We start from the raw sequence: 57,671 nt of genomic DNA, 5'->3' as shown, positions 1-57,671 counted from the left end.
TGCTACTTCTTACAAGGAGAGATTTCGAGAAGCTATTCACTATGTATCAAGCAGCATGATGATAAAAAATAGTCGGTTTTTACTTGAGTCACCCTGCAAATGGACCACTTTCATCGCCACGCCGTTTGGATTTATACTTTATCTCTACATTCAGAATACAAGTAGAGCTACTGTTTTGAAGTCAAATAATTAAATTAGAAGGGAACAGAAAAATGACGATATTGTGGTTTACACTAGCTCTCGTTTTCAGTGCCTCCTTAACAGCCAGATATTTTTCTGTTCCCGCTGTGAATGGTCCATTATATATTCATCCAAACAAGTTTATGGCAATGATCGCCGCCCTTTCGATCGCCTTAGTCTCCGGCCTAAGAAATAACATCGGGGATACCTATTTGTATATGCACAGTTACGTCATTAATGATTTCCGGTGGGAATCGGTCGTTCAAACGAATGATATTGCGTTTAATATCTTGCAAATGCTGCTGAAGCAGCTATCGGATGACCCGCAAATTCTAATTGTAACAACCGCATTAGTGACCAATCTAATCATCGCCATGGTGTTATTCAAGTATGCAAGGCTTTACGAAATAAGCTTGTATTTGTACATAACGACTGGAGCATTCACCATTTCGATGAACGGAATCAGACAATTTTTGGCGGCATCCATTGTGTTTGCAGCTACAAAATTTTTGCTGGAAGGCAGCTGGAAAAAGTACATGGCTGTTGTTTTATTGGCTTCCTTTTTTCATCAAAGCGCTCTAGTAATGATTCCGATTTATTTTATCGTTCGCAGGAAAGCGTGGACTCGAACGACGGGCGCGCTCCTATTTGTAGCCATTCTCATCGTGATGGGATTTAATCAATTTTCAGAATTGCTATTTTCTGCTATTAAAGATACGCAATACGGCCATTATGAAAGCTTTGCCGAGGGCGGCGCAAGTGTATTCAGGGCTCTCGTATGGGTCGCTCCACTGCTAATTGCTTATTTTGGGAGAGAAAAGCTTAGAGTCCTGTTTCCGAAAAGTGATATCTTCGTTAATTTATCTATTGTGGGTGCTGTTTTAATGGTCATTTCCACGCAAAATTGGATATTTGCAAGGATAGCCATTTATTTTAACTTGTATCAGCTCATTTTGATCGCATGGGTTATTAAAGTGTTTCGGGAGAAGGATCAAAAACTAGTGTATATGATCGTTCTTATTTTGTATTTCCTTTTTTACTTTTACGAAAGTGTCATCGCACTTGGACTTGAATATAAAAGTGATTACCTAATTTGGCCGATATAGGAGGCTTGAACGATGATTGCCGTAGAAAAAATCCCACGTATTGTACATTATTGCTGGTTTGGACGCGGGGAGAAGCCTAAGAAGATTGAGAAGTGCATGAGAAGCTGGCAAAAGCATTTAAGCGAATACCAGTTTATGGAGTGGAATGAGGATAATTTTGATATTTCCTCTAATCGTTATGTGAAAGAAGCGTATGAAGCCCGAAAGTATGCCTTTGTCAGCGATTATGTCCGGCTCCATGCGCTTTACTATTATGGGGGGATCTATTTGGATACGGATGTGGAGGTCGTCAAACCCCTTGATCCGTTTCTATATCATGAGGCATTTTCCGGCTTTGAAGATCAGAAATTTCTTCAGTCCGGCACAATGGGAGCAGCGACAGGACATCAATGGATTCAAGAGCTTTTGGAAAATTACAGCCAAAGAAGCTTTCTGCTTTCAGACGGTTCATATGATATGACGACAAATACCGCCGTGATTACAGATATTTGCGGAAAACACGGATTGATTTTGAATGGGGCATACCAGGTATTGAAGAACGGGGTTACTTTCTATCCAAGAACCTATTTCAGCCCATATGACTATATTAACGGGGGGAATTTCATTACAAACGACAGCCATACGATTCACCACTTCGCTCAATCGTGGCTCCCAGTTCATGTACGAATAAGAGGAGAAGTAAAGAGGGTGGTAGGACGGGTTGTAGGTCCTAAAATCATTTCAAAAATGAGAGAGATGCTTTCTTCTAATTAAGAGGATATCAAACAGATAGGCAGGAGACCATACTTATGATAAAACGTTTATTCGATCTGCTTGTTTCATGCACGCTATTGCTTGCATTGTCACCTATCATCGTAATAACAGCTATTTTGGTTCGGTTTAAATTAGGAATGCCGATTGTATTCAAGCAGAAACGTCCGGGTTTGCACGGAATGCCCTTTTATGTGTATAAATTTCGGACGATGACGGATGAGACAGACAGCCTCGGTAATTTGCTGCCGGATCACATTAGGCTTACGGCTTTCGGAAGCTTTTTGAGGAAGTATAGTTTGGATGAGCTCCTTCAGCTTATCAATGTCATTAAAGGCGAGCTAAGCCTGGTCGGCCCCCGACCGCTTCTTATGGAATACTTACCTCTCTATACAGAAGAACAGGCTAAGAGGCATCAAGTAAGGCCAGGGATTACCGGTTGGGCACAAATTAATGGCAGAAACGCGATTTCATGGGAAGATCGGTTTGAACGGGATATATGGTATGTGGAGAACCAAAGTTTACGGCTGGATTTGAAAATACTTCTTCTTACCGTGAAGAAGGTCGTTCGGTCCGATGGTATAAGCAGCGCCAATCATGTAACCATGCCGCTGTTTCGAGGTACGACAAGCAATCATGAAGGATGAAGCTATCTCTCAAGCAAGTAAGCTGCTTGAGAGATGGCTTATTATTTTGGAAAAAGGATGTGTGATGACGTGATAATGAATGAACAGAAAAGAATTTATTTGTCACCTCCGCATATGAGCGGAAATGAACGCAAATATATTGACGAAGCGTTCGAAACGAACTGGATTGCGCCCTTAGGTCCGCATATTGATGCATTTGAAAAAGAGATAGCAGAATATGCTGGCGTAAACGATGCGGCAGCGGTCAGTTCAGGAACGGCAGCTATTCATTTAGCGCTTCAGTTGTTAGGCGTGAGTGAGGGAGATATAGTGTTCTGCTCGAGCTTTACGTTTGTTGCCAGCGCCAATCCTATTCGTTATTTGGGGGCGGAACCGGTATTCATTGATTCGGAGCCTGAAACGTGGAACATATCGCCTCAAGCGTTACAGCTTGCAATTGAGGATGCAGCCCGGGAAGGAAGTTTGCCGAAGGCAGTCATTGTCGTTCATTTGTACGGTCAGAGCGCGAAGATGTCCGAAATTTTGGCGATCTGCAATCATTATGAGATTCCTGTTATTGAGGATGCAGCGGAATCTCTCGGTTCTACATATAAAGGGAAGCCGAGCGGCTCTTTCGGTAAATTCGGTATTTACTCGTTTAACGGCAACAAAATCATTACCACCTCCGGTGGAGGCATGCTCGTATCTAATGATGTTGAATTGTTAAGAAAAGGCCGTTTTCTTGCTACCCAGGCGAGGGACTTGGCATCCCACTATCAACACAGCAGTATGGGTTATAACTACCGAATGAGCAATGTGCTTGCCGGCATCGGTAGAGCGCAATTAGAGGTTTTGAATGATCGCGTTCAAGCGCGGAGAAATGTATTTGAGAAATATCAGGAGTCATTTTCGGGAATAAGAGGGTTTGACTTTATGCCCGAATTGGAGCACACCAGATCCAACCGGTGGTTAACCGCTTTAACCATCGATGAGCAGGAGACTGGGATAACGATACCATTTCTGCTGGAAGCGCTGGCTGCAGAAAATATTGAAGCCCGGCCTGTTTGGAAGCCGCTTCATATGCAGCCTTTGTTTGAAAACAGCAGGTTTTATGCTCATTCAGAAGGGGAGCCTGTATGCGAGCGGTTATTTAAAAGCGGTATTTGCCTGCCGTCCGGTTCGAGCATGACGGTAGTTGATCAGGTCAGAGTTGTCGATTGCATTCATGACGTTATTAAAAAATCAGCAGGCAAAAGCGCACAAACTGCATAGCAGCACTAAAAGGTTTAGAGATAACGTTCTCCAGGCTCTCGTTTTCTAACAAAGCGAGCGGGCGTTCCATATGCTATAGCATGTGAGCCGATATCGGATAAAACGGTAGAACCGGCTCCGATTACGGTATTTTCTCCGATAGTCCTTCCATGGATAATATTCGCGCCTAATGAGATGACGGAATAATTTCCGATATTAACATTGCCGCCAGTTGCAGCCTTCGGAGCAAAAGTGACAAAGCTGCCTACAGTACAATCATGATCGACCGAGGTATTTGGGTATAAGACGCAGTGATCTCCGATTCTCGTATCACTGTTAATGACTGCACCCGCCATAACAACGGTTCCTTCGCCAATAGAAGCCCCCTTTGCAATGGAGGAAGCAGGATGGACAGCGGTAATGAAAGTGAAGGCTGGGTTAATTGAAATTATAGCTGCTGCAATACGCGATCTGGACCAGTTGTCGCCGACTGCTACGATACCGCTGCTTATTGATTCGGCGTTCGATGCAAGCCAGGACTCATCGCCCAGTATTTCATAACCGTAAACAAACGTTCCTGCTGTTTTAAACCCGTCAAGCAAGCCTGCGATATGGTAAAGGCCAGCTTTCTCGATGGCATCAATTACAGCTTTTGCATGGCCGCCCGCGCCGTACACAACAATATTTTGCAATAGTTTAAGCCCCCTATTTATTTAGTAAGTATGTAAGAAACAATTTCATTCTATCAGATTTCTCTGATTGTTTCTAAAAGAATAATGAACATATGGAATGGTAATTGACAGAAATTATGTAAGGTGTTAATCTGTATCTGTGTTCGTTTTATAGAACAAAATAATAAATTTGTTCGTTATTGGCTAATTAGCATGAAGGAGAAATTCATGAATAACGATGTCACTCTTCATACGGGAGACTTATCCGATGAATTACGGCTGCTGCTTGCGCTCCTATCGATGGACCGCGGAGCGGATCTCGCCTTTAATGATTGGGAACTGCTCCGGGAGGCGGACTGGGACCAATTTATTAAGCTGGCAAGGCATCATCGGGTATTTCCATCTTTAAATCAAAAGCTGCAAGAAATGAAATCCGCTGACATCCCGACATTTGTCACTCAATTGTTTCGCCGCGATTACTACCGGAATACATTGCAAATGTTGGCATTAAGCGGAGAGATGGAGCAAATCTCCAAGGTATTCTCTGAAAAAGGCATTCGTTCTATTTTTTTGAAAGGACCGGTTATTGCAGCCGATCTGTATGGCGATGTGTCCCTTCGCACCTCCTGCGATCTAGATTTCCTTATCCCGCTCAAGGAGCTTGACCGGGTCGAAGAGCTTCTCGTTTCGCTAGGTTATGTGAAGGACGATTATATCGTTTCTGTTCTAAACGATTGGAAATGGAGACATCACCATACGACATTTATTCATCCGAGTAAGGGAATAAAGGTCGAAGTCCATTGGAGGTTGAATCCGGCGCCATCGAAGGAACCAAGCTTCAATGAATTATGGGAACGGAAAAGGAAGAGTTCACTAATCAGTCGACCGATCTATTATTTAGGAAGAGAAGATTTGTTTATGTTTCTTGTATCTCATGGAGCAAGACACGGCTGGTCAAGGCTTCGTTGGCTGCTTGACATCAAGCAGCTGGTTAATCAAAAGCTGAATTGGCCGAAGCTTATCCGATTGCTCAACAAGCATCACTATTCGCATGTCGGAGGGCAAGCCCTGCTCTTAGCGTCACGATTATTTTCACTTCCCCTTCGTGATGAGATGAAGCCTTTGTTGTCGGGAAGAAAAGCTCATTGGTTAGCGGAGGATGCTATGTTTTATGTCCATCGAATGGTCAATTTGCATACACCGCCGCTTCCTGAAGAGGTAAGCCGTTTTCACAAACGATATTTATTTTCCCTGTTGACCGTCCGGCAGAAAATACAATTCGTTGCGAGCTTTTTATTTCCATATCCAGAGGATTTAGATACGCTGCCGCTGCCGAAATCATTGCATGTATTGTATTTTCCATTGCGTCCGTTTTTATGGGCATGGAGAAAACTGAGTAAATCGCCAGAGAAGAAAGCAGTTAAAGAGCTTGAGAGATATTAGAGAACAACATGAAGGAGAATCGCGATGGCTGTTTTGAAGAAAATAGTGAGTACAGTATTTACGCAATTTCGGACTAGAGGCTTGTTAAGTACTGTAGCCATGAACAAGTCGCATTTTATGGGAGTTTTAAGAGGCTTGTTTTACAGACTGCTATATTTTAATAACATCCAGGCATCGCTATTCTCCATACAAGGAAACAGTACGATCGAGATTTTTAATAAGCGATCTAAAATTTCAATTGGAAAGTTTGTATTTATTCGAAAAAATGCAAGCATTCGGATTGATTTCGAAGGACAATTGCTGATTAGTGACAAGGTCTTCATAAATGATAATTGCAATATTAATTGCGTCAATAAAATAGCGATCGGTGCTTACACGAAGATCGCTCCGAATGTATGCATCAATGATCATGATCACAACTACAAAGACGGATCTGATGAGCATTTGCTTATAGGCGAGGTTACGATCGGGGAGCATGTATGGATCGGCTCGAACGTTGTTATTTTACGGGACACGGTAATCGGCGACCATGCTGTAATTGCGGCAGGCAGCGTCGTGAAGGGAACGGTTCCGCCTCATACATTATTTTTAAACAAACGCGAAAACAAGTTCATTAACTTTAAGGAACACAAGGGATTGAAAAATACGCTGCTACAAGTAAAGGAATCGATATGAAAAAGGATATCTTGATATCAGTCTATGATATGGAAATTGGCGGAATCGAGCGAAGCTTAATTAATATGCTGGAAGGTTTTGATTACGAGAAATATAATGTCGATTTGTTGATTTGCAGCCATCAAGGTGACTTCATGAAACTGATCCCGAGCCAAGTTAATGTGCTGCCGGAAATAAGCAAGTATACGGTATTTCGAAAGCCGTTAAAGCAATGTATTCAAGAGGGACATTACGCGGCTACGCTTATTCGGATCCTATCGCGAAACATCGCTCTCGTGAAGGCCAAAAGGAGAAAGCTTCAAGAAGGGCCTGGTTACATCCAAATGCAGCTCGCCTCGAAGTATACTTCCTATATTATACCCGCGCAAAAAAAGATGTATCATCTCACGATCAGCTATGCATGGCCGCATGATATTTTAGCGAACAAAGTGAAAGCCCATAAGAAGGTTGCATGGATCCACACCGATTACAGCAAGCTGGAAATTGACAATAAGCTTGATCTTGCGGTTTGGAATAAATTCGATTATATCGCATCCATATCTGAGGCCTGCACCGAGTCCTTTCTCAAGCAATATCCTTCATTGGAAAAGAAAATCACCCTAATCGAAAATATCACATCGCCGGCATTTATAAAAAATATGGCGGAGGAAACTTTACCGCCGGGCGAGTTTGATAACGATGCATTTAAAATCGTATCAGTCGGGAGATTGTCTTACGTGAAAGGGTTTGATATGGCGGTTCAAGCGTTAAAGACTTTGCATTATAAAGGTTTCAGCCAGATTAAATGGTACGTTGTCGGTTATGGAGGCTATGAGGCGGAGTTGAAAGAAATAATTGCTCAGCATGGTATGCAGGACAGCTTTATCCTGTTAGGAAAAAAAGCAAATCCTTACCCCTACATCAAGAAATGCGACCTGTACGTACAGCCTTCGCGATATGAAGGGAAAGCGGTAACCGTAACGGAAGCGCAAATACTTGGCAAACCGGTTCTCATTACTAATTATCCAACGGCACCCAGTCAAGTTGAGAATGGCGTCGATGGCATCATATGCGAGCTAAGCCCAGAAGGAATTGCTAAAGCTATAAAAATGCTCTACGAGAATTATGAGCTTAGAAATTCGTTAGTGAACCATATTAAAGATCAGGATTATAGCAATAGCAGTGAGCTAGATAAGCTTTATCAAATCATGGCATAAGTCTCATGGCCAGAAGAAGGGGAACATATCCGTGAGCAAGGTTAGTGTAATCATTCCTGTATACAATGCGGAGAAGTACATTGTCGAATGCATCCAATCTTTACTCAATCAGACGCTTCAAGCGTGTGAATTTATATTCGTCAATGACGGATCGGTCGATAAAAGCAAGTCGATAATTGAAGACTACCAGTTGCATGATGGCCGAATTAAACTCATTAATCAGGAAAACCAAGGCGTAAGTGCTGCAAGAAACGCAGGGCTGCAGGCCGCATTGGGAGAATACGTTGGATTTGTAGATGCGGATGATTACATTGAGAAGGATATGTATGAGACCCTGTATCATGCCGCGATTGAACGAAATTGCGACGTTGTCATATCCAACTTAGAAAGTGAATTGGAAGGCAGCAAGGTCATTACAACGTATCCGTTTCGTACTAATGAGACACTAGACAGAGCATATATTTTGCAGCACATTATGCCCTATTTACTTAAAGCGGATGATTTAAACACCGCTGTGAACAAAATTTACCGAGTAAATGTGCTAACTATGAACAAAATTGCATTTCCTGAGAAGGTAGCTTTAGGTGAGGACGGCATGTTTAACATGATATTTTTCGGCCATGCCGCTACTATGACTTACATAAATTACACTGGTTATCACTACAGGGAAGTAAGCGGTAGCGCTACCCGAAACATTAAGGATAAGGATTATTTTAGCAAAGCGATTGAAGTTTATATAACGGCTCCGCCCCAAATATATAACGAGATTATCCCCGCCAATAACGTTAACCGTCTCAAGTCGATTCGGTTAATCAAAAGTATGATTTCTTATATATACATATATTTTAAGCCAAGCAATGATATGAGTTTTAAGAAAAGATACCGCTATGTTAAGCAAATGATAACGAATAAGCATGTAAGAGAAGCTTTACCTATTTATTGGGCCGAAATGAACAATTCAATTGGACGTTATGAGAAGTTCATTCTTAGTATGGTAAAGGCGAGATCGGCGCTTGGATTAATGTTTGCAGTAGCCTACAGCAGGCTAAGAAATGCTTAATATAAAGAAATTGGAGGAGTACAGTATGAAAATAATGATGTTTGCTCATGGTGGTAGTCTAAATAGAGGCTGTGAGGCGATTGTTCGCTCATCAGCTAAAATAATTAAGGAGAAAATTAACGACGCAAAAGTATATCTGGCTTCTGATAAGCCGCAAACAGATAAAGTGATATCTGCGTTAGATGGGATCTATGATGGTTCAAAGTCAGATATTAAAAAATATTCCTTGAACTGGCTCGTAGCTTCCCTTCAGAATAAATTGCTTCAGGATGAAACGTACGCTTTGGGTTTAATTGAACATAACACGATTAGCCGTATTAAGGATGTCGATGTTTGCTTGTCAATCGGAGGCGACAACTATTGCTACGGAGAGCAGCCGAATTGGTATGAAATTGACCGCAGAATAAAGGCTCAGGGCAAAAAGCTGGTTTTATGGGGATGCTCAATCGGCGAAGAGGACATGTCCGAAAGAAAGCTGAAGGATTTGAAGCTTTTTGATTTAATTCTTGCACGTGAAACGTTGACCTACGCAATGCTCAAAGATAAGGGCTTGGGTAATGTCAAGCTTTGTGCGGATCCGGCATTCACGATGGAACAGGAAGAGCTGCCTCTGCCGGAAGGCTGGCAGGTCGGCAATACGATGGGGATTAATTTTAGTCCGCTTGTATGGGAGCGCAATAAGCGTTCTAGAGAAGCGGTCAGAGAACTGATTAATTATATATTGAAGACGACTGATATGACAATCGCACTTACACCGCATGTCATCTACCAAGGAAATAATGATTATGAAGTGCTGAAGAGCTTCTATGACGAGCAAAAGGATACAGGCCGCGTCATTTTATTGCCTGATAATTTAACAGCCATACAATATAAAGGATACATAGCACGAATGAGATTTTTTATAGGCGCAAGAACGCATGCAACAATTGCTGCTTACTCGAACTGCGTCCCAACAATGGTTCTAGGCTACAGCGTAAAATCGAAAGGAATAGCGAAAGACATTTTTAACGAAGAAAAGCTTGTTCTGGGGATTGAAGAGATTTCTGACAGCAGCAAATTAATTAACCGCTTCAATGAAATGATTAGAGAAGAGGATGAATTAAAGAAAATACTAAAGCAATCGATACCCAATATTAAACAAATGTCATACAAAGCAGTTGAATATTTAAAAGAGCTAGCATGAGGTGCAAAATGAAAAAGAACCTATTGTTTGTTATACCTAGTTTGTCAGCAGGCGGGGGAGAAAGGAGTCTCATAAACCTGCTCTCTCAAATTGACTATGAACGATATGAGGTTGACTTATTTTTACTCAGTCACGAAGGTATCTTTCTGAATTTGGTGCCGGAAAAAGTTCAAATACTGCCGTTGCCGGATACCTATAATCGATTCGCTTTGCCTATTTGGGATTCTGTACCGAAGTTTCTGCTTAAAGGTAATCCCTCCCTGGCCTATGACAGAATCATGTTCAGCGTAAAAAATAGGGCAGAAACAAGCGTTGGGACCAGGGAACAATTAGGCTGGAGACATGTTGCTAATTCCATGAGTAAAATTGATAAGCATTATGATGCAGCAATTGGATTTTTGGAAAAAACATCAATTTATTTTTGCGTGGAAAAGGTGAGTGCGTCGAAGAAAATAGGTTGGGTTCATAACGACTATGACAAATTAGAAATGGACCCTAATTTCGACTTAGACTATTTCGAAAAGCTGAATCATATCGTCACGGTTTCTGACGAATGTGCCAACATATTAAAAAGAAGATTCCCTAATCAAAACCATAAGGTGAACGTCATTCATAACATTATTTCACCAACGGTTATTAGGACATTGGCCGATAGGGAATCAACGGATGTTTACAATCGTAAAGAGGAAGAAATCGTCATTCTTTCTATTGGAAGACTGCATATTCAAAAGGGATTTGATCTAGCAATAAAAGCCTGTAAAAAATTGGTTGAAGAAGGTTATAACATTCAGTGGAACATCATTGGCGAAGGAGATGAGAGAGAGAGGCTAACTTCGCTCCTCAAAGAGGAAGGATTAGAAGAGCACTTTAAATTATTAGGATTAAAGACAAACCCTTATCCTTACATTAAGCAGGCAGATATCTATGCGCAAACCTCGAAGTTTGAAGGCAAGGCGATAGCTATTGATGAAGCGAAAATTTTAAATAAACCGATTGTAGTAACCAATTTTAGCACGGCAAAGGATCAAATTGAAGATGGGGTTGAAGGATTTATCGTCGAGATGAATGCTGATTCTGTCGCTGCGGGAATTGGAAAGCTTATTCAAGACCGGACGATTCGAAGGCAGATGTCCGACCATTTGTCACGATTGAAGTTAGGAACAGAGGATGAGATCGAAAAGCTTTATAAACTTCTTGGATAGGTGGAAAACATGAAGAAAAAACTTTTATTCGTCATGAGTAACTTGAATTGCGGCGGAGCTGAAAAATCTCTCATTTCGTTATTGCATACGATTGATTACTCCAGGTTTGAGGTGGATTTATTTTTATTCAAACACGAAGGAATGTTTTTTAGTAAATTGCCTCGGGAAGTGACCGTGCTAGAAGCGCCGGTATCTTATCCTTATTTCGATATGCCTTTCAAATCGGCCGCAATCAACTGTATGAAAGAAAAGAGAGTAGACTTGGCATTATCAAGAATTGGCGCAGGCTATATATTCAAAACAGAAAAAAATGCGGCTAAGCGCGAGCAGAGAGCATGGAAATACATATCCAGATCATTCCCTGTGTTAAGTAAGCAGTATGATGCCGCTTTCGGTTATCTGGAGAAATCGCCTATCTATTATATTATTGAAAAGGTCGAGGCAAGTACAAAAATCGGGTTTATTCATAATGATTATGACAAGCTGGGTATGGATCCGCTTCTGGATTATGCTTACTTTAATAAACTGGACAAAATCGTTACGGTATCCGAAGAATGCGTCACTATATTAAAAGAGAGATTTCCGATGTTCGATCATAAAATTGAACTCATGCATAATATTGTGTCTCCGACTACTATCGTTCAAATGTCATTGGCAGAGGAAATTATACCAAAAAGCAAGATAACCATCGCTTCCGTTGGAAGGTTAAATTATCAAAAAGGTTTTGGAATGGCCGTAGAAGCTTGCGAGCTACTGGTTAATGATGGATACGCAATTAAGTGGTACATCGTTGGCGACGGTGAGGAGAGGCAGCGATTAACACAATTAATTGAGGAGAAGCAGCTGCAGGATTCACTTATTTTAACGGGCCTTAAAGAAAATCCATATCCTTATATCAAACAATGCGACCTTTATGTGCAAACATCCTTATTTGAGGGACGCTGTTTAACCATTACGGAAGCAAAAATTTTAAAAAAGCCGATTGTTTCGACTAATTTCAAAGTTATTTATGACCAACTGAGCGATGAAATAAATGGATTAATTGTGGAGCAGAATGCATTTTCAATTTATCAAGGGATTAAAAAGCTTATTGATAATGAACCTTTGAGAAGTCAATTAGTAAGCAACTTAATGAATGAATCATTAGGTACAGAGCATGAAATTAATAAACTGTACCAATGGATTAGCTAGGTAAAGGAAGTGTTATTATTTTGATGCAAATGTTTAGTCTCCTATTTTTGAGCATAGCGGTCATTATTGTGATGATTGACATATTGCCTATTTTTATGGATTGGACCGGAAGAATTCATATAGGCAGATATACGGATACGGGCAAATGGAACTTGTCTATAACTAAAGCAGGCTTGAAATGGCTGAATCATACTCCAAAAATTAAAGTAACCGACAATACACGATTAGTAGTCCTCGATATGTTAAGAGGAAATTATACCAAAAGTGCCATTCAGCATTGGCAGGAAGCAGCACTCCTTCTTGGATTAACAGAATATCTTGTGAATAATCATGATAAAAAGACGGAGGATGAAATTCGAACATTTTTAGATGCTAAATTTGATAGCAGCGGGCAATGGAAAAATAAACCTGAACATATAGATGCGGCGATACTTAGTTATGCCGTGATGAAATTGGAATTTCTAGACATCGACCAATATAAGAAAGCCTTTGACTACGTTTGGGATATGATACAAGCACATATCGGCGAAGACGGTACCGTTCAATATCGAAAATCGATGAAGAACTATCGTTACGTGGATACAATAGGCTTTATTTGTCCGTTTCTTATTGCTTATGGAATCAGATACAGCAACGAGGAGTGTGTAGAAATAGCTGTTAAGCAATTGAAGGAGTATGAGCAGCATGGCATGCTGGAGAAATATTATATCCCAAGTCATGCATACCATTTGAATAATTCGATGCCTCTCGGTTTATATGGCTGGGGAAGAGGTCTCGGTTGGTTTGCAATCGGATTAGCGGACGCCTGGCTTGAATTACCGACGGGACATGGCTCAAAAGAAATATTGGATGAAATGATCAAAAAGTTTGCAAGCAGTGTATTGAGCTTTCAAAGTTCAGATGGCAACTGGAACTGGTCGGTTGCACGCGGTGAATCGAGACCTGATTCTTCAACCACCGCAACACTAGGTTGGTTTCTGCTCCAAGCTTCACAAATTGAGGAGCTTACCGAGAAGTGCAAGGAAGGCGCCAATCGGGCTGTCGGATACTTAATGAAAGTGACAAGAAGAAACGGGGCAGTAGATTTCTCGCAAGGAGATACCAAGGATATAGGCGTATATTCGATGTTATTTAACATTCTGCCGTTTACTCAAGGCTTCTGCATTCGAATCATTAACGCTAATTCCGAGAAAAAAGTCTCATAAACAGGGTAGGAGATTCACATGAGGGTTAAGAGCTCTTTACTGAACATTTCGGCCGGATTAGGAAATCAAATCATTATAACGGCGTTAAGTTTCATTTCGAGGACTGTTTTTATTAACAGCTTAGGAATCGAATATCTCGGCATTAACGGACTATTTACCAGTATTTTGGCTATGCTCACATTAGCCGAAGCAGGCATTGGCTCAAGCATTGTGTACAATCTTTATAAGCCAGTAGCCGATAATAATCAACCTAAAATACTGGCCTTGATGCAGTTGTACAAAAGAGCCTACTTGATTATAGCAAGCATTGTAATGCTTCTCGGCTTAGGTCTCATGCCTTTTCTGGATCTGTTCATCAAGGAAACAAGCGTAGAAAACCTCAATTTTATATATTTGTTGTTCCTTATTAATACGGCTGCTCCGTATTTGTTTGTTTATAAGCATTCTTTTCTGAATGTAAATCAAAAAAATTACATTGTAACAGCGGTATTTTCAGTCTCAGCCATTGTCTCCACCTGTTTGAAAATTGCAATCTTGTACTTCACGGAAAACTACATTTTATATCTTGCTATAGAGAGCATACTCTCAATTATTACATCGGTTATATTGGCCTTCGTTGTTGATAAGTTATATCCTTTCTTGAAACAAAAGATAAAGAGCAAGCTTGATCCGGAAACGAAAGTCAACTTTATTAAGAATATGAAGGCGATCATACTCCAAAATGTCGGTAATTATTTTGTTTTTGGCGTGGAAAGCATCCTTATTTCATCATTTGTCAGCATAGCGGCAGTTGGCCTTTATTCCAATTACAAAATGCTGATTGATATATGCCGAACATTCCTCAATCAGGTGTTTTCTAATATGTATCACAGTCTGGGAAATTTAGTCGCAAAGGAAAGCCCGGAAGCTATCTATAGGATATATAAAGTAACGCTGCTTCTTAACTTTTGGTTATACTCCCTGCTTTCTATTGTCTTATATTTATTTGTTGAGCCTCTAATTAGGATCTGGATTGGACCTGATTTTATTATGAGTAACATCGTTTTGCTTGTATTGGTTATCGCTTTCTATGAAAGAGGGATGCGAAACTCGTTAAGCGCAGTTAAGACAACGGCGGGAATATTCCATGAGGATCGTTTTGCACCGCTGTTTCAGGCAGCAGCAAACCTAGGTGTTTCTATTGTACTTGTACATTATATGGGAATAGCGGGTATATTCATAGGTTCATTGGTCAGCGCATTGTTGGTTCCTTTTTGGTATACTCCTCAACTGGTCTATAAAAAGGTATTTAAACAACCGGTACACCGTTATTATTTACATTACTTCAAGTTTACCGCGGTTGGAGCAGCGGCTTGCTTGGTTGCTGGCAGCGTTAGTCGCTTAATACCATTAGACACGATATTATGGCTCGTGCTGCAAGGCATTACATGTTTTATTCTAGTAAATCTAATTTATACCGCAGTATTTCATAGATCGGATGAGTTCAAGTATTTGCTTGGAATTGCTCGAACACTATTAAACAAATCAGCGCGCGTAAACGCAATTTTCCAAAGGTTAAGTAAGTACGGACGTAATATGGAGGTCGGCGGAAACAAGTAATTTTCTCAAAAGACTAAATAAAAGGAATTTGTTTGCTACAATGTTCTTAATAAAGAAATTTAATGTTTCTTATAATGAATTCTGGAGAGGGGTAAATCGAATGGCTATTTTAATTACCGGCGGTGCAGGATATATCGGGAGTCATACATGCGTCGAGCTTCTTGAGGCGGGCTACGAGGTTATTATTGTCGACAACTTATCTAATAGCAGTCCTATTGCTTTGAAGCGTGTAGCTGAAATAACGAATAAAAAATTCACCTTTTATCAAATGGACTTATTGGATCGTAACGGACTTGACGATGTGTTCTCCAGACATTCCATCGAAGCCGTTATTCATTTTGCAGGACTCAAGGCGGTTGGAGAATCTGTTCGTCTACCTCTAAAGTACTATCATACGAATATAATGAGCACCTTAGTGCTATGCGAAGTTATGGAGAAGCATGGCGTACATAAGCTGGTATTTAGCTCATCTGCGACGGTCTACGGGCTGCCAAAGCAAGTTCCTATCGATGAAGACTTTCCGCTGGGAGCAACAAACCCATATGGACAGACAAAGCTAATGCTTGAGCAAATCTTGCAGGATGTAGCAGAGTCGAACGAGCAATGGGGAATATCGATTTTGCGTTATTTTAATCCGATCGGAGCGCATAAGAGTGGTTTAATCGGTGAGAATCCAAATGGCATTCCGAATAATTTGCTGCCATATATATCGCAAGTAGCCGTTCAGAAGCTGAATCAAGTACACGTTTTTGGCGACGATTATCCTACTGTAGATGGAACAGGCGTAAGAGACTATATTCACGTCGTTGATCTTGCAAAGGGACATTTGCGAGCGCTGGAGAGAATTCTAAGCAAGTCCGGCGTGGATGTTTATAACCTCGGTACAGGACGCGGTTATAGTGTACTTGAAATGATAGCCGCATTCGAGAGAGTATCGGGCAGGAGCATTCCGTATACCATCGTAGATCGGAGACCTGGTGATATCGCTGTGTGCTTTGCCAATACAACCAAGGCGAATGAAGAGCTGGGCTGGGCTGCGACGCGTGGAATCGAAGAAATGTGCGAGGATTCATGGCGCTGGCAATATGACAATCCGAATGGCTACGAGCAAGAGGAGCTAGTTGTTTCCGGTTCAGCGTTGGCGCCTCATAATTGAGCTACCCATTACCTAGTTCCTTTACTCTAATTGGTTTAGCAATCCTTTAAAACATTCGACAAAAAATGTAATAATTTCTCATTTCTGTGAGACATGAACCGACAACATGCGCAAACCAGGTGGGTTATAATACTCACATAAAGCAAATAAAGAGCATAGGGAGACGTTGAAATGCGTTTAGTATCTGGGCACCTTATACGCATGGAGTCAGTGGTGCAACCGTCCCAATTTGAATGGGGGACATGGGGAAATGGTACTTTTCGGATCAGAAAACAAGCAGGTCTTGGATGATGAATGGGTAGCATTAATCATGAACGCACGGACATTGGGGTTTAGCGTAGAGGATGTGAGAAAAGTACTCCTTTGCCTTAAGGAAAGCGGTAAGGATGAGATGCAAGATACTGCTGCTGTGTAACAATAAAAAAGCGCTAATCGCGCTTAATTTTCCACTTGTTGAATTCCAGAAATTCTTTAAACTGATCCTTGCTTACACCGGAGGCCATCGCTTCTCTTACCAAATCAGCCCATTCATGATCTAGATGTTCGGCCTTTTGCTCAGATTGGTCGCTATTCAAAAAGTCTTCTACCGATACTTTCAATACAGCGCCTACCTTTTCAAGAAACTGAATCGAAGGATTTTGTTGGAGCCCTCGTTCAATGGAGCTTAAATAAGATTTCGCAACACCAGCTCTTTGAGAGAGTTCGGTAAGTGATAGGCCATTTCTCTTGCGCAGCATCTTAATACGTTCTCCGATCATAACTAACTCCTCCGTCACCACATCGTTGTAGACTTCTCTACATTATAACGAATAATTATGGATTGCGAAAGCTTATAAGCTGACTCTTATGCATAATCTTGGATGATACATATTAAATTCGACTATAAACGACCTGGGTTTATGGCGTTGAAAGGGCTTGCCATAAAGTAAGCCCTATTTTCTTTGTTCTTCAATTATTTGCTGCAGCCGCTAACCTCAGGCGCTTGCCTCGGACTGATTGTTTAAAAGATTTCCGAATAAACTCGCTGAATCAGCTGCCAGCTGAACAAATTCTCCCCGTTCAACCAGCTTCCCTTGATCGATGACGATAACTTGATCGGCATGCCGGATGGTTGATAACCGGTGAGCAACAACGATAACGGTCATCGTGCCCTTTAAGCGATCAATGGCTTCTTGAATTTTCTTTTCATTTTCCGTATCCAAAGCGCTTGTCGCTTCATCTAGAACGAGGATGGCCGGTTTACGTATGACCGCTCGAGCTAGAACTAGCCGTTGACGTTCACCTCCAGAAAGCCGGATTCCCCGATCGCCTATGACCGTATCCAGTCCTTGAGGAAGCTTGCGGACAAAGTCGGATGAGGAGGCGAACTCTAAGGCTTCCCACATCTGCTCATCACTGGCATCTGGCTGGATCAATTGCAGGTTTTCTCTAATGCTGGCGTTGAATAAGAAAGGATCCTGCGCAACATAACTGATAGATTGCCGGTAAGATAACAAATTCTCATTCGTTATCGGCTTGCCGTCTATTAATATTTGCCCTGACTCAGGCTGCATCAATCCCATGATCAGATCGATAAGCGTACTTTTTCCCGCACCGGAAGGGCCTGCAATGGCAGTCATACGATTGGACGGTATATGAAAATTAATATTTTTGAGAGTGAATTCTGTTTCCTCACGGTTATAACGAAAACTAATATTGCGACACTCAATCCCGTGTTCTGCCCGTAATGGTGCGTTTACCTCATAGCCAAGTTCCAATCGCTCAGTCGCATTATTGCATTCATTTTGCAATTGAATCAAAGCTTTGCACGCAGGTATCATGGAGGCCAGCTGCTCCAACGTGGATTGAATACTGGTGAATCTCGGCCACAAACGGGCGAAAATAACAGTGATCGTCAACAGCTGTATGCCCTGCGTTTGAAATAGCTTAAATGATACGAGTATGAAGCATGCGATAAGCAGAGCTGAGGACATTTTATACACTAACTGCGAATTCATTCTCAATTTGACATAAGAAACCTGTTCACGAATCATTCCTTCGGTCAAATCGGAAAGCCATTTTATCCGAGAGCGTTCGAGCGTATTGCTCTTTATGTCTTTAATCCCGTTTAGTTGATCTGTTATTCCTGCGAGGTAGCTCTGGGACAATTGGGAGGTTTGGTTACCTAGTGCTTTGGCTCTCTTAATAAATCGGCTAGAGAATAGGCCCAGAATAATGCCGGATCCCAAAACGAACAACGTTAAATTCGGAGATAGCCAAAAAGCAATTCCGATTTGGATGAAGGTGAAGATGAGAGAGGTTACAAGCTGAAGGAAAAGATTAATGGCTCCAAGGACGCGGGCTAACTCAATCGTTAACAAGTTAATTAAATCCGATGATCTCTTATTTAGAAAGAAAGGCCAGTTTGATAAAAGAAGAGAGTTGTAGGTTTCAAGTCTTAAATGACGGCCATACAGATTTTGTATTTCCACGTTCCGGATCGTTACGCTTCGTTGTATGAGGTTTTGTCCTAACACAATGATAATATAGGAACCTAAAATCATTAATAAAGCTAACGTCGGCGGGACATCACTCAAATACTCGGAGAGCCATGAGAAGTAGCTTCCACCCATATCTAAGCTCACGATCCCGATTAAACCTAGCAAAGGAATGATCAATAAAATTCCAATACTTTCAAGGAAGCTGGAAATTACCATCCCAAACAGATTGATGTATAAAGCTGCTCCCGAAAAAGTATGCAGCCGTTTAATAAAGTGTAAAATGTACGCCATATATTTCTCCTCTCGGGCAGCCCAATAAGGCTGTAACATCCCCGAATCCATACTACTAGTGGTTTAAAAGCCGCTTGCCTTTTTCGCAAACTTCTCAACTACAATGAAACGGCTCATGACATCCGCGCCAGTGAGATACAGCGGGCCGCTGCGCAGCCATGCATGCGCGATTAATTCTCCGTTTTCATCCTTGGCAGTACCTAAATAAAGGGTACTGTCGATCCGCCGTCTCTCGAGCATTTTCATGCCTGCGATTGCTTTGACCAGACATTTGCTGTCCCATAACGTATGGCGGCTAACAACCTCTAAGGCACTGGAGATATGCTTTAGCTGGCTTACATCCGTTGTTAAATGATGAATGGGAGTTTCTTCGGTTTTTGCGCCAAGCTTTGGGGCTACTTTGGCAAAAGGCCGGTACATCAGAAGACGTGCCCAGCCCAAGAATATATATGCCTCACAAAATAGAAGAAAGGTATGTCTATTAAGCATGAATAGAAATCGAATTCTCTTGATTAACAAGAATCAGACCTTCTTTCCACAAATGTTCCAGAAAGGAAATAACATGCTGTTCACACACTGTCCGTTCAACGTCATACTCAGCCATTAATAGGTCTACAATTTGCCGGGCAGAGATTGTGCTTCCGAGTGAATCCCAAATTCGCCCTCCGACGGTGCCGAGATTATAATATTTTCCGTTTCGGATGCTCAGCATTACCTTCTCGCCATCCATATCGCTAACAATATTTTGTTCACATGGTGAAATGAAATCCGTTAAAGCAATCGTTTGGGACTCAATCATTTTATAGTTCCTCCTTGTGTATGGTGTTTAGTAAAAGCTGAGCCAGTTCATGGGCAGTAAAACCGGATGACGGCCGTTGCAGCTGATACATGTCCATCCGATTGGCGAATTGTGCAAGAGTGCTGAAGTGCCACTCCATTAAATTCAGTCGTTCGATCAGAAAGCTGCGGAATGTATGTTGAAGCAGCGTGTGAAACCTTACAAGTCCATTAATAGGTTCTAACGCTGCATTTGTTTCTGTTTTTACGAGTTCAAACACACCAGCCAGCGGCAGAGGGTGCTCACAAAATCGAGATGGGACAGGTACGGCGAATTTTGTTTCCCTATCAAATAAGGGTTGAAAATCCGTCGAGCTCATGCCGAGCTGGTCTATGGTTTCCTGCCACATTTTTTGCTGAGGGTATGCAGGCATAACCATCGGTATATGATCTTGCGTTAGCGTTACTGCAATTAAGTCATCACTCAATAATTTGTATCCTTTATTTAGCAAAATCGACGCGAGTGTTGATTTTCCAGCACCGGATACACCTATAATGGCATAGGCTTTCCCATTAATAGCGATTGCGCTGCCGTGAAGCGGAAGTATTCTTTTTTGCATCAGAATAACTCCCATACAAGTGCCCAGGATATACAGGCGGATCTTATCTTCTTCGGAACCTTCATAAGGAGAGACAATAATGGATTCGCCATTGCGAATGCAAAAGATGGCGGTGTCAGGCACTCGAATTAAAACTTGATTGTCTCTGACAGTAAAATATTCATCTGTTTGGGCAAATTCATTCCACAATGAGGTAAGATCTTTCATTGTAACGGTTACTTTTTCGTTTCCAAGGTGAGTGTGCTCTTCCGATAGAGGCAGCTCAGGCAGCGGAATATAGCTTTCGATCCGTAAGCCGAAGGAGTTATAAATGGTTTGGCTTTCAGTCTTCAACATGATTATCACTCCAGATCGTGATGCGGTATTTGGGGTAGGTGCCCTTATACTTTGACATATAAGGGCATCTGGATCTAAGTATGGAAGAAATTACTTAAAAGACTAGCTGAAGTGAATCACTTCTGTCGGGTCGGGCTGAACGGCATCAGGAAGATGAATGCCAGGACCCGCCATTGTCATATTAACGTCAAGAACTTCCAAAGCAGGTTGCTGCCACGCTTTTTTCTCTTGATTTTGCATAGTATCACCTCCTCTCATGCGAATTTTTTTATAAATCGGTGGAAGATCAGGCCGCGCATCAATATCCGAAAATGAGTGTCAAAGACAAGCTCCGGACGAGGCTCTTTTCGAACAATCGATAAGGCGTTTGTCAATTCCTTTATATTGAGATACCCGGAGATAATCGGGTCTTCAATAACCTGTTGAAGCTCGCTGATGAGGGTGTTCCAGGCAGGAATCATCCGATGGAGGCCATCGGCCCCTTGAACCCCGCGTACTTTTTGGTTTAGTCTGATCGTGTCCGGCAAATAATTTTTTGTTGATCTGCGTATGAGCGACCGGTCGAGACCGTTCTGGACGAACTGCTCCTCAGGTACCGATAAGCAAAAGCGGATGACGCGCAAATCGTTCGTTGCATCGCGTTCCCATAGCGAATAACGCAAGGACTGCTTGCATCCGACCGTTCCGGTTATATTCCAATAATAGAGCTGTTCGAACTGTTGTTTTCTGACTTCATAGACGTTTTGCAAAGAATTGCCCCAAAAATCATACCCGTGCTCTTGTAGTCTTTCATAGACATTTGTTCGTTGGGCAAATTCAGGGTTAATTAAATCCGGCTGGCTAGGCACGTTTGATGATGACTTTAGCTTAGTGATTTGAGGAAACGCCTTTTTGCCGACAACCGGAAATATTCGTGACTTTTTAATTCCAAGATCTTTGCTGTAAAGATGAAGCTCCTTATAAAACCGGAACCATTTAAAGCTTCTAAGCAAGCTAGCCTGGTAATCTAAGGCGGGACCCCACGAGATTGTCCAGTTTCCTCGACTTCCAGTAAGCAATACGCCGACGTCCTGCTCATGAGCTTGCTGATAGATGCCCTTCATCCAAAAGGAGTTTTCATAAAATTTATAGGGAGTCTCCATGATGTCGAGCCAATCATCCACCTCGGAAAGTGGGTTCATTTCAGGAAAGTTAAAATATTGATCGTTAATATTACCAACATGTCTTACCGTCGTTTGAATATTTTGCCGTTCGTTTGCGACTCTGCTCTTGGGCGTCCAATCTTTGAAATCATCGAGCGGCACGTAACTGAACGTATGTAATTTTTTATTTTCCTCGCGAAGCGCTTTCGCGGCAAAGCTTACGACCGATCCGGAATCGAGACCTCCGCTTAAGTTTGCTCCAACCTCACGATGTGTGCGAAGTCGTGAAGATACTGCTGTTTGGAAAACATCCCGGAATGCTTCTTCGTATTCCTCATTGGATCTGAGCTTCAGTTTGTCTTCAGCGACTATCGTGCAATATCTTGAAAATTTTATTTCACCGTTTTCGACCGAAATGCTGTGGGCCGGCGGGATTTGACCGACATGCTTGTATACGGTCGTAAATAAATCAACGGCTTCGGTTGTTATCGGAATGGCTAGAAACTCGGATATCCATTGTTCATTTAATTGTTTATTTAGTCCCGGTATAGAAAAGAGCGGTTGGATGGTCGTAGAGAATGCAAACAGCTCTTTTGTTCGAGCATAATAAAGCGTCCGGCTGCCGGAAAAATCTCTTGCTCCAAACAATGATCGATTTTGTTGATCCCAAATGACGAAAGCGAAATCTCCGATTAAATGCTTGGGTGCATCCTTCCCCCATTTCTGATAGGCAAGCAGGATTAATGTGCTATCAGCCATTTCCTTTCGATCTGTCAAACGTACATGTAATTTATCGAACAATTCAGACCGATTATCGATGATGGCATCCGCGGTTATTGCAAGTCCGCGTTCATAATCATAATGCGGCAAGCGCTCAGTGATTGACTCCGGAGTAACCCATTGGGCATGACATCCCAGGAAAACATCCTCGTTAAGCCATGTGTGCACATAATCGGCGGGATAGCGCTGTAGAGCCTTCATGACCTGCATGCCAAGCTCAGGCTGTACAGGTGCGTGATTAAAATGATAGATACCAGTTATTGCGCTCATTGTATCCTCCTGTCAATTACCAAAAGCACAACTAGTTGCTTACAAAGCTTTGTGTTGTTCTTGTTAAAGAACGAAAATATATGGTTAAGAAAAGTCCAATACAGGCAATATAGTACAGCAATTTTAATCTAATCAATTCGCTTAGGAATAATTAGTTGCTGTTAATTTTGTTCTTAATAAAGAACTTGGTTTTAGGTTACATCTTCTTTGAATCGTTGTCAACAGATTCTTGATTAATATGTTTCTTGAAGCCAAATTAGTCGAAATCAATGAGGAGGTTCCAACTGTTGTGAATGAGGATTCTATTGATTATACTGGGACATACCACATATACCAGACGTGAATGAGGGGGAGTATGCTTGTTTTTCATTGCACTAGCCGGATTTTTGGTTTTTATTTACATACTCTTTATTTTCCCGACGCAATGGCTAAAGATTGAACAAGTTCAACATCCGATAGGGATCAATAAGCGAATCTTGCAAATTAGCGATCTTCACGTTGATATGCTGCGTGTTAGCACGCTTCGGATCCGGCAAGCTATTGAAGCTCATAAGCCGGACTATATTTTCTTGACTGGAGACTATACATACAGGGAACGGTATCTCCTGCGCGCATCTTACTATTTTAAAGTCATTGCTGATTGCGGCGTTCCCGTCTATGCTGTCCTGGGTAATCACGACTATGACCTGCCCCGCTTAAAGAGGCTCCTTGACTTATTTCAAGCTTACGGTATTCAGGTTCTGCGCAACGAGTCGGTTTCACTTTCGGATTTTCATCTAGTCGGAATTGACAACGATAGTACCGGGCACAGCAGAATCGAACAGTCTTTCAAAGGTGTTGGCAATGAAAGGCCGATTGTCGTTATCACGCATGATCCAAATGTGCTCCTGCGTATTAAGCGTCCATATGATTATTTGATGGCCGGCCATTTGCATGGTAAACAGCTGAACGTGCCATTCTTTTTTGCTTTCAAATCGAAAGGTCCGCTTTCAAAAAAAGGCATATACAAAGGCTTGCATTCGAATGAGCAAGGCGTTTTTTATATCTCCAAAGGAATCGGTCAGGCCGGTGTCAATGCCCGTTTTATGGTGCGGAGTGAAATAACGGTACATGATCTTTAACTCAGAAGCTATTATTGATCTGTACCGCTGCGCAGGCGGCTTGCTTCACGAAAAGCAGCCGGTGGTATTCCTTTTTCTCCGGCAAAAATCCGGGTGAAATAATGAACGGATGAGAAGCCGCTTCGCTCAGCGATATCTTTGATAGGATCAAGGGTCTGTGTAAGCATTTGCTCCGCTGCGCGGATTCTTTCGTTCCGGACTAACGATGAAAAGGACTCGTGGATATTTTGAGCAAACAATCGGGATAGATGACGCTCCGATATGTTAATGTAACGTGCTACTTCAGATAAAGTCAGATTGCTTCGAAGATTGTCACGAATATATAGCTTCGCACGCTTAATTAGGAGAGCGGCATTCGATGTAAGGGGAACAGCTTCCGGCCTTTTGCCGGTTCTTCCAAGAAGTGTGGCAAAAGATACAATTAATGCATGAGCAAGCTGCGGCAGCAGTGAAATTGGCACGGCGCTGCTGCTTTCACTTGGGATCAACAATGATTTCCAAATTTGTACAGTGGGTGAATGAGTTGTCATCTCTACCCAAATTTCGCTTGTATTCAGGGAAGAGCAATAGAGTTGGAAATCATCGGTGTTCGAATGAATTTCGTCCGGTTCGAAGGCTACAAACAGGATATCAAGATCATTCACATCTTTGATTTGATGAGATTGGTTTGGCCTTGAACAGAACATGACGCCTTCATACAGCGGATATTCTGCATCCCCTTCAACATAAATCCCCAATCCGCCATTCACATAGCATATTTCAAAAAAGGAATGCTTATGAACGAAGTTAGAGGCCAGATTCTGAACAACTCCCCAATAGTAGACGTAGAGTGTTAAACGATCTCCTTGCAGAAACCGGGCATACCGGTTTAAACGCTCTTCGCTTTTGGGCCAATGATACATAACGATCACAAACTCCTTTGGCGTAATATTGCAAAAAGATGTCATCAGCATGCAAATACGTTTTTTCTTTATCCCATCTATAATTAAACTATATTCACATTAATTTTGCGATAAGGAGAATGAACGTGATCGACCATGCAGATGTACAATTTTACAAACAAAATGGTTATTTACTCGTAAGGGGAGTGTTTAATCAAGTAGAAGTTCTGGAGATGCGGGAAGCGGTTGAGAAGATTGTACAAAGAGCGGCGGATGCTCAAATGGATCAGAATCATGCATGGCAGGGGGATTTTCTGCCATCGGAACAGCTTAAGAAGCTTGTGCTTAAGGGCTTTCACGATGTGCATTACCATGACGCGGCATTTACGCGAGCTGTCGTTCATCCGAACATGACAGCTGTTTTAAATGGAATTATCGGACCTAATGTACAGCTGCATCATTCGAAAATGCTGGTAAAACCGCCTGCGAACGGAGCTGCATTTCCGATGCATCAGGATTATCCCTATTTTCCGCACCGCGATCATTCCATGTTAGCCGCCAGCGTGCATTTGGACGATGCGGATTTGGAGAACGGATGCCTATGCGTAATTCCAGGCTCTCATCTTCAGGGACCGCTGCCGCATGTCGGGAAGCATTATCTCAATCATAAAGAACACCCGATTTCCTCAGGGACGCCTTGTCCTGCAAAGGCGGGCGACGTGTTGTTTTTCAACTATTTAACGATTCACGGCTCAGATGTCAACCGCAGTGAGAGAACACGCAGAAACGTCCTTTTGCAGTATAGGGATGCTGCTGACGTTCCAACGGAAAATGTTCATTTTGATTGGGGAATGGGCTTGATGGTGAGTGGAGAAAATCGAGACTTCAAAAATGTAAAGCCGAAATTTCAAATTGCAGAAACAAAATAGGTAATAGAAATCCGGTGAATAAAAAATGCCCTTGGCCCAACACGTTTGCGGTCAAGGGCATTGCTTCTTTATGGTTCGTCCTGTACCTCGGGAACCGCCACGTTGTAGTCGTCTTCGCCGGGATAGTCGCGTTTTATTACTTCATGGAGTGTTCGGTTTTCGTAGCCGAAAGAGTTGGCCGACCGCTGATCGATTCTCCACGGCTTGCTCTTGCCAAGAGATTCCACCTGCAGGTCAGAGCCGTAAGGGCCTTCCAGGAACTCCTCCGCAGTAAGATCGTTGCGTTGCGATTCCACTGTCGAAACATCTGTATACGGCCCGTGATTCTCATGAATAAACCGATCCATCAGCAACTCCTCCTGAAATGGTAATGTAATACCATTTCAGTGTACCCCGATTAATCGGTAAAATGCACGGTTCCAACTACAAAATACAAAAACTGGACTAGCTCGGCTGCTTCTTCCTCCGTCAGCCTATACGTATATTCGAGATATCCTTCTTCCTCAAGATCGTCGGGACCGATAATTGCCGTTTTTCCGGATTGCAGATCAGTGACCAGCTTTTTTCCATAAAAGCGGCTTGTTGAAGTAACAGCCAGATCAAAACGCTTCAAGCTAGGTCCGATAAAGGTAACGAATCGTGTAGAAGTTTGTTCAGTAGTATCAGACATAAAATCAAAATCAGGCAACAGCATGTGTATAGCCTCCACTTCATTGGTTATAAACATTATACAACAATAAAATGCTTGTAATAAAGAAATCATTATGATAGCATGAAAGCAATCGAATCATTGAACGTGAGGAAGCACCTCATCCGCCTAGGCGGATGAGGTGCTTTTTTTGTTGTTTGGCATCTTGGCCCCTATCGGACTGTTGCCTTGCCGTTCAATATATTCGCGACTATTACTTGAATTAGAGGAGTGAGGCAAACATGCAAATCGTTTTTTTGAACACGTTTGAGAAGCCGGGGGCGGGGCACCATGTCGCGAGTGCGCAGCTGTCCATTTGCGAGCGGCAAGGTGTATGGGCAGTACTATGGATGGAGGGGGAGGAGTCGGACGGTAATCCGCAAACCTGGTTTGAAGGTACATCGTGGGAAGAGATGATTATGGCTTTCCGGCACGGGATAGCCAGGATGATGGGCGAAGGGTATGCCCCGATTATTGATGGCATGCTGGACGATCGGCGCACAGCTGATGGAAGCTTCTTGTCTATGCTGCAATGCTACGGAGAACTTCATGCAAATCCGGAATTGTTCCAGTCACTGCGTGAGTGGCGCCGTGCAAAAGCGGTTGAAGAGAAGAAATCGGCCTATCTAATAGCAACAAATCGGATGCTGTGGATGATTAGCGCGTTCGTTCCGAAGAGTGCAGATGAGCTAACGCAAATACCAGGCTGGGGCAGCGGGAAGCATGCTTCCTACGGTCAAGAGGTTCTCGCAATTACAGGAGAAGCAGCTAGAGTAACTGAATTTCCGCTGCAATGGGTAACGGAACAGCTTGATACGGCTGCTTACACGCAATGGTTATTCAAGCAAAAGGAGAACAGATATAAAAACCAGATGAATCGCCAGCAGGCTAAGAAGAAAATATTAATGACCGTGCAGCAAGGCGGCACACTAGATCAGCTGGAGGCTGAACTGGAAATATCTCGGCGCGAGCTAATGGATCGTATTGAGCAGCTTGATCAGGAGGGTTACGATTTCGATTCGCTCATTACCCGGGAGCTGATCGAGGTGTCTGAAGACGAGCAGCAGCTTGTTTTGGATGCTCTTTCCTTGATCGGAGACAAATATTTGAAGCCGGTACTGCAGCAGGTGTACGGTTCGTCGGAGGCGTCTCAGCTTAACAAGCCGGTCGATGTTTTATATGAGCGCTTGCGCTTGATTCGGCTGCGCTTTCGCAGAAGCCATACGAATAAGGCGGTTTAGCTTATTATAAAAAAAGCACCCGAAAGGGTGCTTGATTATTATTGCGATATCTGGCCATAGGTTTTGAATACGGCCAGAATGCCGACTTCCTGCCATGTTACGGTGCCATCCGTTACTGTTGCTCCCGATGTTGCCGGCCAGGATGGGGCGGTTCCGCCTGTCGTACCCGCCACAATTACTTCGTATACGCGACCGGCCGAATTAATTTGGTCTCCCTTTACCTTTGCGGTGGCCGGTGCCCAACTGATTTTATTAGCTATTCCGGAGGTTATACAAATCCACCCTAAATATCCGCCAGCAGCAGGTAAAGCATTGCCATAAGTTTGGTTACGGAACCATCTTCCTGAAGAGGGTGATGTCAGGCCTTCTTCTTTAGGGTCATAGTCGATGAAAATGCCTGCTTCTTCAACTGGGGGATTGATGTTAGTGAACACGGTTCTAGCCGAGGATATTAATTTGACTGCATTCTTATTAGTTGTATTGTAATACGCCAATGATAATCGTCCGACTCCCGTATAAACAATCTCTGTATCTTTCAGGAATAAACTGTTCGTGCCAGCTATGCCGAATGCGTTTGTCAGAAGATAGAAGAAGCTGCTGTTTGAAATTTCAATGCGGCACCGGTCTGCTTCAATCCAGCCATACCCCGTATTAAACTCAGTCTGAAAGATATAGGTATTCGTCGTGACGAATAATTCGCAGTCTGAGAGCTTCGTTATTGGCGATTCTCCCGGCGTATTTATATTCCCAATCTTTACGACCGAATCTGATAATTTACATTGTTGGAAGATGGTGGTCCGCTGCTTGGTGGCGAAAATATGATTATTAAGCAGACATTTCCTGAAACGACAGTCGGTAAAGGTTACCTTTTCCGCAGCTGTTTTCTGATTTCTTGTTTCAATCCGCAAATTCATATTGGTCATGACGGTATTAATGATCTCATATACCCTAAAATAGATATCTCTTTGAACGGACTTTCCTTCAAACGTACAGCCTTCCACACGGTTAACCATGATAGTTGGAACCCCTGCGTACATATCCGTCCAGATGAAATGATTATCTCGGCAGAAGAATTTGTCATCGTTAGGCATGGAGAATATACCGGGATCGATAATTGTATTTCGGTGGAAGTAAACATCATAGCCTTCACCGGTTGAGCCTGTGTTGTTTGTAAAGGCGATGGTATTATTCTCAATGTTGACGTGAGCGTGTTGCAGATGTGCCGTCATTAAGCCGATTCCCGTCTGGCATCGGTACAAATAGTTTTCTTTGATGTTTGCTGCTTGCAGAGAGTATAAATTAATGCCAATCCCGCCTAAATTATAAAAATGGTTATTATGAATTTCGATGGTATAGCACCCAGCCAGAATTCCGTGATACAGATTATAAAAAAGGTTATTCCGAATGATGCAGTTATCTCCGTAGGAATCCTCTTGGTTAATCCCATAGCGGGTTGGGTCAGTAAAGAGCGGCTTCCTGTCCATCACGCCGGTACCGTCATGCAGGATACAGTTCTGGATAGTGTTGTAGTTTCCACCAAGTGTAATGCCGCCGCGGTGAATGTTATAAACCTCGCAATATTCCACAACATTGTGGTGCGGAGTCAGCCCGAATTTGAGTGTTATTTGCATGTTTTTAGTTGTGTTCGTTTCATTGTTGAACAAAAATCTGAACTTTTTGGCACCGGGAGGAATGGAAATCGGCGTATAAATTTTTTTGTACTCATAACGTCCAAGATAGGTGTTATCTGCCGTATAATAAAATACGTCAACTTCTTTTGTATTGATCGCGGTTTGACGGGTAAATCCAGCACCGCCAATCAAGAAACTGTCATACTCTGTCGTTGGTATATTAAGCATCTGCGTAACAAGCGTTTTGCTTGTAGCTGGTATAAGAGTGCCTGTCTTCCTGTCGATGTCGTTGACCGTTAGACCCAGTCCAAACTCAGCGTACTCATAAAAGGAAGTGCTGTCAAAGGAAATTGCGTCACCCATATAGCTGCTTACTTCACAATTCCGTACCGAACTAAAGGAGGTGCCTTTAATGACCTGAATGCCATAGGTCCATTCAATCGACGCTTCTCCAGCCGTTTTGAAGCTGCGATCTTCCTTACAACCTATTAGAACAAGATTTTTAATGTGTGAATTGGTTACGCCCTGGAGCTTAATGCTGACACCATCATTGGTGTTTGAAAATTTACCGGGAAAGTTGTAAAAATCCGATATCCCTGTTCTTGTATCAAAAGGAGACTGGCGATCCGAATCATAGATCACCTTGAGCGTCGAACCATTGAAGTCGACTGTGATGTTGCTGTGAGTAATCATAATCGTTCGCGGATAGCAGATAGGGTAAGTTCCTTTTGATAAAATAATATGGCTATACCCGTTCTCAGCCGCCCATTGGATGGCATTATTGAACCCTTGAATATTGGCATCCGCCCGAATGTAATCTTCTGTTTTATAAGGTTTCGCAGGTATGCCGGTGGTAATGCCCCATCTGGCATTTTCGATCATATAGGTTATTCCGGGCATTACGCTGCCGGTGCCGGATGGACCTGCAGGACCCGCTGGCCCTTGCGGTCCGGTTTCTCCTTGCGGACCTGCCGGACCCTGCGGACCTACAGGCCCTGTCAGACCTTGTGGGCCAACGGGACCTGGAGGACCTTCAAACCCTGGAGGCAACGCAGATGGTTTTAGTTTCTCTGTTGTAGAATCATAAATATTTCCGAGCAATGTTTGGATATAAGAATCGTCATACACTTGAATTTCGCTGCCATTTACAATGATGTTACCGTTTTTGACTTCTGTCATTTGTCACCCCTCATATCTTCAAATTGGACATGCAATAATCTATGAATAATTCTCCTGAAACGTCACTGCTATTGACCAATTAGATTACATAATTTGCTAAAAAAAAAGCACCCTTTTGGGTGCGGCCTGCAAGAAATACCAATTTTATATAAATTCTAGTAGTATTCACCTATTAACTTAGAGACGGAGCCTCTGTAAGACCAGGCTGATCCGGCCATATTGTATCTGCATAGCGGATTGCAGCACCGGAGTCGCAAGCGAGTCCGGTCTCATAGGAACGATTGCCGATTAATGCGATGGCCTCATCGCGAAACGCCCGAACTTGAGTACGATCCTCTTTGGTTGGTTGTGGTCCCTCGTGTGCCCGTAACCAAACGAGAACGGCTTGCATGACCTGGACCGCATCGTTCATGGCTTGCTCCCATAACGACCATGCGCTGTCTCGGTGAAGGACGTTGCGGTCTACAGGATCGATCCAGGGCTGTTCCGATAGATTCAAAATATCGTACTGAAACGGTTCCCGCTTATAAACGAATGGTTCAATTTGCCCTAAGGTCAGCCTCCGTCGAATGCCGGTCGGGTCGTGGAATAGTCGCTGCGCAGCTGTAAAATCACGGTTAGCCTGATTCCAATCCTCGCGGCGAATAAGAGGCGAAAGCTCCGGATAGTAGTTAGCCGTAATAGACACGAAAGCATCGACGATCGGTTCGGGAAAGGCCCCTTTCGTATCAATATATCTCCAAACGGCGGTTTTCCACGTTTCTACTCCCCATAGTTTACGGGCTATAAGCGTGTCCATCATAATTTCAAACCGCTGATGATCCCATTTACGGAAGCCGGATTTGCTAAATACGTACGGATGCATGTTCCGGTCAAGTACATGATGCAGGACAAAGCCTAGAGCATAAAGGATGGACAGATCGGGACGAGTTGGCAAGGATCGACCCCCAATGACGGAATCCAGCATTTCGATAATGACAGGACCGCAATGCCGGTTGTGCATCTCGGTCCCCATGCGATTCAATGCCAAGCTTTGCTGCCATGGGAAAAATCGATGATAAAATAAAAAATCCGGCCCTTGACACCCCATATTAAACATATTTTTTTGTTCATTAGTTCCGAGAAGTGCCGCTTCTCCAAGCTTTTCCAATACAAGCTGTCCGAAAATGAAATGAGCCCAAACGTTAGGCATTGAAGGGCCTCCTCTATTAATATACAAAATTCTACAGTTTTTATTACGCTAAAATAGTACTTTCGGTTCATATACTTCTTTTATAGTATACTTGGCCTAGTTAATTAAGTATAATAGTAACAAATATGACAAATCGCGAATTTTGTCGAAAAGGAGCGTAACCTTTTTATGAAGGCAGAATATATTAATCCGTTTCTTGAATCCGCAAAAATTGTGATTGAGCAAGTTGTTCAAATTCGTCCTGCGACTGGAGAACTTGGTCTCAAGGATATCAAGTTTGTCGAGAACTATATTTGGATTCAAATTGGTCTTAATGGACAAATGAACGGTGACATTGTATTCGGACTTAGTGAACAGGTTGCTATGAAAATGGTTTCTGCGATGATGGGCGGATACGTCATTTCTGAAATCGACGAAATCGTTCGGAGCGCAATTTCTGAGCTTGGCAACATGATAAGCGGAAATGCCAGCACAATGCTGTTTAACCAAGGCGTACGGGTGGATATTACGCCGCCGAAAGTTATTCAATCCGCGCAATCAGCTGGTTTTACTGCACAAAAGGCGCTGACGATACCGCTGATTATGGATGGAATTGGGGAACTGGATATCCAAGTTTTAATCGCATCTTAGCACAGAATCGGCTCCTTAGGGAGCTTTTTTTGCGTCTGCAGCACGAAATCAAGTAAACTTGTAGATGGGTGATGTTGGATGTTAAAAGGTAAAATTGTATTCATTTCCGGCGCTTCGAGCGGAATCGGTGCTTTGACGGCTGTCAGGCTGTCTGAGCTGGGTGCGATCCCCGTGCTGACCGGCCGCAATATCGCTAAGCTAAAGGAAATTGCAGCATCATTAAAGGGCAGCTGCATGTTCTATCAAATGGATGTTACGAATAATGAGCAGGTCATACAAACTGTGGATGCCGTCATTAAAAAATACGGAAAAATAGATATTTTGCTAAACAACGCGGGATTTGGCAAATTCGAGTATTTTATCGATGAAGCTGTGGAAAGCTTTGAGGAAATGATGGATACAAACTATATGGGCACCGTACGCTGTACGAAAGCCGTTCTGCCTCATATGTTGAAGCAGGGCAGCGGACATATTGTCAATATTGCTTCTATGGCAGGGAAAATCGGTTCTGCGAAATCAACCGGCTATACGGCTACCAAGCATGCCGTTCTTGGCTTTACCAATTCGCTTCGAATGGAGCTTCGCGGACAAGGGATTCAAGTATCTGCTGTTAATCCCGGACCCATCGATACGCCATTTTTCTCGCTTGCTGATCCTTCCGGCTCTTACGTGAAAAATGTCAGTTGGTTTATGATGAAGCCGGAATATGTCGTTAAATCGATTATTCGTTTATTGGAAAGCAGGAAGGCCGAGGTCGACCTTCCTAAGACAGCTTCTATAGGCATTAAGCTTTATCAGTTGTTTCCGCGGACAGCCGATCGGTTGTTTGGCGGTTTGTTTAATCGAAAATAATGGTTTTTACAAGAGAGGATTAAAGAATGAGTATATATACATGGAATGAGATTGGCGTAAATGAATTGCTTGCCGATAAGCTGGCAGCGAACGGAATAACTCAGCCGACGGATGTCCAGGCGGAGACGATTCCGATCCTCCTTGCAGGCAGCGATGTTTCGGCAAGATCGCAGACAGGCACGGGCAAGACACTTGCTTATTTATTGCCGCTCCTGCAAAAGCTGAATTCCTCCTCGAATGCTGTGCAGGCTGTTATTTTAGCACCGACCCAGGAGCTTGCCATGCAAATCGTTCGCGTCGCGGAAATATACGGAGAGCCTCTCAATATACGGGTGCAGCAGTTAATCGGGGGAGCGGCCTTAAAACGTCAGGTGGAGAAGCTAAAGCTGCATCCACAGCTTGTCATCGGTACCCCGGGACGAATTCATGAGCTGCTGAAGCTGCGTAAGTTGAAGCTGAAGGATGTTTCGAATGTCGTTATTGATGAGGCGGATCAAGTGTTTCAGCTGGGTTCGACGAAAGAAGTGGAAACCATTTTGTTTGGAATGGGGCATGATCGGCAAATTGCATTCTTCTCCGCTACCTATCCCGATCAAATGGCCCGCTTCGAAGGACGTTGGATGAAAAATCCGGTTCGCATCCAAATAACCCCGGAGCATCGGGTTTCTGAAACGGTTGACAATTATTTTATCGTGAGTGATAAGCGTGATAAGACAGATACGGCAAGACGCCTGGTTCGATTGCTGAATCCGACGTCGGCTCTGCTGTTCTTAAATGATACAGATAACATTTCGAACTGGGAATCCAAGCTTAGCTATGAAGGCTTTACCGTTGAAGCGTTGTATGGCGATGCCGATAAGCAGCGACGCGCAGCTACGCTGGCGCGGTTCCGTGAAGGACGCTGCCAGCTGCTGCTCGCAACGGATGTAGCAGCCCGCGGCTTAGACATTGAAGGATTGCCGCTTGTTATTCAGCTTGATCCTGCCGTGGACGCTGATCACTATGTGCATAGAGCGGGACGGACAGGGCGGATGGGGCGTCCAGGGACGGTCGTATCCATCGTGACGCCGCAAGAGCTTTTCATCATGGAGAAATTCCGTAAGCAGCTTGGCATTGAACTAACGGAACGGACGATGTTCAGAGGCAAGCTGCTGACGGAGGAGGAGCTGCGGGAAGCGACACGTTCGTTTGCGCGGCAAGAGACGAGGAGTGTAGAGCGGCGGTCCGAAGTACTCCGCGACCGCGGCGAAGCCGATGTACCCGAGAAGCGGCCCTTCAACGGGAATGATCGTCAATTTGTTAAAGCGACAAAGCCGCTCAAGGAGCTGACGGCTTCGCAGGCTGCAAAGCCGGTACAGCCTGGGGGAGCAGGACTTTCTTCACCGCAAGGAAATACAAAACAAAAGCCGGCGCCTTCGAAGGCAGCGGCAAAAGTCGAACGGAAGCGGGAAGGTAAAAACAAAGGCGCTCCGAAATGGTTGAAAGCGAAGCGCGAAGCGGAAAAAGAACAATAAAATAAAATTTTTGGAAGCCACCCTCTTAAATCGAACAACCTTTTCCGAAACCTATGGGCGAAGGAAAAACGCGGTAAATACCGCAATCGAAAACATAGGAGAGTGGCTTTCTTGACGAAACAAACGATGTGGAAAAAGACAGCAATGACCTCGCTAGCGCTGCTAATGCTTGCAGGCGGAGCAACGTCGGCATTTGCAGACGGCAAAGGCAGTGAGTATGACAACGATCGGGACGACAAGGGACGTCATGAGAACAATCGCAACGATGACAACGATGACGATGATGATGATAAATATACTATTACATGGCAATTCGAGGATGAGGAAGATTTAAAGTGGGCGACGGAATACATCATGCGTCTTGCTTCGAAAGGCGTATTCACCGGCTATAACGATGGGACGTTTAAACCAAATCAAAAAATTTCCCGCATTGAAACGCTTGTCGCGGCTGTCAGATTGATGGGTCTTCGCGCTCAGGCTGAATCGGCAGCGGAATTAAGTACAGACCTCCAATTCAAAGATGCAAACAAGATTGAGAAAAAATATCCTTGGGCTGTCGGTTACGTAGCCGTAGCATTGGAAAATGATCTGTTCTCTGAAACGGAAACAGAGGTGAAGCCGGAGGCGAACGCCACAAGACTTTGGTCGACGATCCTACTAATTAAAGCGCTTAAACTGGAAGATGAGGCGAAAGCACTTAATAATACGAAGCTTGACTTTAAGGATGCGAAAGAAATTCCGGCCGGCTCTGTCGGTTATGTAGCGCTTGCCCTTCAGAAAGGGATTATTACCGGATATGAAGACAAGAATGGCAAAACATTCCGTCCAAACCAACCTGTAAGCCGCGCTGAGCTTGCCGCACTTCTAGACCGTACCGATACAGAAATGCCGGATCAGGATGCTCAAGCGATCACAGGCAAGCTGAAGGCTGCAGCAGCAAACGGTAGCATTACAGTTGTGAAACCGGATAATACGGAATTGGCGTTGGCGCTTGATGCGAATGTATTTATCTTCCGCGACGATAAGAAAGCTGCGGTAAGCGAGCTTCGCTCTGGCGATGAAGTGCTTGTACGCACTTACCAAAATAAAGTTGTATTCATCGAAGTAACGAAATCAGCTCCTGTTGTCCAATCCTTCACAGAGCTTGGTGTGGTCAATACATTGACATACAATGCGGAAGGTAAGCTGTCGACGGTTTCAATCACACGGATTGAAAATTCGCAAACGGTCGTTCTTATTTATAACATTGACGCTAACGTTTCAATTACCGGCGACGTTTCACTTCTGAAGCCTGGTCAAGCTGTACAGGTGAAGGGCGAAAACGGAACGGTCAAATCAATCGAAATTAAATAAAGCATATAATGAAAGGCATTTCCTATAATGGGAGATGCCTTTTTTTTGATATTAGCCGTTTTATTCGGTATGCTGGTTAATAGTTCATTCTAAATCGTAATAATGAAGGTGATGTCATGGATGCCATTTTACAAGTAAGTCATTTAACAGGCGGCTACAGCCCGCGAAGGCCTGTGCTGCACGACATCTCATTTGAGGTGAAGGCGGGCGAAATGGTCGGGTTGATCGGTCTAAATGGCGCCGGCAAAAGCACGACGATTAAGCATATACTCGGATTAATGAAGCCGCAGACCGGAGAAGTAAAGGTCGATGGCGTTACGCTCGAGGAGCAGACGGAGAAGTACCGCGCAGCCTTTGCTTATGTCCCGGAGACGCCGGTGCTGTTTGACGAGTTGACAGTGGAGGAGCATTTACGCTTAACAGGAATGGCATACAGCGTCCAGAATAGTCAATATGAAGGAAGAGAGGACGAACTGCTGCAGCAGTTTCAAATGCTGCCGAAGCGCAAAGCTTTCGCTTCGCATCTGTCTAAAGGGATGCGCCAAAAGGTGATGATTATGAATGCGCTGCTAGCAGAACCGCCGCTGTACATTATTGATGAGCCGTTTCTCGGGCTTGACCCGCTTGGTATCCGTTCCTTGCTCGAGCGGCTTGTAGAGGTGAAGCGAAAGGGTGCAGCCATTCTAATGAGCTCGCACATACTCTCAACGGTTGAAGCGTATTGTGATCGGTTTATCGTGATGCATCACGGTCATATCATAGCGCAAGGCACGCTTGACGACGTCCGGCAAGCAGCAGGCCTTAGCATGCGAAGCGGATCATTGGAGGATGCCTTCTATAAGCTCGTAACCGGAGGCAATGACTAATGCGAGCAAACCAAACGCTTGATGCGATATGGAGCCGCCGCTCACGAGCCTTCCGTGAGGAAACGCTGCCATACTTTCGATATATGGGGCAAAGCGGCTTTCCTGCTTTTATGTCACTTATTTTGATTTCCTCTGCTATTGGATACTTATCATTGATTCGTCAATTGCCTGCGGATTTTCCTATTGCGGCTACAGGCGTATTTTCTCTCATGCTCGTACTGTGCTGGAGCCCTCTGCGAACTTGGCTGGGAGCGGGTGACACCGTATTTTTAATGCCGCGGGAAGCGGAAATGGACAGCTATTTGCGGCGTTCGTTGCGGTATACGTCAGTTGGATCCACACTTTTAGCTGCTATTGTACTACTTCTCTATATACCGATTTATAGTCAAGGCCCGGCAATAAACAGTGGCTGGATACTCGCGGCCGTTGCTGCAGCGCTGAAAGCCGGAAATGTATGGGGGGCATGGAGAGAACGGCAAATGACATGGTCCGGCATGAGACGCCTTATGCGGCTGCTGCGCTGGGTGACAACAGCGCTTGTGCTGGCCGTGTGGCTCACCTGCGCCGCCATGCAAGCGGCAGCTTTTACCATACTGGTAGGCTTATTATTTCTTTTAATTCACCGGTTTCCAAGCAGGCATCGTCTACCCTGGGAGCGGTTAATCGAGGAAGAAGCGAGGACGCGCAAACGCTATTACGTTTTTTTTGGATTGTTCATTGATGTACCAACTCTTCCGTCCCGAATTGCGAAGCGGCCGTATTTGACATGGCTGCTCCGTGCTGTGCCGTATTCCAATCGAAATACATTTGTATATCTTTATACGGCTTCACTGCTGAGAACGGAAATTGGCGGAATTCTCATCCGGTTGCTCCTGCTCGGCTGTCTCATTACCTATTGGTTGGCCGATGCGGTTTCCCTTTCCGGCTGGGGAAGCTTTCTCGTATTCGGCATTTTCATGGGGGTGCTTGCTGTGCAACTGGGCGGCCTGCGCCATGTTCACCGTTATTCGGTATGGAAGCATGTGTACCCGTTGCCGGATAAACAGCGCGTTGACCAATATTTGAAGGTTGATCGTGTCGCTATGCTAATATGCGCAGCGCTTCTGTGGCTGTTTATGGCGCTGCCGCTGGCATTGTCGGCGGTTTATACCCCAACAATCGCAGCTGCAGCCGGGGCAATCTTTTATGTCGCCGTTCGGCCTTCGCGTCTACGGAAAAAGATGCTTGCTGATGCCGATGAGGAATAAACAAGCTCGAAATAAAAGAAACCCCCTGAGTGATGTATTCTCTCGCGAGAGATATACATCACTCAGGGGGTTTTTTACTTGTTTACTGATTCAGTTCATTGACTGCTTTGAAGATCGTATCGAACAGCTCCTCGAGATTCTCTTCCTCGATGCAGGAGAACGCAACGCGCAGATCGGTTTTACCTAGTGCAATCGTTCCGATACCGTATTGGTTCAGCAAATGAACACGTACCGCCTCAGCGGAGACATCGCTCAGCTTAAGGCACATAAAGTAGCCAGAATTAAACGGATAGTAGCCCCAGACGTCGCCGTAGCGGCCGCTGTCGAGCAGCGCCTTCACGCGATTGGCGCGTCGCTTCATAATGTCGTACTTCTCTGCTTTCTGTGCTTCAAAATCAGGAGATGTCAAAGCCCGCAATACGAATGTTTGCGAAGGATGCGGACCGCTTGATATCGTAGCGCGAATAATACCGAGCGTTTTTTGTTCCAGAGCGGTTAACGCAGCTGCCGATGACGAAGCATACGTAATGAAGCCTACGCGGAAGCCCCATACATATTCTTCCTTCGTCGCGCCGTCTACCTTCACGGCAAGGACGCGCGGATGAAGGTCAGCAAGCTTGGCAAACAGCGATTCGTGCAGCGAGTCTTCGAAAAACAGTCCAAAGTATGCGTCGTCAGTTACCGCAACGACATTTATTCCTGCTTCGGCTGCATCGCGTATCGCTGCTATAATTTCTTCGCCTTCCTGCGGTCCAGGCGTATAGCCGGTAGGATTATTCGGGAAGTTGAGAACGACGATCGCTTTTCCCTTGTCCTTCTGAGCAAGCAATGCTTCGCGCAGGCCGGCGCTGTTGAAGCGCATTTGGTCATTATACAGCGGGTATTCCACGATTTCGGCACCGCGGCGGACGCCGAAGGTCAATTCGTAGTTTTCCCAGTTTTTATTAGGAATAACGACGGCATCACCGGCATCGGCGAAAAGATCGGCTACGATGCTGAGACCGTGCGTCAACGCATTCGTAACGACAGGATTGCCGAATGGTTTTGTTTCAAGCGAAGGGTTTTCCTTGATCATTTTGGAACGCCATGCCGCACGCAGCTCCGGCTTGCCGCCGGGCGGCGCATATTCATATATATCTTTCGGATTGTATGCAGAAAGCGTCTCTTGAATGACCTTGAGATGCATCGGCTGTCCGCCTTCTGTTGCAATTCCAATAGTAGCATTAAATTTAGTTGCTTTTGTTTTCGCTTCGGCGGACTGACTGAGTATGCCCTCCTTCGGGAAATAAATCGCTTTGCCTAAGGTTGACAACATGGCGTAGACGTTCGGGCTTTCCGTTTGTAACGTCTCGTTTAACTGCTGAGCAAGTGGGTTCATGGACTTCATTCCATCCTTCCGAAATCATTCATTTGAAATTAATATAGCCGTTTCAGCTTGTCGGGTGCTATTATAACATTTTTTTAAAGGTGCAAACCATTCTCAAATCAAATTTTTTCGTAATTTAAGGGCGGCTTGCGCAAAAGTTTGCCGCTGTTGTACGATGAGTCATATATTTCACCGCGAAACGTAAGCTGCGCCTCCAAAGGACGGCGAAGCCGTTTACGCTTGACACGGGAGGTTGCCATATGCTGCACATTGCGCCTGAGTCGCTCGTCCTGCTGCCGGCATTTGCCAAAATCGTTTGTGAGCCGGGTTGGAGATGGGCTCGACGTGAGAAGCCGATGGCTAATTATGATTTATTTTATGTATGGAGCGGCGAAGGGGAAGTTGAAGTTAACGGTACTCACTATGAGGTTGGCAAGGGCAGCTGCTTTCTGTTTCGTCCAGGAGATTACACGAGCGCAACCCATCATCCGCAGCGTCCGCTCGTATTGACCTACATACACTTTGCCGTTAATGAGTCCATCGATGCCGTGCCTAACCGCTATAGGATGCTTAATGATACAGTTGACTTCGAATATATGCTGTCGCGATATGTCCGTTTGTTTCTCGTTCAGACCTATGCCGCGCAAGAGGAAGCGCAGCTCATATTAAAGCAGCTAATGATTCATTTGCTGCGCGAGGACAATCAGCTGCCGGTCGAGAAGAAGGCGAGCAATCAGTTGACGGAAGCCATTCACGAGGTAGCTAACTTTATTCGGCAAAACCCGAGTATCGCGCATCGTGTGGAGGATTTGGCCGTGCGCGCGCAGCTGTCGCCACGTTATTTTTCAATGAAATTCAAAGAGCTGATCGGAATGTCCGTGCAAACCTATATGATTCGCACACGAATTGAACGGGCGCAGCATTTGCTCATGCATGCAGGCATGAACGTAACAGAGGTAGCGGATGCGCTTGGTTACCGCGACATCTTTTTCTTCAGCCGCCAATTTAAGCAATATACAGGACGAAGCCCTTCAGAAATAAGATAGCATACATAAATAACCCGATTCCCCAATAAATCGTAAGGGGATCGGGTTATTTCTTTAGCAAATGAAAGCTCGCGTCTTAATTGGTGCGAAGTAGGCCAAGCCGTTCTCCCACTCGTACCTTTAATCCCGGCAATACGTCTTCGCGGGGAGTAAACGTATCGTCTTCCATTAGAAGCACGACAGTAGAACCGAATTCGAAGTAGGCCAGTTCCTCACCCTTAGCCATCTCGCCCTTGAGCGGCTGCACGTATTGAATGCTGCTCACATTCAGCGCACCGACCTTAACGACTGCGGTTTCACCGCTCTCGTGCCGCATGTATGTAATAAGCCGCTCGTTGCGGCTCAGCACTCTGCGCATATGACGCAAGCCAAAGTCGTTGACCGGATAAACCTTGCCTGCAACGTGCTCCCGCTCGACAACGCGGCCGCTAACCGGCGAGTGTATACGGTGATAATCGGTTGGACTTAAATAGAGGACGATATAAAACCCGTTCATGTAGCTGGCTGTTCGCGGGGACCGGTTAAGCAGCTCATCAATGGTATAGTCTTGTCCCTTTACGTTTACAAGCGTACCGGCATGGATAGGTCCAGCTCCGGTGATGAGCGCATCGACCGGACTCACAAGCGAGTCGGCACCTTCATGCACCGTCCGTAGTCCTGGCTTTAGCTTCCGTGTAAAAAACTCATTTAACGTTTTATATTGAGAGAGGGGCTTCTCTGCTTCCTCTATCTTGATGCCGTATGTCGTTGCGAAACGGGAAATAAAAGGGCGGCTGGCGGCCGATTGCGCGAATTTTCCGGTTATCCTGGAGATCCATTTACGCGAACTTAATTCTGTCATGGAACGAAGCAGCCATCTCGTCATACGTATACCGTCACGTCCTTCCTAAAGGGGCAATTTGTGATTTCACCCACCACACAGTGTGACATATCCGGTTCTAATTATCAATATGGTGGAGCTTGCGGTCCTTTCAACTATTCCAGTATGATAAGGACATACTTGGAAGGGGGATTCAACCATGAGCGAGCTTAAGCTCCCTACGCCGGAAGCTATTATATTTGATATGGACGGAACATTGTTTGAAACCGATACGCTGCTTATCCCTGTACATCATCGCGTGTTCGAGACACTGCGTGAAGAGAAGCTATATGAACAGGAAACTCCTCCAGTGGAACGGCTGCTTAGCTGCCTTGGCATGCTGCTTGAGGATATTTGGCGGCAAGTAATGCCAGGCAGCACAGAAGCGGCTCGTAAGCGTGCAGATGAGCTGCTGCTTCAATACGAGCTGGAGGGACTGGCTGCGGGTGAAGGGGAGCTGTACCCTTATGTGGAGCAAACGCTGAGGCATCTGAAGGAAAGCGGTATTAAGCTGTTTGTCGCAAGCAACGGACTTGAGGAATATGTGAAGGGTGTTGCTCGTTATAAAGGGATTGCTGAACTGTTCGACGGGTTATACAGCGCCGGAGAATATGCTACCGCAAGCAAGGTTGATTTAGTCGCAAGATTGCTTCAGGATCACAACATACATACGGCTTGGATGGTAGGCGACCGTTCATCCGATGTGGAAGCGGGAAAAGCGAACGGACTACTAACAATCGGCTGCGCCTATGCGCGCTACGGAAGAGCGGCGGAGCTGGATGGTGCAGATGTGCTCTTATCCGATTTCCATGAGCTGATCATTCTGCTGGAGCAGTAAAAAAAGGGCTACCGAACAAGCAGCACATGGCTTGATCGGCAGCCCTTTGTGTTACGCCAAGCTGTTTTATCATCGCTTGTACGATAGGTGGCCTACGTTATGCACCACCAGCATTGCCAGCATCTCCAGCTTTAATCATTTTAGCTAAATAAGCACCATAATGAAAAATTTGCTCGAGTGATTTTTTGCGAATATGCGGCTCATCGAATTTCATGGGCTTAGAATTAGCTTCAAAAAACCACATGTTGCCGTCACTGTCTATCCCCAGGTCCATCGACATTTCGCCTAGAAGCTGTCCGGATGCCCGCTCGATCTGCTTCGCAATGAGCAGAGCCGTGTTTTTTGCTTTTATTAATAGCTTACGTGCTTGCTCCTCATTAAATGAATTGACAAGCAGCTTCTCGGGATCTTCGATCATACCGCCGCGCGGCACATGAGTCGTAATGCTGGCGGCGCCTGCTATCCGTGCGCCAATACCCGTTATATCCCATTTGCCGCGCTTGTTTTTTTGTACGAGCGCCCTTAAGTCGAATTGCCTGTCGTTGAAGGAGGCGAGATTGATGCCCTGCTGGGCAATGTAAGCTTCGCCTCCGCTTTGTTTTTGAATGTGGCTCCACAGCTTGTTAATCGAAGAGCAGTTATAAGTTGCACTCTTCTTATCCTCTTGTATTTTTAACCGGTACGGCAATTGCTTCTCGGTATGCACATTGATGGTCATAATGCCTTTGCCGGCCTTACCGCTTTCGGGCTTTAAATAGAGGTAGGAATGCTTGCGCATCATCCGTCCGAGACCGTTTACCGTCATCAGCTTTCGCGTTGAAGGTATATACGGTTTGGTCGTTTTGGATAGGCGCAGCCATTCGAATAAATCCCATTTGTTGAAGAAGGAAGGATTAAACAGCTTAACGCGTGAATGATTTTGGCAAGCGGCTATCTTTTGTTGGGCAATGGGCAAAATTTCATCTTCCCGCTGCGGAATCCGGTTGTAAATAATATCGGGAAAAGGAAGGAGACGCTGCTGCCAACTGTCGTCATCTTCATTGTATACGAAGCCTATCAGGCTGTTCCTCGTGAACAGCAAGTCTTTTACCGTTAGCACATAGACGATGAATCCCATCGATTGACCGGTTTTGATCAAATCTATAAAGTTGCTGCGATTACCCCGGAAGAGATTGATCTCATCGTCCATGGTCAAAATAGCGAGTACCGTTCGGTCAGCGCGCAGCTCCTTGAAGTTCAATTCTTCCGGAAGTAAACTGTTCATCAGCTATTACCTCCTTGGAAGTTGCTAAGGTACATGCAATGCTCAATAATGTAAGAAACTGAAGCACGACCCTCCGAGCGAAGCGCTGGATGCTTATAGATCGATCGGCCCGGTTTGGCGTTCGCTTCAAACATCCATACTTCACCGTCTTTATCAATTCCGATATCAAGGCCGAGCTCTCCAAGCCGGTGCGGATAGTTTCGCTCAATGGCTTCGGAAATCTTAACAGCGGCTTCCTTCGCTTTATCCAGAACAGCCTCTGCTTGATCGCCAAACGTCCTGCTCAGCGCCTGCTCCGGTGTCATCAGCTGACCGCCGTTTTTCACATGCGTCGTTACACTTCCCCGGCCTGCTTTCTTCGCGCCGATGCCGGCGGGCACCCATTCGTTTTTGCCGTTCTTATGCATATGGAACCGGAAATCAAGCGGACAGCTGTCGATCTCGACTAACCGGATACCCTGCTGGATAACATAGTGATTCAAGTTGCTTCCATGCTTAGCCTGCAGCATCCTCATTAAGCTCTGGAAGTTCGTGAACCGCAACAGCACGTTTTGACCGCCTTTGCGGTAGCGCGCGAAATAGCCGCGTTTCGGATGATAGGTAAGCCGGTAAATTCCGGCTCCCAGGCTGCCAGCTGTTGGTTTGAGATATAGAAACTGGTGCTTCTCCAGCAGTTCTTTTATGTTGTCTGCGTTAGGACCGGAAACGGACTCCGGCAAATGGCTTAAAGCTTCAGGATCGTTGTCGAGCAGCTTATACACATCGGCTTTGTTGAAGAAGCTCCAGTTGAAAAATGGGATTTTATGGCGTACGAAACGCTCCCGGAGCGCATTAATCGATCCGGAAGTTTCCGCCTGACGGTTCGGTAAACGGTTATAGACAACGTCAGGCAGCGGTATAATTTTGCGGTACCATCCGCCTTGCGGATTTAGGAAATAGCCGTTAATCGTTTCTTGGTGCCAGTTGATATCATGAGGAGTAAAGCCGAATAAGTAACCTTTATGCTCACCCGAACGGATAATTTGCTTAATAAATTCGGTTCGGCCGCCAAAAGGATTGCTTTCGGAGCGGATGCCGCTATCGCTTAATATACCGACGAGCGGTCCAAGCTTAACCTCGTTATTACCAGTATTAAGCACGTATACGCTCCCGGATTTCGGCACCTTGATTGACTGGCGCACGCCTGCTGACAAATACAAATGGTTGCCAGGTCGTTTCAACTGCTTGATCTCTGTTGTAATAACTTCATTGCCCAGTTTAAGTTGAACGGACTTTTTGCCGGATAGCTTCAGCTGCTTCAACAACGGGCTGGACAAATATACGATTTTATCGGGTTGCTGTGAGAAATGGACGTTACAAGTTGTCAAACTCATCGATGAACCTCCTGAACGTTGAAAGGCCGTTTTTGACTGTTCATACTCGAATTACTGAAACGGCCGTTTGCGGATACGTTAGCTACAAAGGACGGATGAAGGCGCCTTGACAGAAAGCGGGCGTACAAGAGAGGCCGTACAATCGATTGCCGCTCAGCCTCCTGGTCGCTTATTATTCGAAAGGAATTACGCCCGGGCTTTGAATTCGCTTCTATTAGCCAGAGTCTGCCGTCCGGCTCTATCCCGTAATCGAATCCAAGCTCGGCAAATCTGCCGAATCTGCTTTCAAGCCTTTCTGCTGTTTGCTTGCTTATTGTATGGATCTCTTCTAGTAAACGTTCGGCTTTGTGCGTCCCAAATTTATCAGAAAGCAGTCCGCTAGCCGGGCGAGCGTCGCCTCCGCCATGCAGATTGGACGTAACGGAGCCGATTTGCCCGCAGCGAACCGCGACTCCGGAGAGCGACCATCTACCCTTACCGTTTTTCTGCAGCAAAGCTCTTACGTCAAAGGGTTTGTCATCCTCGCCGCATAGCTCTAAATAAGGTTGTATCAAATAGGTCGTGCGGTTTATGAAGCGGATCAGCCATTGCTTCATCGCGTTGTTGTCGGTGAATGTTTTGGAGAAAGGCCGGTTTTGGAGGGTTCTACCGTTCACTTGGGTTGACTGATCGAGCGGGCTTCTCTTCACATGTACTATTCCTTTACCCTGCATTCCGGCCGCCGGCTTCAAAATGACACCAGCATTATATCGTTCTTCCAGCTGTTCCAGTTGCTCTGCTGAATAGTAACGTATCGTTTCCGGCAAATATTTTGCCAGCATACTGTTATCCTTGAGTGCTTCATACACGTCGAGCTTAGTCGGAAGAATGCCGTTCAGCATTACATACGGCTTACGCAGCGCTATTGCATTCAGCATGCTGCGACAGCTTATCCGCTGCTCCGGACGCGTGTAAAAACAGCGGTCGTAAATGATATCCGGCAATGGAACTATTTGACGCACCCAGCGATTTTGCTCCAGCCTATAGGCTTGCAGCAGCCCGGATTGCGATTGATAGCCTTCCGCTTCGAATACATATACATCGATGCCAAGCTGAACGGCGGTCAAGCTAAGCGCACGGTAAAAAGAGGGTTCCGGAATTACCGGTTCCGTCTCAGTACCTTCGGCGGAACGGCCAATCGAAGCGACGATGATACCGAGGATGATCGTTCCAATTTGCATAAGCGCCTCCGTTAAAATCCCGACAAAAATCGGGAGTATTGAATCATCATACGGACGGATGGACGTATTTTATTATCATTTAGAGGTGTGTTATCGTTTTTGGACGGCTTTGAATTCACTTCCAGAAGCCAAACGCGGCCGCTGGTGTCGAGCGCTAAGTCGATGCCCAGCTCTCCAAAATGTGCTGGAATTTGCGTGTCGAGGCTGCGGGCGATATTAAGCGCCGCTTGCTGCAATCGATGCGTTGCATCCTGCCTGCTAATTCCGGACAGATTTGATTTGGCAACGGCCTCTCCTACAGTGCTGAGAGTTCCCCCGCGTGCCAGGTTGGATACGAAAAGATCGTTGCCCGCCGTACGGGCGACAATCGAGGTGACCGTCCATTTGCCGCTTGCGTCTTTTTGAACGAGCGCGCGAAAGTCGACTGGCCGTTTCTGAATTTCAATAAGCTGCAGGCCTTGTTGTATTTGGTAACGACTGGTTTTCATTTTCTCAGATATGGTTGAATAGAACTTTACTAAGCTAGTGAACTGCTGCTTGCGTGTACCTGCTGCAGTCGTGTACATCGCTTGGTAGTTGTCCGTGCCCAGACGTGTGATACGAATGATGCCTTTACCCAAACTGCCGCGAACAGGCTTAAGAAATACGTTGCTGTAGCGCGAGCACATTGACTTCAGCATGATGTAGTTGCGGAGCAAATGCGACTCAGGCAAATAGCGGGCTATAGAATCGTCTTTTTTCAGCGCGTCAAAAACTTCGGCCTTATCCAGAAACTTTTCATTGAAAACGCTCGTCTGATGCTGCAGTTTTACTTCTTTCATAAAATGTTGTACGCTGGGTTTGCTCTCCAATTTTCGGGATGACAACCGGTTATTGACGACGTCAGGCACGGGCATTACGGCCTTTTGCCATCCATCTGAATATATCCAGCCTTCAATTGAATCAGGGCTGCTGCCGATTTGATTCGGCGTGAAAAAATAAACATAAACGCCTTGCGCCGTACAGGCCTCGACTAGCTCATTGCAAAACATAGTAATGGAGCCGAATGGTTTATCCGGAATATGCGGATAATCGCGGGTAACGAGTATGCCGATTAAAGGTCCGAGTACGAGTGTGGATGTCCCGGCTTTGTATTGCAGTCTGATCGACGCTCCGTTCACTATTCCCATCTGCCCTGCTAAGCCTTGGCTGATCCGCAGCCCGTCGTACTTTGCGACAGGAATGACTTTCACATTCTTACGAAAGGCACCGAATTTTAATTGGAGGTGTTGGCCTTGCGGGATTTTCCATTGCTTTACATATGTTTCGCCAAGAATGAGCGTATCATCCGGAAGCATGCCGGAGCTGATCACCTGTACGGCTACTTTCGATTTGAGCATCATAAATCTCCTTTCAAGCAGGAGGATGACGATATGGGGTAAGCGGCCTGAAGGTGTTTTACACGAATTACTTCATCATATGAGGACATCTATCTCTTTGTGCTTCAAAATCAGAAGCGATGCATGTGTTGTTTTCATTAGATTTTCCATTTATGACTTGGCTCCGGTTGTACTAAAGCGTTATGATTGAACTTATAAAACAAAAGATAAACAAAGAATGGGAGAGTGTTTAATGAATATATATGACAAAGCTTACGAATTAGCCAAAGCCTTGAAGGAAAGCGATGAGGCGATGCAGCTTAAGGCTGCGAAGCAGGCTGCGGAAGCTGACCCGGATGCGAAACGGATGCTGGATGATTTTCGTGAACGGCAAAACTTTCTGCAGCAAAAGATGATGGCAGGAGAAGAGCCGTCCGCTGAAGATATGGATAAAATGAACAAGCTGTATGAAGTCATTACGCTCAATCCGCTAATTGGACGACTGCTCGAAGCCGAGCGCCGCTTTGCGGTCGTATTCGAGGATATTAACCGTATTATGTCGGATGTGCTGAAGGCTATTGTTGACTAGAGTCATATACTAGGGACTTCTTTCATAGAATGGTCATGCGGACAAGAAGGCTGCCGCTTACGACCTTGTGGAGGAGTTGAAGGCAATGGTTTCAGGAAAAGGCCGTCATTTATTGTATTTGCTTATTGCGCTTGCGATGCTCATATATGCGTTGCCGCGTCTTGAGCTTAATGCGCCATGGGATTGGACGAGTGTGTTTGGGCTTGTCTGGGTAGGCTTTGCGCTGGTCGTCATCACGGCACATGTTAATGCGCTGCTGCTCATGGATGACGAGAAGCGCAAGGAGATGGAGCGTATAAAGAGGGCTAAGGCGCTGCTATGGGAGCGCAGGCTGCTTCAGAAAGCAGTCGTTTCTAAGAGAGTCCGGGGATAGATTGCGGGCAGTCTTAGATAGAAACTGGACCATGATGACAAAGAAGATCCGCTGGGATATACCAGCCGGATCTTCTTTTTTTAAAAATATAAAGCATTTATATATTTCACACTTATAAATAAGCTTATATTTCACCGCGAAACAAGCTTTTGCCGCCAAGGACGGCGACAGCCGTTTACACTTGATAGCATTAATTGATTTCCTTAAATTGAACAAGCTGCTTCACAAATTTGTATACGGCTTCCTGCTCCTTCAAGCTTAAGCCGTTTAATTGATGGGCAATTTTATTGGCATACCCATTTTCATCATTATCATCATTGTGGTCAGCTTCATGAGCAATAGAAATTACGTTTACGATTTGCTCAATCGGCGTTTGAAGCGCCAGCGCGATTTTGCTGAGCACGTCAATCGTCGGATTTTTTTCCCCGCGTTCAACTTGTCCCATATACGAGGCGTTTATATCGGCCCTAAATGCCAGCTGTTCTTGGCTTAGCCCTCTTTTTTTGCGAAGCAGACGAATGTTTTCTCCGATTAGTCCTGCAATCTCACTCATAATGTCACCTCAGCCTAACGATAGAGCTTTCCTTGTCTATCAACAACATTCTATAGAGCATATTGAAAATAGCGACTATAGTCATTGACTAATAGGTGGGTTCTTTACTATAATTGTGTAAAAAAGTATCATTCTAATCGTATCATTGCCTTTATAGGGTGAATTTACCAATTTTATAGAAAGTAATAGCATTAATAAATTGCGATTATGTGGATGCGAGGAGGCTGGCAGAGTGGTTGACGAATTCGAGTTTTTTAGAAAAGTCCGCGCATATTATTGCAATGTTCCCTTCCTTGTCCGATTCACTTATCGATTGTCACATCGTATTGACAAAGCCGCAACGGCTCGCGGTTCCTTCAGCTGCCGCGTCAATCCGCATACCCAAATCGTGGAATACGTGCTCGAGCTCCAATCTGATCCTATTTCAAGACCATACAGCGAACACAACTCTTTTTTGTTTTCCAGCGCCTATGAAGAAATTCCACCCCAAACGATTGAAATCAATCATTTTCCTATTCAAGCATTGCGCTATCCCCTACCGATCGAATATGATTGGCAGTCTTTTATTATGTCCGGTGCGGAAGACGCGATTAATGTGCAGACGATTCAGCAGCTGTTCAAAAAATGGAGGCTGAAGGGCGCGGGCGGCGAATTGGTCGACGGGAAGCTAAAGATAGAGCAGGTGCTTCTTCAATGGCATCTTTAATTATTAGATAGAGAACGGGAATGAACATGACTTGCTCCCCGCTTTCTCCTATAATAGGAAGAAGACGATTGTTTATTGGACGGAGGAATAGCAATGGATCCAATCGGACCGGGGAACGAGACCAGAACGAAGCATGAACAAATTTTACATTATATACAGAGCCTGAAGATTGGGACGAAAATTTCGGTGCGGGCAATTGCCAAAGCGCTTGGCGTTAGCGAAGGCACCGCATACAAAGCGTTCAAGGAAGCGGAAAGCTCCGGAATAGTAAGCACGAAGGAGCGTATCGGGACCGTGCGGATCGACCGGAAACGGCGGGAGGCGCTGGATCAGCTTACCTTCGGCGAGGTGGCGGAAATTGTTGAAGGCCGATTGTTCGGAGGTGCGGCAGGACTAGAGAAAACGCTGCATAAGTTCGTTATCGGTGCAATGGAGCTCGATGCGATGCTGCGGTATATTGACGAGGGCAGCCTGCTTATTGTCGGTAACCGTGTCGGTGCGCATCGTTGCGCGCTCGAGGAGGGGGCTGGCGTTCTGATTACGGGCGGCTTTGAGCCAAGCCCGGAAGTGATCAAACTAGCCGACGAACGGTCGCTGCCAATCTTGTCATCCCGCCATGATACCTTTACGGTCGCTTCGATGATTAACCGTGCGATGTACGACCGGCTTATTAAACGGAAAATTATGCTGATTGAGGATATCGTAACGTTCAGCCGCCCTGCTGACGTTCTGCAAAGTGGACATACCGTATCGAACTTTCACAAGCTTTCGCAAGAGACCGGCTATTCCCGTTTTCCTGTAGTTGATGAGAGAAGCAGGGTTGTCGGGATGATGACGGCTAAGGATGCTGTAGGCTCGCCTGAAGATACCGTCGTCGACAAGCTGATGACGCGGCAGCCGATCACGGCAGCACCTAACATTAGCGTTACTTCGGCAGCGCACACAATGGCAGCGGAGGGGATCGATTTGCTGCCGATTGTAGATAGGCACCGTAAGCTGCTAGGCGTCGTTACAAGACAGGAAGTGCTGGATGCGATGCGTTTTGCAGGCAAGCAGCCTGAATCGGGAGAAACCTTCGAGGACTTAATGTGGACGGGCTTTATGGCTTCAACAAGCGTAAACGGTCAAGATGAATTAGGCATTGCTTACAAAGGGTCGATTACGCCGCAAATGTCCGGAGCGCTCGGAATGGTCTCGGAGGGGCTGCTCGCCACATTAATGACGCAGGCAGCGCGGAGAATGATCCGGGAAACTGCGAAGCGTGATTATTTGCTTGAGAGCATGACCACTTATTTTGTTAGGCCGGTTCATATTGACAGTGAAATTTCGATCATACCGAGGGCGCTGGAAATGAGCCGCAAATTTACGAAGCTGGAAATCGAAGTTTTGGACCCGCAAGGATTGGCCGCCAAGGCGATGATGACGGCCCAAATGATTGATCCCTATTGATGGCCGTCTAGCTTTTCATGGTGCGATATAGGCTAAGGTTGCGGAGGCCAGCAAATAGATTGAACACCCCGAGCACCATGAACAAGGCGCCTATGACAATTCGGAGAGTGGACTCGGCTGATAGAAACAGCTGGACCAATGCGATAATCAGCAGCATGATGCCCATGCAAATATTCATTCTGGCAGCATATATGCCGCGCATCCTGGCATCGGCGGAACGGCGTGATTTGAAGCTGAAAATGACCGAGAACACAAGTGAAATTAGGATGCCTGGCGCTAACAGCCATTGTATAAGTTGATCCATTGTGAAGCAGCTCCTTTATTTATGCGTTAATGCAGCATAGTGAAATCAGCATCTATTGTATCACGAAAAGCTGCTGCGCGCTTAGGAAGAAGGAGGCTTCGCATAGTTGCGGACCGCAACCCACACTTGCAGGGCGTTATCTACCACAAGTGCAGTCTTCACTTCAATGCTGTAGTCTTTGTTATTCACGTCGCTGTACACTTTCCGTTCCAGCAGCGTTCGCGCCAGCCTTGCGTCGGAATCTATTTCATATATGCTTCGACCAAGAAAGCTGCTTAGATCCTCTTTTATTCGTTTTATCAGCTCGGCTTCCGTTACTTGATCGAGATTCGGCCTGCCAGACTTTTGACCGGTCTCCTTTTCGATACGGGGAAGCACGCTTTTGATGACTGTATGCTGATTTTTGAATTGCTTTAACCCTTTTATATCCTGCTCGTATTGCTCCAGTTGTACCTCCAGTTCACTCTTCAAAGTTATCAAGGCCTGAAATCGCGCCATAAAAATAGAATTATATATGACCGCCCCGATAATAATGCCCAGCAACAACACTCCAAACATCTGCATTCCTTTCACGTAACGTTCAAACGGCGGCACCCGCATGGCTTAAGCGGCTCCCTTACAAATTAGCCGGACTAGCTCCGTTCCTAAATGCGCCCCAAGAAAAGCAATGATAATAAAACAGATCTGCTGTGCGGCAGGCGACAATTGACCAGCAGTGATGTTGCTCTCAATGACACGAACAGGATCAATCGATCCGCCTATGGCAGCTACAATAGCCCATATTTTCAGCCTTGCTGCCGTATCGAGCATGGTATCACCAGGCGGCAGCAGCATGAATACCGATCCTATCCCCGCCAGCATCGATCCTCCTATGACTACACCGAACGCTATGAAGAAATCAAGTCCCGCCTTGGACAGAAAGTAACTCATCATTAGACCTCCTATAAAGTTTTGCGAAGCAACGCCCACTTCGATAGCTTGTGCTCTACTACCATTCTATGGGCGTGTCCTGCTCTATTATGATAAAATAGAGCTAACTTAATTGGACGAAGCGGAAAGGAACGGATGCGATGAGCGGTAATAACGAACAAACTTTCGTGCATTTGCACGTCCACAGCGAATACAGCCTTCTCGACGGCGCCGCGAGAATCCGCGATCTTGCGGCGAGAGCCGCAGAGCTTGGCATGAAGGCGCTCGCGCTGACCGATCACGGCGTCATGTACGGAGCAGTGCCGTTTTACCGCGCTTGCCGGGCTCATGGCATCAAGCCTATAATCGGCTGCGAGCTGTACTTAACGACCGGATCACGCTTTGACAAAGGGACGCGCAAGGATAACCCTATCTATCATTTGATTGCGCTCGCCAAAAATGAAACCGGCTACCGGAACCTGATGAAGCTTAGCTCGATCGGTCATTTGGAAGGATTCCATTACAAGCCGCGAATCGATCTGGATGTGCTGCGGGAGCATTCGGAAGGACTGGTCTGCTTAAGCTCCTGCCTGAAAGGCGAAATATCGAAGCATCTGCTGCATGACCGCCGTGATGAAGCGCGGCGGGCCGCATTGCGCTACCAGGATATTTTCGGAGACGACTTCTATTTGGAACTGCAGGATCACGGCATGCTGGATCAGAAGAAGGTGGCCTCCGCGATGATCGAGCTTGCACGCGAGACCGGCATCAAGCTGGCGGCTACGAACGATGTTCATTATTTGCGGGCTGAGGACGCAGCCGTGCAGGATGTGCTGCTTTGCATCGGAACAGGCAAAACGGTTGACGATGCCGACCGGATGCGCATGCTGACAGATCAGCTGTATATGAAAAGCGCGGACGAAATGGGGATGCTGTACCGCCATGTTCCGGAAGCGCTGGAGCATACGGTGGAAATCGCGGAGAAATGCGACTTCGAGCTGAAGCTTGGACGCGCCCCATTACCGGTATTCAGACCGGTGCCGGCAGGAATGAGCTCAGCGGAATATTTGAGAGTTCTTTGCCGCGATGGCTTGACCGCACGATATGCCGGTCTTTCTGAATGGGCGACTGATGCGGACTTTCGTATACAAGCGGAAAAACGCCTTGAGTACGAGCTGTCTGTTATCGAAAAAATGGGTTTTAGCGATTATTTTTTGATCGTCTGGGATTTCATACGGTTCGCACATGAACGCGGAATCCGAACAGGTCCGGGAAGAGGATCTTCTGCCGGGAGCTTGGTTGCTTACACACTTCGCATTACCGATGTGGATCCGATAAAGTACAAGCTTTTGTTTGAACGGTTTCTGAATCCTGAACGCATATCTATGCCGGATATCGATATTGACTTCAATGACGAGCGCCGTGATGAGGTCATCGCTTATGTCGCTGCCAAATACGGGGAAGAGCACGTTGCGCAAATTATTACGTTCGGTACGATGGCAGCGAAGGCTGCCGTGCGGGATGTCGGCCGGGCGATGAACGTTCCGTTTCAGGAGGTAGACCGTGCGGCTAAGCTCATTCCGAACCAGCTCGGCATTACGCTTGAAGAGGCGCAACGCGTCAGCGCGGATCTGCGCGAAGCATGCGAGCGACAGCCGAAGACGGCTGCTATGATGCAAATGGCGCTGAAGGTGGAAGGGATGCCGCGTCATGCCTCGACGCATGCGGCAGGCGTAGTCATCTCGCAAGAGCCGCTGACCAATTACGCACCTCTTCAAACGGGAAGCGAACGCATACCACTGACGCAATATTCGATGGAGCATCTGGAGGCGATCGGACTTCTCAAAATGGATTTCCTCGGCTTGCGCACGCTGTCCATACTGGAGCGGACGCTGCACTGGGTAAAAGAGCTGTATAGTAAAGAGATCGATTTTCGTTTGATTAACGATGCCGATCCCGAAACGTATACGATGCTTGGCCGCGGCGATACGACGGGGATATTCCAGCTGGAGTCAGCGGGAGTGCGGCGCGTCCTGCGCGATTTGAAGCCTACCGAATTCGAGGATATCGTCTCGGTGCTCGCTTTGTACCGCCCGGGCCCAATGGAGTTTATACCGAAGTATATTCAAGGCAAGCACGGGCTTGTAAACGTCGAGTATCCTCATCCTACGCTTGAGCCTTTGCTTGCCGATACGTACGGCATTATCGTGTATCAGGAACAAATTATGCAAATCGCATCATTGATGGCAGGCTTCTCGCTTGGGGAAGCGGATTTGCTGCGGCGAGCCGTTTCCAAGAAGAAGCGGGAGGTGCTCGATGAGGAACGGGCCCACTTTGTGAAGGGAAGTCTGGAGCAGGGCTATTCAGAGTCGGATGCAAACCATGTATACGATATGATTGTGCGATTTGCCGATTACGGCTTCCCTCGGGCGCATGCGGCGGCCTACGGCGTGCTTGCGTTCCAGACCGCATGGTTGAAAGCCCATTATCCCGTTCCTTTTATGGCATCCATGCTGGCATCAGTGACCGGCAACCAGCGTAAAACAGCTGAATATGTGGACGAATGCCGACGCATGGGCATCGAAGTTTTGCCGCCTGACGTGAATGAAAGCAGTGTTTCCTTTACACCCGAGGCCAAAGCCGTTCGCTTCGGGCTGGCGGCAATCAAGAATGTCGGTACGCAGGCGATTGAAGCGCTGCAAAAGGAGCGCAGCGAGCGGCCATTCGGCAGCTTGCTGGATTTGTGCCAGCGGGTCGATCTGCGCGTCGTGAATAAACGGGTTCTGGAATCGCTTATTCAAGCGGGAGCATGTGATTCGCTTCCCGGACACCGGGCTCAGCTGCTTGCAGCGCTTGAGGAAACGGTGGAAACCGCCGTTAAATGGCGTAAAGAACGCGAAGAGCTGCAGATTGAGCTGTTCGGCTTCGACGAGGTGCAAAATTGGGATGTCGAGCTGCCTGATGTGCGTCCTTATACGACCGGACAGAAGCTGGATCTGGAGCGGGAGCTGCTTGGACTTTATTTGTCCGGGCATCCGCTGGATGATGCGGAGCAGCAGCTGGCGCACCTTGGTCTCGATCGACTAGTCGAGCTAAGCGATGCGAAGGACGGAGCGGTCGCGATCGTCGGCGTGATGATCGTCTCGCTGAAGCCGTTTACGAATAAGAAGGGTCATGCAATGGGTTTCCTTGAGCTAGAGGATCGTATTATGCGTGTGGAAGCGGTCGTGTTTCCGTCGGTATGGAAACGGTGCGGGAGCAAGCTCGAGAAGGGCGGTCTGGCAATCGTGCAGGGGACCGTTCAGCAGCAGGATGACGATTATAAGCTGATCGTTGAGGACGTCGTCCCGATTGGGCTCCCTGGGCAGGATCTTGCGGAGCAGGTTCGGAGGCTGCAGAAGCAAGCGCAAGCTCGCGCAGCACGCATGGCAACTGGGGGGGCAGCAGCAGTGCGGGCGGTTTCACAAGGTCATGCACCGCAAGGACAAGTCCAAGCGGAACAAGCTGCGCTGCAGCGCCAAACCCCTGCTGAGCGTAAGCGTCAACGGGTTTACATCAAGATCGTTGCAGCAAATGAGCAGCCTGCTGTGCTGGCAAAGCTGAAATTGCTTCTGGCAGACCATTCCGGTCAACTGGATACCGTTCTGTTCTATGAACAAGACCAAAAGTCGATCGCGCTTAGCGACAGTTATCGCGTAAAGCCTTCACCGCAGCTAATCGGTGCTATCGAGGAGCTGCTGGGAGAAGGCGCTATTATTGTCAAATAAAGATTTGCGGCTTCTGACCTTTTTCCGAAGTTACCCGTCCTTTCCTTAAAATCTCGCAATCAATTGCATTTCATATGCACGTCAGAGCTTGTACTCGCATATGTTTAGAGATACAAGCGGAAACGGCTGGAGATACGCGGCTTTTGTTCGGCCGCTTTGCCCAGTTTCCGAGATAAACGTACAAGCAGTTGCGGAAGGGATGGGGCTAAAATGACAGGGATCGAGAAATGGCTCTTGAAACGGGGAGTATCTGTCGACGATGTGACGGAAATCGTGTATACGCTGCAGCGTCCTTATAACGGGGATTTGACAATGGAGGAGTGCGAGGAGAGTGTAAGAGCGGTGCTCGCCAAACGAGAGGTGCAATATGTCATGTACACAGGTATTGCCCTCGACGAATTGGCAGAACGACGGCTGCTGCCTGAACCGCTTCAATCGATTATGGAAACCGATGAGTCGCTTTACGGCGTTGATGAAACGCTAGCCCTCGGAATTACGAATGTTTACGGTATGATCGGATTGACGAGCTTCGGATATTTGGATAAAGTAAAACCCGGTATCATTCGTCAATTGAATTTGAAGGGTGAGCGGATTCATGTATTTTTGGATGACCTTGTTGCTGGATTAGCCGCCGCCGCATCTGCTCGAATTGCTCATCAGGACCCAAAAGCGAACCGATATGATTTGCCGGATTCGCCATGACTATGGTATTATTATGAGATCATATGGCCTGTTACCGGGAATTAGCTATGCTTAGGAAGTGAACTTTGCGGCAGCAAAGTTTTCAGGAGGTACCATGATGTGGACGGTCATTTATATCGCACCAACAGCAAAAATAGCAGAGAACATCAAGAAGCGGCTTACGGAGGAAGGGTTTTTAGTGAAAATCCGCGCCGTTAATCTGTCCAAACAGCAATATGAGATACTGGTTCCATCAGGTGAGCTGGAGGAAGTACAGGAAGTGTTTAACTCCATTATGCGGCTATGATGGTCTGCTCTATACTATTGCGCCCTTGAGAGGTGTCACACGTGCAAATAAAGGACTTATTTACGAAGAAGAAATATGCGACGATACCTTCTGAGCCGCGCAAGCGGGATATACCGGAAGGTTTGATGAATAAGTGCTCCAAGTGCGGCACGATTCAGTACAGCAAAGAATTGGAAAAAAACTTAAAGGTGTGTT

General features: G+C 45.6%; 58 protein-coding genes and 1 riboswitch (2 of these 59 cut by a window edge). Of the genes, 35 read left to right on the top strand and 23 right to left on the bottom strand.

The window, feature by feature from the left end:
- The 5 genes from DFP97_RS22450 to DFP97_RS22430 form a co-directional block, all read left to right on the top strand.
- On the top strand, positions 1 to 193 hold the 3' end of the coding sequence (locus DFP97_RS22450) for a glycosyltransferase family 2 protein (protein WP_114382540.1). It extends 713 nt beyond the left edge of the window; the window shows 193 of its 906 coding nt (coding positions 714–906); its start codon lies off the left edge, out of view; it ends in the stop codon at positions 191 to 193.
- Between the two features lie 19 nt (positions 194 to 212).
- On the top strand, positions 213 to 1,286 hold the full coding sequence (locus tag DFP97_RS22445) for an EpsG family protein (RefSeq protein WP_114382538.1): 1,074 nt from the start codon (positions 213 to 215) through the stop codon (positions 1,284 to 1,286).
- A gap of 12 nt (positions 1,287 to 1,298) precedes the next feature.
- Complete coding sequence (locus DFP97_RS22440; protein ID WP_114382536.1) at positions 1,299 to 2,039, top strand: glycosyltransferase family 32 protein; 741 nt, start codon at positions 1,299 to 1,301, stop codon at positions 2,037 to 2,039.
- Positions 2,040 to 2,077: 38 nt separating this feature from the next.
- Entirely contained in the window at positions 2,078 to 2,683 is a 606-nt protein-coding gene (locus DFP97_RS22435; RefSeq protein ID WP_281271001.1) for a sugar transferase, read from the top strand.
- 75 nt (positions 2,684 to 2,758) lie between these two features.
- Positions 2,759 to 3,934, top strand: a complete 1,176-nt coding sequence (locus DFP97_RS22430) for an aminotransferase class I/II-fold pyridoxal phosphate-dependent enzyme (RefSeq protein WP_114382580.1) — start codon at positions 2,759 to 2,761, stop codon at positions 3,932 to 3,934.
- Between the two features lie 14 nt (positions 3,935 to 3,948).
- Here the strand turns inward: DFP97_RS22430 and DFP97_RS22425 are convergent, their stop codons facing one another.
- Entirely contained in the window at positions 3,949 to 4,605 is a 657-nt protein-coding gene (locus DFP97_RS22425) for an acetyltransferase (RefSeq protein WP_114382532.1), read from the bottom strand.
- A 207-nt stretch (positions 4,606 to 4,812) separates the two neighbouring features.
- Here DFP97_RS22425 and DFP97_RS22420 point away from each other — a divergent pair, with 207 nt between their 5' ends.
- The 11 genes from DFP97_RS22420 to sinI all read left to right on the top strand — a co-directional run bounded on the left by DFP97_RS22420 (position 4,813) and on the right by sinI (position 16,909).
- Positions 4,813 to 6,027 carry a nucleotidyltransferase domain-containing protein gene (locus tag DFP97_RS22420; protein ID WP_114382530.1) on the top strand — a complete coding sequence of 405 codons (1,215 nt, stop codon included), beginning with the start codon at positions 4,813 to 4,815 and terminating at the stop codon, positions 6,025 to 6,027.
- A 24-nt stretch (positions 6,028 to 6,051) separates the two neighbouring features.
- Positions 6,052 to 6,702 (top strand): acyltransferase, encoded by a 651-nt coding sequence (locus DFP97_RS22415; RefSeq protein ID WP_245976535.1) that lies wholly within the window; start codon positions 6,052 to 6,054, stop codon positions 6,700 to 6,702.
- On the top strand, positions 6,699 to 7,898 hold the full coding sequence (locus DFP97_RS22410; protein WP_114382528.1) for a glycosyltransferase: 1,200 nt from the start codon (positions 6,699 to 6,701) through the stop codon (positions 7,896 to 7,898). The genes DFP97_RS22415 and DFP97_RS22410 overlap by 4 nt, the downstream gene beginning before the upstream one ends.
- Before the next feature lie 31 nt (positions 7,899 to 7,929).
- Positions 7,930 to 8,958, top strand: coding sequence for a glycosyltransferase (locus DFP97_RS22405; RefSeq protein ID WP_245976532.1), 1,029 nt, complete (start codon positions 7,930 to 7,932; stop codon positions 8,956 to 8,958).
- Between the two features lie 25 nt (positions 8,959 to 8,983).
- Positions 8,984 to 10,141 carry a polysaccharide pyruvyl transferase family protein gene (locus DFP97_RS22400; RefSeq protein WP_114382524.1) on the top strand — a complete coding sequence of 386 codons (1,158 nt, stop codon included), beginning with the start codon at positions 8,984 to 8,986 and terminating at the stop codon, positions 10,139 to 10,141.
- Positions 10,142 to 10,149: 8 nt separating this feature from the next.
- A complete protein-coding gene (locus DFP97_RS22395) occupies positions 10,150 to 11,343 on the top strand; it encodes a glycosyltransferase (RefSeq protein WP_114382521.1) in 1,194 nt (397 codons plus the stop codon).
- 9 nt (positions 11,344 to 11,352) lie between these two features.
- Positions 11,353 to 12,534: a glycosyltransferase gene (locus tag DFP97_RS22390; RefSeq protein ID WP_114382519.1), complete on the top strand. Its 1,182-nt coding sequence runs from the start codon at positions 11,353 to 11,355 to the stop codon at positions 12,532 to 12,534.
- A 17-nt stretch (positions 12,535 to 12,551) separates the two neighbouring features.
- Positions 12,552 to 13,739 (top strand): glycoside hydrolase family 88 protein, encoded by a 1,188-nt coding sequence (locus DFP97_RS22385; RefSeq protein ID WP_114382516.1) that lies wholly within the window; start codon positions 12,552 to 12,554, stop codon positions 13,737 to 13,739.
- Positions 13,740 to 13,757: 18 nt separating this feature from the next.
- Positions 13,758 to 15,338 carry a lipopolysaccharide biosynthesis protein gene (locus DFP97_RS22380; protein ID WP_114382512.1) on the top strand — a complete coding sequence of 527 codons (1,581 nt, stop codon included), beginning with the start codon at positions 13,758 to 13,760 and terminating at the stop codon, positions 15,336 to 15,338.
- 100 nt (positions 15,339 to 15,438) lie between these two features.
- A complete protein-coding gene (galE, locus tag DFP97_RS22375; protein ID WP_114382508.1) occupies positions 15,439 to 16,494 on the top strand; it encodes a UDP-glucose 4-epimerase GalE in 1,056 nt (351 codons plus the stop codon).
- Between the two features lie 150 nt (positions 16,495 to 16,644).
- A riboswitch (cyclic di-GMP riboswitch) is annotated at positions 16,645 to 16,728 on the top strand.
- Between the two features lie 16 nt (positions 16,729 to 16,744).
- Complete coding sequence (gene sinI / locus DFP97_RS30885; RefSeq protein ID WP_181873628.1) at positions 16,745 to 16,909, top strand: DNA-binding anti-repressor SinI; 165 nt, start codon at positions 16,745 to 16,747, stop codon at positions 16,907 to 16,909.
- A 13-nt stretch (positions 16,910 to 16,922) separates the two neighbouring features.
- Here the strand turns inward: sinI and DFP97_RS22370 are convergent, their stop codons facing one another.
- The 7 genes from DFP97_RS22370 to DFP97_RS22340 form a co-directional block, all read right to left on the bottom strand.
- Complete coding sequence (locus DFP97_RS22370) at positions 16,923 to 17,252, bottom strand: helix-turn-helix domain-containing protein (RefSeq protein ID WP_114382504.1); 330 nt, start codon at positions 17,250 to 17,252, stop codon at positions 16,923 to 16,925.
- 216 nt (positions 17,253 to 17,468) lie between these two features.
- On the bottom strand, positions 17,469 to 19,265 hold the full coding sequence (locus DFP97_RS22365; protein WP_114382502.1) for an ABC transporter ATP-binding protein: 1,797 nt from the start codon (positions 19,263 to 19,265) through the stop codon (positions 17,469 to 17,471).
- Between the two features lie 63 nt (positions 19,266 to 19,328).
- Positions 19,329 to 19,754 (bottom strand): lasso peptide biosynthesis B2 protein, encoded by a 426-nt coding sequence (locus tag DFP97_RS22360; protein ID WP_114382499.1) that lies wholly within the window; start codon positions 19,752 to 19,754, stop codon positions 19,329 to 19,331.
- Positions 19,747 to 20,064 carry a lasso peptide biosynthesis PqqD family chaperone gene (locus DFP97_RS22355; RefSeq protein WP_114382496.1) on the bottom strand — a complete coding sequence of 106 codons (318 nt, stop codon included), beginning with the start codon at positions 20,062 to 20,064 and terminating at the stop codon, positions 19,747 to 19,749. The genes DFP97_RS22360 and DFP97_RS22355 overlap by 8 nt, the downstream gene beginning before the upstream one ends.
- Position 20,065: 1 nt before the next feature.
- Positions 20,066 to 20,998: a phosphoenolpyruvate carboxykinase (ATP) gene (locus DFP97_RS22350; RefSeq protein ID WP_114382494.1), complete on the bottom strand. Its 933-nt coding sequence runs from the start codon at positions 20,996 to 20,998 to the stop codon at positions 20,066 to 20,068.
- Between the two features lie 102 nt (positions 20,999 to 21,100).
- Positions 21,101 to 21,238, bottom strand: coding sequence for a paeninodin family lasso peptide (locus DFP97_RS22345; RefSeq protein WP_114382492.1), 138 nt, complete (start codon positions 21,236 to 21,238; stop codon positions 21,101 to 21,103).
- A gap of 14 nt (positions 21,239 to 21,252) precedes the next feature.
- The gene (locus DFP97_RS22340) at positions 21,253 to 23,190 is read right to left on the bottom strand and encodes an asparagine synthase-related protein (protein WP_114382490.1); all 1,938 of its coding nucleotides are present in this window, start codon (positions 23,188 to 23,190) and stop codon (positions 21,253 to 21,255) included.
- Positions 23,191 to 23,549: 359 nt separating this feature from the next.
- Between DFP97_RS22340 and DFP97_RS22335 the strand changes: the two genes are divergently transcribed.
- Complete coding sequence (locus tag DFP97_RS22335; protein ID WP_114382488.1) at positions 23,550 to 24,311, top strand: metallophosphoesterase; 762 nt, start codon at positions 23,550 to 23,552, stop codon at positions 24,309 to 24,311.
- Positions 24,312 to 24,322: 11 nt separating this feature from the next.
- Here DFP97_RS22335 and DFP97_RS22330 read toward each other — a convergent pair whose 3' ends face one another.
- A complete protein-coding gene (locus DFP97_RS22330) occupies positions 24,323 to 25,213 on the bottom strand; it encodes an AraC family transcriptional regulator (protein WP_114382487.1) in 891 nt (296 codons plus the stop codon).
- A 125-nt stretch (positions 25,214 to 25,338) separates the two neighbouring features.
- Between DFP97_RS22330 and DFP97_RS22325 the strand changes: the two genes are divergently transcribed.
- On the top strand, positions 25,339 to 26,121 hold the full coding sequence (locus tag DFP97_RS22325) for a phytanoyl-CoA dioxygenase family protein (protein WP_181873627.1): 783 nt from the start codon (positions 25,339 to 25,341) through the stop codon (positions 26,119 to 26,121).
- Between the two features lie 68 nt (positions 26,122 to 26,189).
- Here the strand turns inward: DFP97_RS22325 and DFP97_RS22320 are convergent, their stop codons facing one another.
- A complete protein-coding gene (locus DFP97_RS22320) occupies positions 26,190 to 26,468 on the bottom strand; it encodes a hypothetical protein (RefSeq protein WP_114382483.1) in 279 nt (92 codons plus the stop codon).
- Positions 26,469 to 26,518: 50 nt separating this feature from the next.
- Positions 26,519 to 26,815: a DUF3055 domain-containing protein gene (locus tag DFP97_RS22315; protein WP_181873626.1), complete on the bottom strand. Its 297-nt coding sequence runs from the start codon at positions 26,813 to 26,815 to the stop codon at positions 26,519 to 26,521.
- A gap of 236 nt (positions 26,816 to 27,051) precedes the next feature.
- On the opposite strand from DFP97_RS22315, the gene DFP97_RS22310 reads away from it, so the two are divergent.
- Positions 27,052 to 28,050: an HRDC domain-containing protein gene (locus DFP97_RS22310; protein ID WP_114382481.1), complete on the top strand. Its 999-nt coding sequence runs from the start codon at positions 27,052 to 27,054 to the stop codon at positions 28,048 to 28,050.
- 38 nt (positions 28,051 to 28,088) lie between these two features.
- On the opposite strand, the gene DFP97_RS31970 is transcribed toward DFP97_RS22310, so the two are convergent.
- Both DFP97_RS31970 and DFP97_RS22300 read right to left on the bottom strand, forming a co-directional pair.
- A complete protein-coding gene (locus tag DFP97_RS31970; RefSeq protein WP_114382480.1) occupies positions 28,089 to 30,860 on the bottom strand; it encodes a right-handed parallel beta-helix repeat-containing protein in 2,772 nt (923 codons plus the stop codon).
- 172 nt (positions 30,861 to 31,032) lie between these two features.
- Positions 31,033 to 32,052 (bottom strand): zinc dependent phospholipase C family protein, encoded by a 1,020-nt coding sequence (locus tag DFP97_RS22300; RefSeq protein ID WP_114382478.1) that lies wholly within the window; start codon positions 32,050 to 32,052, stop codon positions 31,033 to 31,035.
- Positions 32,053 to 32,220: 168 nt separating this feature from the next.
- Here DFP97_RS22300 and DFP97_RS22295 point away from each other — a divergent pair, with 168 nt between their 5' ends.
- From DFP97_RS22295 to DFP97_RS22270, 6 genes are all read left to right on the top strand, one after another.
- Complete coding sequence (locus tag DFP97_RS22295; protein WP_114382476.1) at positions 32,221 to 32,682, top strand: chemotaxis protein CheX; 462 nt, start codon at positions 32,221 to 32,223, stop codon at positions 32,680 to 32,682.
- Positions 32,683 to 32,760: 78 nt separating this feature from the next.
- Entirely contained in the window at positions 32,761 to 33,534 is a 774-nt protein-coding gene (locus DFP97_RS22290) for an SDR family NAD(P)-dependent oxidoreductase (protein ID WP_114382474.1), read from the top strand.
- A 26-nt stretch (positions 33,535 to 33,560) separates the two neighbouring features.
- Complete coding sequence (locus tag DFP97_RS22285) at positions 33,561 to 35,048, top strand: DEAD/DEAH box helicase (RefSeq protein ID WP_114382472.1); 1,488 nt, start codon at positions 33,561 to 33,563, stop codon at positions 35,046 to 35,048.
- 111 nt (positions 35,049 to 35,159) lie between these two features.
- Positions 35,160 to 36,401 (top strand): S-layer homology domain-containing protein, encoded by a 1,242-nt coding sequence (locus DFP97_RS22280; protein ID WP_245976530.1) that lies wholly within the window; start codon positions 35,160 to 35,162, stop codon positions 36,399 to 36,401.
- A 116-nt stretch (positions 36,402 to 36,517) separates the two neighbouring features.
- On the top strand, positions 36,518 to 37,267 hold the full coding sequence (locus tag DFP97_RS22275) for an ABC transporter ATP-binding protein (protein WP_114382471.1): 750 nt from the start codon (positions 36,518 to 36,520) through the stop codon (positions 37,265 to 37,267).
- Positions 37,267 to 38,514 carry an ABC transporter permease gene (locus DFP97_RS22270; RefSeq protein WP_114382469.1) on the top strand — a complete coding sequence of 416 codons (1,248 nt, stop codon included), beginning with the start codon at positions 37,267 to 37,269 and terminating at the stop codon, positions 38,512 to 38,514. Before DFP97_RS22275 ends, DFP97_RS22270 begins: the two co-directional genes overlap by 1 nt.
- Before the next feature lie 82 nt (positions 38,515 to 38,596).
- Here the strand turns inward: DFP97_RS22270 and DFP97_RS22265 are convergent, their stop codons facing one another.
- Positions 38,597 to 39,892 carry an aminotransferase class I/II-fold pyridoxal phosphate-dependent enzyme gene (locus tag DFP97_RS22265; protein WP_114382467.1) on the bottom strand — a complete coding sequence of 432 codons (1,296 nt, stop codon included), beginning with the start codon at positions 39,890 to 39,892 and terminating at the stop codon, positions 38,597 to 38,599.
- 248 nt (positions 39,893 to 40,140) lie between these two features.
- On the opposite strand from DFP97_RS22265, the gene DFP97_RS22260 reads away from it, so the two are divergent.
- Positions 40,141 to 40,926, top strand: coding sequence for a helix-turn-helix domain-containing protein (locus tag DFP97_RS22260; RefSeq protein WP_114382465.1), 786 nt, complete (start codon positions 40,141 to 40,143; stop codon positions 40,924 to 40,926).
- Between the two features lie 76 nt (positions 40,927 to 41,002).
- Here the strand turns inward: DFP97_RS22260 and asd are convergent, their stop codons facing one another.
- Positions 41,003 to 41,791, bottom strand: a complete 789-nt coding sequence (asd, locus tag DFP97_RS22255; RefSeq protein ID WP_114382464.1) for an archaetidylserine decarboxylase — start codon at positions 41,789 to 41,791, stop codon at positions 41,003 to 41,005.
- A 154-nt stretch (positions 41,792 to 41,945) separates the two neighbouring features.
- Here asd and DFP97_RS22250 point away from each other — a divergent pair, with 154 nt between their 5' ends.
- Positions 41,946 to 42,623: an HAD family hydrolase gene (locus tag DFP97_RS22250; protein ID WP_114382462.1), complete on the top strand. Its 678-nt coding sequence runs from the start codon at positions 41,946 to 41,948 to the stop codon at positions 42,621 to 42,623.
- 97 nt (positions 42,624 to 42,720) lie between these two features.
- Here DFP97_RS22250 and DFP97_RS22245 read toward each other — a convergent pair whose 3' ends face one another.
- From DFP97_RS22245 to DFP97_RS22230, 4 genes are read right to left on the bottom strand one after another with little or no spacing between them, the layout of a single operon-like run.
- Positions 42,721 to 43,887, bottom strand: a complete 1,167-nt coding sequence (locus DFP97_RS22245; RefSeq protein ID WP_114382460.1) for a YheC/YheD family endospore coat-associated protein — start codon at positions 43,885 to 43,887, stop codon at positions 42,721 to 42,723.
- Positions 43,887 to 45,260, bottom strand: coding sequence for a YheC/YheD family endospore coat-associated protein (locus DFP97_RS22240; RefSeq protein ID WP_114382459.1), 1,374 nt, complete (start codon positions 45,258 to 45,260; stop codon positions 43,887 to 43,889). Before DFP97_RS22240 ends, DFP97_RS22245 begins: the two co-directional genes overlap by 1 nt.
- Entirely contained in the window at positions 45,257 to 46,480 is a 1,224-nt protein-coding gene (locus DFP97_RS22235; RefSeq protein ID WP_114382457.1) for a YheC/YheD family endospore coat-associated protein, read from the bottom strand. Before DFP97_RS22235 ends, DFP97_RS22240 begins: the two co-directional genes overlap by 4 nt.
- An 11-nt stretch (positions 46,481 to 46,491) precedes the next feature.
- Positions 46,492 to 47,859 carry a YheC/YheD family endospore coat-associated protein gene (locus DFP97_RS22230; RefSeq protein WP_114382455.1) on the bottom strand — a complete coding sequence of 456 codons (1,368 nt, stop codon included), beginning with the start codon at positions 47,857 to 47,859 and terminating at the stop codon, positions 46,492 to 46,494.
- 232 nt (positions 47,860 to 48,091) lie between these two features.
- Here DFP97_RS22230 and DFP97_RS22225 point away from each other — a divergent pair, with 232 nt between their 5' ends.
- Together DFP97_RS22225 and DFP97_RS22220 are read left to right on the top strand one after the other, a co-directional pair.
- Positions 48,092 to 48,427 carry a YlbF/YmcA family competence regulator gene (locus DFP97_RS22225; protein ID WP_114382453.1) on the top strand — a complete coding sequence of 112 codons (336 nt, stop codon included), beginning with the start codon at positions 48,092 to 48,094 and terminating at the stop codon, positions 48,425 to 48,427.
- An 85-nt stretch (positions 48,428 to 48,512) separates the two neighbouring features.
- Complete coding sequence (locus DFP97_RS22220) at positions 48,513 to 48,800, top strand: hypothetical protein (protein WP_114382451.1); 288 nt, start codon at positions 48,513 to 48,515, stop codon at positions 48,798 to 48,800.
- A 190-nt stretch (positions 48,801 to 48,990) separates the two neighbouring features.
- On the opposite strand, the gene DFP97_RS22215 is transcribed toward DFP97_RS22220, so the two are convergent.
- Positions 48,991 to 49,353, bottom strand: a complete 363-nt coding sequence (locus DFP97_RS22215; protein WP_114382449.1) for a helix-turn-helix domain-containing protein — start codon at positions 49,351 to 49,353, stop codon at positions 48,991 to 48,993.
- A 232-nt stretch (positions 49,354 to 49,585) separates the two neighbouring features.
- On the opposite strand from DFP97_RS22215, the gene DFP97_RS22210 reads away from it, so the two are divergent.
- Positions 49,586 to 50,059: a hypothetical protein gene (locus tag DFP97_RS22210; RefSeq protein ID WP_114382448.1), complete on the top strand. Its 474-nt coding sequence runs from the start codon at positions 49,586 to 49,588 to the stop codon at positions 50,057 to 50,059.
- 93 nt (positions 50,060 to 50,152) lie between these two features.
- Positions 50,153 to 51,508, top strand: a complete 1,356-nt coding sequence (locus DFP97_RS22205) for a DRTGG domain-containing protein (RefSeq protein WP_114382446.1) — start codon at positions 50,153 to 50,155, stop codon at positions 51,506 to 51,508.
- 7 nt (positions 51,509 to 51,515) lie between these two features.
- Here the strand turns inward: DFP97_RS22205 and DFP97_RS22200 are convergent, their stop codons facing one another.
- The 3 genes from DFP97_RS22200 to DFP97_RS22190 form a co-directional block, all read right to left on the bottom strand.
- The gene (locus DFP97_RS22200; RefSeq protein WP_114382444.1) at positions 51,516 to 51,812 is read right to left on the bottom strand and encodes a YtpI family protein; all 297 of its coding nucleotides are present in this window, start codon (positions 51,810 to 51,812) and stop codon (positions 51,516 to 51,518) included.
- 81 nt (positions 51,813 to 51,893) lie between these two features.
- Positions 51,894 to 52,412 carry a sporulation membrane protein YtrI gene (locus DFP97_RS22195; RefSeq protein WP_114382442.1) on the bottom strand — a complete coding sequence of 173 codons (519 nt, stop codon included), beginning with the start codon at positions 52,410 to 52,412 and terminating at the stop codon, positions 51,894 to 51,896.
- Positions 52,413 to 52,415: 3 nt separating this feature from the next.
- Positions 52,416 to 52,742 (bottom strand): YtrH family sporulation protein, encoded by a 327-nt coding sequence (locus DFP97_RS22190; protein WP_114382440.1) that lies wholly within the window; start codon positions 52,740 to 52,742, stop codon positions 52,416 to 52,418.
- 140 nt (positions 52,743 to 52,882) lie between these two features.
- On the opposite strand from DFP97_RS22190, the gene DFP97_RS22185 reads away from it, so the two are divergent.
- The 4 genes from DFP97_RS22185 to accD all read left to right on the top strand — a co-directional run.
- Positions 52,883 to 56,488 (top strand): DNA polymerase III subunit alpha, encoded by a 3,606-nt coding sequence (locus DFP97_RS22185; RefSeq protein ID WP_114382438.1) that lies wholly within the window; start codon positions 52,883 to 52,885, stop codon positions 56,486 to 56,488.
- Positions 56,489 to 56,698: 210 nt separating this feature from the next.
- Complete coding sequence (locus DFP97_RS22180) at positions 56,699 to 57,190, top strand: phosphatidylglycerophosphatase A family protein (RefSeq protein ID WP_114382436.1); 492 nt, start codon at positions 56,699 to 56,701, stop codon at positions 57,188 to 57,190.
- Between the two features lie 97 nt (positions 57,191 to 57,287).
- Complete coding sequence (locus DFP97_RS22175; protein ID WP_114382434.1) at positions 57,288 to 57,476, top strand: glutamate decarboxylase; 189 nt, start codon at positions 57,288 to 57,290, stop codon at positions 57,474 to 57,476.
- Between the two features lie 41 nt (positions 57,477 to 57,517).
- Positions 57,518 to 57,671, top strand: the beginning of a protein-coding gene (accD, locus tag DFP97_RS22170; protein ID WP_114382432.1) for an acetyl-CoA carboxylase, carboxyltransferase subunit beta. The gene runs 716 nt beyond the window's last position; the window shows 154 of its 870 coding nt (coding positions 1–154); its start codon is at positions 57,518 to 57,520; its stop codon lies beyond the right edge, outside the window.

This window comes from Paenibacillus prosopidis, assembly GCF_003337375.1.
GTDB lineage: Bacteria > Bacillota > Bacilli > Paenibacillales > Paenibacillaceae > Pristimantibacillus > Pristimantibacillus prosopidis.
The sequence above is the reverse complement of the archived record's forward strand: the minus strand, read 5'-3'. Positions and strand labels throughout refer to the sequence as shown.

Coding starts and splice junctions, on each gene's coding strand:
- DFP97_RS22380 (WP_114382512.1), top strand. CDS start 13,758: ATGAGGGTTAAGAGCTCTTTACTGAACATTTCGGCCGGATTAGGAAAT.
- DFP97_RS22440 (WP_114382536.1), top strand. CDS start 1,299: ATGATTGCCGTAGAAAAAATCCCACGTATTGTACATTATTGCTGGTTT.
- sinI (WP_181873628.1), top strand. CDS start 16,745: ATGGTACTTTTCGGATCAGAAAACAAGCAGGTCTTGGATGATGAATGG.
- DFP97_RS22370 (WP_114382504.1), bottom strand. CDS start 17,252: ATGATCGGAGAACGTATTAAGATGCTGCGCAAGAGAAATGGCCTATCA.
- asd (WP_114382464.1), bottom strand. CDS start 41,791: ATGACGAGATGGCTGCTTCGTTCCATGACAGAATTAAGTTCGCGTAAA.
- DFP97_RS22445 (WP_114382538.1), top strand. CDS start 213: ATGACGATATTGTGGTTTACACTAGCTCTCGTTTTCAGTGCCTCCTTA.
- DFP97_RS22245 (WP_114382460.1), bottom strand. CDS start 43,887: ATGAACAGTTTACTTCCGGAAGAATTGAACTTCAAGGAGCTGCGCGCT.
- DFP97_RS22345 (WP_114382492.1), bottom strand. CDS start 21,238: ATGCAAAATCAAGAGAAAAAAGCGTGGCAGCAACCTGCTTTGGAAGTT.
- DFP97_RS22240 (WP_114382459.1), bottom strand. CDS start 45,260: ATGAGTTTGACAACTTGTAACGTCCATTTCTCACAGCAACCCGATAAA.
- DFP97_RS22395 (WP_114382521.1), top strand. CDS start 10,150: ATGAAAAAGAACCTATTGTTTGTTATACCTAGTTTGTCAGCAGGCGGG.
- DFP97_RS22320 (WP_114382483.1), bottom strand. CDS start 26,468: ATGGATCGGTTTATTCATGAGAATCACGGGCCGTATACAGATGTTTCG.
- DFP97_RS22390 (WP_114382519.1), top strand. CDS start 11,353: ATGAAGAAAAAACTTTTATTCGTCATGAGTAACTTGAATTGCGGCGGA.
- DFP97_RS22270 (WP_114382469.1), top strand. CDS start 37,267: ATGCGAGCAAACCAAACGCTTGATGCGATATGGAGCCGCCGCTCACGA.
- DFP97_RS22250 (WP_114382462.1), top strand. CDS start 41,946: ATGAGCGAGCTTAAGCTCCCTACGCCGGAAGCTATTATATTTGATATG.
- DFP97_RS22230 (WP_114382455.1), bottom strand. CDS start 47,859: ATGCTCAAATCGAAAGTAGCCGTACAGGTGATCAGCTCCGGCATGCTT.
- DFP97_RS22410 (WP_114382528.1), top strand. CDS start 6,699: ATGAAAAAGGATATCTTGATATCAGTCTATGATATGGAAATTGGCGGA.
- DFP97_RS22275 (WP_114382471.1), top strand. CDS start 36,518: ATGGATGCCATTTTACAAGTAAGTCATTTAACAGGCGGCTACAGCCCG.
- DFP97_RS22295 (WP_114382476.1), top strand. CDS start 32,221: ATGAAGGCAGAATATATTAATCCGTTTCTTGAATCCGCAAAAATTGTG.
- DFP97_RS22285 (WP_114382472.1), top strand. CDS start 33,561: ATGAGTATATATACATGGAATGAGATTGGCGTAAATGAATTGCTTGCC.
- DFP97_RS22180 (WP_114382436.1), top strand. CDS start 56,699: ATGACAGGGATCGAGAAATGGCTCTTGAAACGGGGAGTATCTGTCGAC.
- DFP97_RS22195 (WP_114382442.1), bottom strand. CDS start 52,412: ATGCGGGTGCCGCCGTTTGAACGTTACGTGAAAGGAATGCAGATGTTT.
- DFP97_RS22200 (WP_114382444.1), bottom strand. CDS start 51,812: ATGGATCAACTTATACAATGGCTGTTAGCGCCAGGCATCCTAATTTCA.
- DFP97_RS22300 (WP_114382478.1), bottom strand. CDS start 32,052: ATGCCTAACGTTTGGGCTCATTTCATTTTCGGACAGCTTGTATTGGAA.
- DFP97_RS22430 (WP_114382580.1), top strand. CDS start 2,759: ATGAATGAACAGAAAAGAATTTATTTGTCACCTCCGCATATGAGCGGA.
- DFP97_RS22215 (WP_114382449.1), bottom strand. CDS start 49,353: ATGAGTGAGATTGCAGGACTAATCGGAGAAAACATTCGTCTGCTTCGC.
- DFP97_RS22400 (WP_114382524.1), top strand. CDS start 8,984: ATGAAAATAATGATGTTTGCTCATGGTGGTAGTCTAAATAGAGGCTGT.
- DFP97_RS22235 (WP_114382457.1), bottom strand. CDS start 46,480: ATGCAAATTGGAACGATCATCCTCGGTATCATCGTCGCTTCGATTGGC.
- galE (WP_114382508.1), top strand. CDS start 15,439: ATGGCTATTTTAATTACCGGCGGTGCAGGATATATCGGGAGTCATACA.
- DFP97_RS22315 (WP_181873626.1), bottom strand. CDS start 26,815: ATGCTGTTGCCTGATTTTGATTTTATGTCTGATACTACTGAACAAACT.
- DFP97_RS22205 (WP_114382446.1), top strand. CDS start 50,153: ATGGATCCAATCGGACCGGGGAACGAGACCAGAACGAAGCATGAACAA.
- DFP97_RS22415 (WP_245976535.1), top strand. CDS start 6,052: ATGGCTGTTTTGAAGAAAATAGTGAGTACAGTATTTACGCAATTTCGG.
- DFP97_RS22225 (WP_114382453.1), top strand. CDS start 48,092: ATGAATATATATGACAAAGCTTACGAATTAGCCAAAGCCTTGAAGGAA.
- DFP97_RS22220 (WP_114382451.1), top strand. CDS start 48,513: ATGGTTTCAGGAAAAGGCCGTCATTTATTGTATTTGCTTATTGCGCTT.
- DFP97_RS22420 (WP_114382530.1), top strand. CDS start 4,813: ATGAATAACGATGTCACTCTTCATACGGGAGACTTATCCGATGAATTA.
- DFP97_RS22290 (WP_114382474.1), top strand. CDS start 32,761: ATGTTAAAAGGTAAAATTGTATTCATTTCCGGCGCTTCGAGCGGAATC.
- DFP97_RS22185 (WP_114382438.1), top strand. CDS start 52,883: ATGAGCGGTAATAACGAACAAACTTTCGTGCATTTGCACGTCCACAGC.
- DFP97_RS22365 (WP_114382502.1), bottom strand. CDS start 19,265: ATGGCGTACATTTTACACTTTATTAAACGGCTGCATACTTTTTCGGGA.
- DFP97_RS31970 (WP_114382480.1), bottom strand. CDS start 30,860: ATGACAGAAGTCAAAAACGGTAACATCATTGTAAATGGCAGCGAAATT.
- DFP97_RS22260 (WP_114382465.1), top strand. CDS start 40,141: ATGCTGCACATTGCGCCTGAGTCGCTCGTCCTGCTGCCGGCATTTGCC.
- DFP97_RS22310 (WP_114382481.1), top strand. CDS start 27,052: ATGCAAATCGTTTTTTTGAACACGTTTGAGAAGCCGGGGGCGGGGCAC.
- DFP97_RS22350 (WP_114382494.1), bottom strand. CDS start 20,998: ATGTTGAAGACTGAAAGCCAAACCATTTATAACTCCTTCGGCTTACGG.
- DFP97_RS22265 (WP_114382467.1), bottom strand. CDS start 39,892: ATGAACCCACTTGCTCAGCAGTTAAACGAGACGTTACAAACGGAAAGC.
- DFP97_RS22355 (WP_114382496.1), bottom strand. CDS start 20,064: ATGATTGAGTCCCAAACGATTGCTTTAACGGATTTCATTTCACCATGT.
- DFP97_RS22340 (WP_114382490.1), bottom strand. CDS start 23,190: ATGAGCGCAATAACTGGTATCTATCATTTTAATCACGCACCTGTACAG.
- DFP97_RS22175 (WP_114382434.1), top strand. CDS start 57,288: ATGTGGACGGTCATTTATATCGCACCAACAGCAAAAATAGCAGAGAAC.
- DFP97_RS22190 (WP_114382440.1), bottom strand. CDS start 52,742: ATGAGTTACTTTCTGTCCAAGGCGGGACTTGATTTCTTCATAGCGTTC.
- DFP97_RS22330 (WP_114382487.1), bottom strand. CDS start 25,213: ATGTATCATTGGCCCAAAAGCGAAGAGCGTTTAAACCGGTATGCCCGG.
- DFP97_RS22360 (WP_114382499.1), bottom strand. CDS start 19,754: ATGCTTAATAGACATACCTTTCTTCTATTTTGTGAGGCATATATATTC.